This window comes from Ornithinibacillus bavariensis, assembly GCF_050433565.1.
GTDB lineage: Bacteria > Bacillota > Bacilli > Bacillales > Amphibacillaceae > Ornithinibacillus > Ornithinibacillus bavariensis.
The window spans coordinates 1-48,745 of sequence record NZ_JBNPWZ010000016.1; the positions used below are offsets into that span (position 1 = coordinate 1).

Consider the following 48,745-nt stretch of genomic DNA (forward strand, 5'->3'; position numbering starts at 1 on the left):
GTCAATTCAAAAAGCCCCTTTAGGGGCCACGTTGGTAAAGTGCCCTTATAGGGCGAAACTAAAACCGCCCGTTTTACGGGCGGATAATTATTTTTCGTTTGATAGTTTTACAATATCAAATAGCTTAAACAGTAAGCTTAGTGAAATCCCTACAACAGTTGCAAGTCCCATTCCGGATAGCCCAACTTTTCCAATATGAATGGTTGCTCCACTAATACCAATAACAAGGATTACACAGGTTAGTATTAGGTTTTGTGATTTACTATAATCAACCTTTGCTTCTACTAGCATTCGAATACCACTTGCTGCGATTATTCCGAATAATAGTAAGGAGATCCCTCCAAGTACTGCTGTAGGAATAGATGAAATAAGTGCAGCTAATTTCCCAATAAACGATAGTAAAATTGAGAAGACTGCCGCTCCACCGATAACCCAAGTAGAGTAAACTCTTGTTATTGCTAATACACCAATATTTTCACCGTAGGTAGTATTTGGTGTTGAACCAATAAAGCTGGAAATGATAGTAGAAATACCATTACCTAGAAAAGAACGGTGTAGGCCAGGTTTTTTTGCCAAGTCTTTTTTAACGATATTCGATGTAACAAATAGATGTCCAATATGCTCTGGAATTAGTACAAGTGCTGCTGGAATAATGATTAGGATTGCAGACCAGTTAAATTTCATTTGGTGGAATTCTGGCACCTTAATCCACGCTGCATCCTTAACAGCTGATAAATCTACTAGTCCAAAGAAATAAGCAATAATATATCCGGCAATAAATCCAATTAGAATTGGAATAATTTTAAAGAATCCGCGGAAGGTGACCCATCCTATAACTGTAATACCTAATGTTAATAAAGATACGGTGACAGTAGTAGGATCCATTGTCCAATTTGGATCTCCTGCAGTACTAGCAATTAAGCCTGCTTGACCTGCAGCTACTGGAACAAGCTCTAAACCGATAACCGCAACAATTGCGCCCATCGCCGCTGGTGGAAACAAAACATCAATCCAACTAGTGCCAGCAAATTTAACAATTAATCCTACGAGCGAAAGAATGATACCTACTGCTAAGAATCCACCTAAAGCATAGCCATATCCATATTGAGAGATAACAATTGTTGTTGGTGCAATTAGAGCGAAACTTGATCCTAAGTATGCAGGAATTTGTCCTTTCGTAATCATAATGTAAAGAAGTGTTCCAACACCATTCATTAGTAGAATAGTAGAAGGATTAATTCCGAAAATAATAGGTACTAAAACGTTTGAACCAAACATTGCGAATAAGTGCTGAAAGCTTAAAGGTAAACTTTGAAAAAATGGTAAACGTTGGTCTACTTGAATCTCATCATATTTTGCCATGTAATTCTCTCCCTTTGTAGATTGTTCATCAGTTACCAGGTGAGAGATAATTAGAAAAGCACCTTGCCTACAATAGGCAAGGTGCTCATTCGCATGAAAAACACAAAAATGGATATTCCATTTCTGTTGATAAGACAGCCGGGCTGTCTATTACACCTTGCCAGTCTCACAGGACTGAATTAAAGGTAACCGTATGAACTTAACTAGATAATACACAATGAAGTACAACCATGTCAATCTATTTTTTTACTTATGTATATTTAACTAGACAAAAGAAAAAATAAACCCATGAGATACCCTACATATTTTCTAATAGTCATGCTGTATTTTTTGATTCCAACTGTGACAAGTGCTGAAGATATGGTAATGGTAAAGCTTGTCAATTATGTGGGAAATACGAATGAATTATCGGTTAAAGTCGAAGGGGATTTTTTTAGTTTGGATCCGACGTTTAAGGTAGAGGAGGGAGTAAACTACACGCTACAGCTAGAAAAAGGTAGCATGTATATCATGCAGAAAGGAGAGAAAAAGCAACAACTACATGGTGGTTTGATTTTAGTCCCGGAAACCTATAATCAAAACCATATTATATATATCAATGATCGACCATATTTAGGAGCAATGGAATTTGTGTTAGAAGGTGAAGACGTTATTCGTCCTATCAATCAATTGCCCTTAGAGGACTACTTAAAGGGGGTTGTTCCATTTGAGGTTTATTCGTCATGGGGATTAGAAACGTTAAAGGCACAAACATTAGCCGCTAGAACCTATGCTGTATCGAAAATGGGTCAAGTAATTGATGATACGGTTAGCTATCAAGTATATGGTGGTTACCAGTGGGATGAAAAAACAACAAATGCTGTCCAGGAAACTAGTGGGGAGGTTATTACCTACCGTGACCAATTGATTGAAACATTCTACTCAGCCAGTAATGGTGGTATAACAGAAAATAATGCGAACGTATGGGGCGGCCAAGCGATGAAATATTTTCCTATTAAAGAGGATCCTTATGATCCAGTTAATCCTTGGAAATATTCCCTTCATCAAACACAAATAGATGTTAATACTATTGACTTTGATCAACCGAATTGGTGGGATGAGCTTGAAGAGAAGGATATAAAGATAGCTAATTCGATAAAAAACTGGCTAAACCGCAATGGATATCCAGGTGATATTAAGCTCCTTTCAATTCCGCAATTTGAATTAACAGGTGATAAATTTGCATCTAGTAGAAGTATAAGTGGTTCGATAACGATTACATTTATGCGACGAATAGTTGCAGGAATTATTTTGTTTGAACAGGTCCAATTGGAAGATGTAAATTTAAATCGTATTCGGCCAATGATAGGTGGGACGCTATTTAAGAGCTATTTAATCGATTCTCTACAAGTTAAGAACGGAAGGTATACGATGAATGGGAGAGGTTATGGTCATGGAGTTGGAATGAGTCAGTGGGGGGCACACTATATGGGGGAAAACGGTAAAAATTACAGGGAAATCATCGATTTTTACTACCCTGGAACAACAATAAAGGAATTCCAATGAAAATAGTATAAACAGAGGAGAATGCTCCTCTGTAAATGAAGATTTTGCTGTTGAACAAAAGTCATTATTGGTTCCTTATGAAGATAGATGATGATTATTTATTTTTAACATATAAATTGATGTCATATTCACCTTTCATCATTTTCTTGATGATCGGTACCTTGTCTTGCAGATTCATATCCTTTGAGTCATTTAAATAGTCGATTACTTCAGCACGAACTCTATTTAATTTATCCTTTTCTTTCTTCAACTTTTTTTGATAATAATGGAAATAGGAAAATGTTAAGGCAATGACACTAAAAATAATAAGATACAGTGGATTTAGTAAGATGCTAGCAAATGTTGAAAATGGATCTAACATCGTATGTAAATCGTTCATATTAAGATATACAAATAATCCTAAAAGAAGTAATAATGTCACAATTAGATACATGTCTCTTAGTCTCTTATACTTATCCTTTTTATTTTTCCTCTTAATAACAGCGTTTAAGATGTTTTCTGTTTCAGAAGATAAATTTTTAATATCTCTTAGTGGCATTTTACATTCCTCCCTCATTCATGTTTATGCTTGTTCATCTGTTATTAAGCCTGTATTTTCATGAAATGCCTGACTAGATATCGGATAAAAATGAGTAGGTTAAGCATACTACTAGATAGTAACTCATTAATGAAAAGATAAAATAAAGGGTGGATAATATGAATACAACACCTCGTATTGTAGTATTAGGTGCAGGCTATGCAGGGATGATGACAACTAAAAAGCTAATGAAATATCTTTCACCAGAAGAAGCTGAGATTGTGCTAGTCAATAAACATAATTATCACTATCAAACGACTTGGCTACATGAAGTAGCAGCAGGAACTATTAATCAAAACCAGGTACGTATTATGATCCGCGATATTATAAGTCCAAATCGGGTTCGATTGATTTATGATACCGTAGAGGAAATCGTTACCGATGAAAAAATAGTAAAGCTGGAAAACAGTGAAATACCTTATGATTATTTGGTGATTTCTTTAGGATTTGAAACGAATACCTTTGGAATAAAAGGAATGGATGAGCACGCTTTTTTTATTGAGAGTTTTGATCAATGCCAATTGATACGAGAACATATCGAATATCAATTCGCCAACTATAAGAACCATCCAGAGGCTGATGAATCTAGCTTAACGATACTAGTTGGAGGGGGTGGCTTTACTGGGATTGAATTTATTGGTGAGCTTGTCGAAAGAATACCGAACTTATGCAGAAAATATGATATTGAACGTAAAAAAGCGAAAATAATTAATGTGGAAGCCGCTCCTTCTATCTTACCGAGTTTTGATCCGGATTTGGTCCAATACGCGAAAAAATCATTACAAGATCGTGGAGCAGAAATCATGGAGGGTACTAGAATCCAAGAGTGTACGGAAGAAGGATTTATTGTTGGCGATAATAATGAGCTTATCAAGGCAGGTACAATTGTTTGGACTGGTGGTGTGACAGGGAACTCAGTTTTAGGTAAGTCTGGCTTTGAACTAACTAAAGGAAAAGTGACTGTAAATGGAGACTTGCGTGCGCCTGGCTATGAGAATGTCTTCATTCTTGGTGATTGTGCATGGGTTATGAACAAAGAGGATAATCGCCCATACCCGCCTACAGCACAGGCTGCTATGCAACATGCTATAACATGTGCGAAAAACATCAGAGCACTTCTTCATAATGGTACACTAGAGGAATTTACATTTCATGATAAAGGTACAGTTGCTAGTTTGGGTGTTACAGATGGAATGGGTACAGTTTTTAATGGAAAAAAACTATATGGAAAGACAGCTGCAGCAATGAAGAAGGTTGTGGATGATCGCTATTTATTTTTACTAGGTGGTCCACATCTCCTCTTGAAAAAAGGAAAGATTCGACCATTTTAAACGATGTAAAAGGGGTGTACTAATTTTGAAAAGGGTATTTGTTTGGATAGCTGCCGTTATTGCAGCGTTGATTGGATATCGGTGGGCTTGCCAGACCTTAGAGGATAAAAGGGATTTTCGTTAATATGAAATTAATTGTTGTATATACATTAATTGCAAATGAAAATATAAAAATTGCTTTGTGACACCTTACATAAACTTGTAGGGTGTTTTTTCCTATACATGAAAAAGAAAAAAAGTTGAATACTACATGTAGGAGGGATAATAGATGAAAAGGACGCTTTTATTAATCATATTGCTATTATGTTTTACCAATAAGGTTCATGCAAATGAACTAATAATCACGGATAAAAACATGAATGAAACAATTAGACGAGATGATTTTTCATTAAGTCTATTTGATGATATTTTTGTTGATCGTGAAAAATTGGATGTTCTATTGAATCGATTAGAAGAACAAGTTTATCAACCTCCTACAAATGCAAAATTTGATGACTCATGGAAGCTAATACCGGAAAAGAATGGTCAGAAGTTGGATCGAATAAATTTCAAAAAGTTTTTTTATGAGTTTTTTTATAGTGATGTCTCCTTTGAGATGAAAATTCCGAAGAAAAACGTCTATCCAAAGGTTGATAGCGAATTATTATCCGATATTCGATCAAATGAAATAGGAAGTTATGTGACGTATTACCGACCAAGTAATAAAGAGCGTTCACATAACATAAAGCTAGCAGCAGAAGCAATTAACAATGTAGTCGTGTTTCCAGGTGAGAACTTTTCCTTTAATAAGGTTGTCGGTAAACGTACAAAGGAGAAAGGGTATTTACGTGCACCAGTCATTGTAAGAGGAGAGCTATCAGAGGATATTGGTGGAGGAATCTGTCAAGTTTCTTCAACTTTATTTAATGCTGTCTCTTTAAAGGGAATAGAAATTGTTGAGCGATATTCGCACAGTCGAAATGTTCCATATGTTCCTCCTGGCAAGGATGCAACTGTAAGCTGGTGGGGACCTGATTTCATCTTTAGGAATGAATACAGTCATCCTATCTTGATTAGGGCAAAAGCAATCGATGGAAAAATGATTGTCCGTATTTTTTCATCAGAGCATATAAGAACACATGAATAGGGACTATCCATCTTTGCTATTTAGATGGGTAGTCCCTTTGATTATGCTTGTTTATGTGCTTCAAGCTCAATATTAATTTTTACATCTTCCCCTACAAGAACACCACCTGTTTCAAGTGCTGCATTCCATACAAGGCCAAAATCTTTACGGTTTAGCTTACTCGTCCCGCTAAATCCGGCAACTTCATTTCCCCATGGATCTTTGTTAACACCCTCCATAGTGACATCGAAGGTAACTGGCTTAGTTACGCCACGTAGGGTTAAGTCACCAGTTACATCATAATTATTGCCAGATTTTTTCTTTATTTCTGTTGCAACAAAAGTCATTTTAGGATGATTCTCCATATCAAAAAAGTCATTGGAGCGCAAATGATTGTCGCGGTCCTCATTTCGTGTATCTATACTATTTATGTTTACACTAAATTCAATCTTTGCATCTGTTAAATCATTTGGGTCTGCCTCTACTACCGCTTCAAAATCGTTAAATACCCCTCTTACCTTTGAAATCATCATGTGCTTTACAGTGAACTCTAATGAACTATGACTTTTGTCTACTGTCCATACTGATTTTGTCATTTTAAATTCCTCCTAAACTTATGTTTTAATTCTTACTTACTTTATGTAACTAAGTATATTACCATAATGAAATTTAGTCAAGTGTCTTTAATTAAATTATTATTAATTAAGGGTAAATATTCTTAGATTTAATGACTCGATTGTCACTTTTGACGACTTGAAAACGATTTTTATTGATAGAAAGTCATTTCTGGTTAACAGTCGACACATCTAAGGGGAGAAATGAAAACAATATTATATACGAAAAAGGAGGTGAAATAAATAATGGACAAAGGTACTGTGGTTAGAACGTCTATTTTGTTTGTAGCAATTATAAACCAAATACTTGTTATTTTTGGAAAATCACCACTGCCGATTGATAGTGAGTTATTAGAACAAGTTGTTTCTTCACTTTTTACGATAATTACTGCACTAATTACGTGGTTTAAAAATAACTATATAACGAAGAGAGGTATAGAACAGAGGGATGCATTACGAGAAAAGGGATTAATTAAGACAAAGGAGAGGAAACAAAAATGATAAAACCAATCTTAATCATTGATCCTGGTCATGGCGGTAATGATCCTGGTGGTGGTACTAATAAATATTGGAAAGAAAAGGATTTAACATTAAAGATTTCTTTATATCAATATAAGCGTTATAAAGAACTAGGGGTGCCAGTAGCAATAACAAGAACGACTGACAAAAGCTTATCACCTGACGAGAGAACTCGGATTGTTCGAGAAAGTGGGGCGAAATATTGTCATTCCAATCATATTAATGCTGGTGGCGGTGATGGTGCTGAGGTAATTCATTCGATTTATGATGGAAAAGCCATGGCTGAGAAGATAGGAGAAGAATTAAGGAAAGCAGGACAGAATATTAGACGAATTTTTACTAGAACATTACCGGGTAATTCTAGCCAAGATTATTATTTTATGATAAGGGAGACTGGTTCTGTTGTAACCAATATCATTGAATATGGATTTGCTGATTCTCGTAATGATGATGTACAACAACTACAAAATCATCATTTAGATTTTGCAGAGGCGGTAGTGAAAGCATTTTGCGAATATACAGGATACAAGTATAAAAGGCCTTCTGGAGAAATAGATCAGGTTGAAATTCCAATTCGACCGGTACCACCTCCGATTTCTGGGGGGAATACTGGAGGAACAGGTGAGTATATTCACTTACCTGCATCAGAAAGCTCATGGAGAGTATATCCACTTGATGTTTCTCCTACAAAAGGAAATGAATCTGGCTTCTTAAATCCGAAAAAGTTTGGTGGACTAACCTACAAAATATTAGGTCAGAGCACACCTAATGTATTTATTATCAATACTAGTGATTTTGGAAAGGTACAAATTTATGGTCATCCAAGTACTGGAGCCGTAGTGAATAAGAGCAGTAGTCAGAGTAAGGGAGGAACTGTGAATTCGAACACAGAATCTAATCAATATGCTGGTAAACACTTGCATTTGCCGAAAAAAGAAAGTTCTTGGAGAGTATATCCGTTAGGTGTAGCACCAGTAAAAGGGAATGAAATTGGCTTCCTAAATCCAGCAAAGTTTGGAGGTCTAACATATGAAATTTTAGGGAGGAGCCAGTCTAACGTTTATATTATCCAAACAAGCGATTATGGAAGGGTGCAAATTTATGCCGCTCCGAGTACTGGTGCAACAATTAGTGAGGATAATAATACTGGTGAAAATGCTAATAAAAATTCTACCGATACTAGGTATTTGCACTTACCTGCCTCTGAGAGCTCGTGGAGAGTATATCCAATAGGTGTAGCACCAGTAAAAGGAAATGAAAAAGGATTTTTAAACCCAGCAAAATTTGGTGGGCTAACTTATCAGATTTTAGGAAGCACGCAAGCAAATGTATATATTATTCAAACGAAGGATTATGGTAGAGTTCAAATTTATGCAGGACCGAGTACTGGTGCTACAGTATCAAACTAAAGAATAAAGACAGCCCTCTTCTAAGGATATAGAAGAGGGATTTATTTCGGTTTAAAAATATTTCGATTTCCAAAGTATTTTTAGTGAAAAGTGAATAATTTATTGTTAATATAATAATTAGTTTAAATTTTTTAAATTAGGGAGAGATTCGATGCAAGAAACTAGGGGATACGAGAAAACTTGGGATTTAGACGTGATATTTCCTGGAGGTAGTGAGTCAAAGGAATTTGAAGACTATCTACAAAAGTTAGAAAGCAAAATGAAGGATCTATCAAACTCGGTTAATTATTATGACCCAAAAGGTCAAAATTCAGCACTTGAATTAGTGGAAATTGTTACTATTCTTGAGGCTACGATGAAGAAACTACGAGAATCATTCGCATTCATTAGTTGTCTGAGTGCTCAAAATGTAAAGGATGTTGGGGCAAATCTATTAACAGGAAGACGCAGCACATTAGGTGCCAAGATGGGAAGTATACAAACCATTCTAAATCAAAAATTAGCAATTATCCCTGAGGAAAAATGGTTAGAGATAGTAAACCATGAATCTTTGCAGGATATTTCCTTTGTATTAAATGAAAGGCGAGAAGCTGCGCAAGAGTTGCTGTCCTCTGAACAAGAAATATTATTGAATGATTTATCTGTTGATGGATACCATGCATGGGGACAAATGTATGAGACGATCGTAGGGAATATGACTGTAGAATTGGAAGAGAACGGAGCACTAAATTTATATTCTATTGGTCAAGCCTCCAATAAATTAAGTAGTCCAGATCCGGAATTTCGTAAATATGTATTCGAGCAAATTAGTAAGGCTTGGGAGAAAAATATTGATTTATTTGGGCAAACATTAAATCATTTAGCTGGATTTCGTTTACAAAAGTATAAACATCGCGGATGGGACAATGTATTAAAAGAACCTCTTTCTATGAACCGAATGAATCAGGAAACTTTAGATGCAATGTGGAATGCGATAACAAAAAATAAACACCATTTTGTAAAGTATTTAACGAAAAAGGCAGAGCTACTTGGGAAGGACAAACTAAGTATTTATGATATTAATGCCCCTTTAACGAAAACAGTTAAAACTGTTTCATTCACGGAAGGTGCAAATTTTATAATGAAACATTTTAGAGAGTTTAGTCCGAAGATGGCAAACTTCGCAAAAATGGCCTTCGAAAAAAGATGGATTGAAGCAGAAGACCGTCCAGGAAAGCGACCTGGTGGATTTTGTACAAGCTTTCCAGACAGTGAACAAACACGAGTGTTTATGACATACTCAGGAACTTCCTCGAATATTTCCACACTCGCTCATGAGCTTGGACATGCATATCATCAATATGTCATGAACGATGTACATGGTTTAAATCAAGGGTATGCGATGAACGTTGCGGAGACAGCTTCCACGTTTGCAGAGATGATTGTAGCAGATGCATCTGTCTTAAATGCTAAAGATAAACAAGAAAAGCTAGAATTACTAGAAGATAAAGTTCAGCGAAGTATTGCCTTCTTTATGAATATTCATGCTAGATTCGTATTTGAGACACGTTTTTATGAGGAGCGTAAGAAAGGAATCGTGTCAGTTAAAAGACTTAATGAGTTAATGCTAGATGCACAGAAAGAGACCTACTGTGAGGCGCTTGAGGAGTATGACCCTGCATTTTGGGCATCAAAATTACATTTCCATATTACGTCAACTCCTTTTTACAACTTCCCATATACCTTTGGTTACTTATTTAGCCTAGGTATCTATGCACATGCGAAAAGAAGTAATGAGAGTTTTGAAGACAACTATATTGCATTACTACGTGACACGGGTCGGATGAAGGTAGAAGATCTTGCATGGAAGCACCTAAAGGTAGACTTAACAAAATCTGACTTCTGGGAAGCTGCAATGGAACTTTGTGTTAAAGATGTAGAGGAGTTTATTTCATTATAACGAGATAAAATTGCTAAATATACAAAATTAAGCTACAATAACGGTAGCAAAAAAAGTGAAAATGAAGTCCACAGGGGGAGCCTTATGGCTGAGAGTGAACAATTTTGTTCTGACCCTTTGAACCTGTTAGTTAGTACTAGCGTAGGGATGGTGGCTTTTTTGATGGATAGTAAAGCAGTGTGAGCGGAATTCCCCATCAGGAAGCTTCCCCTTGGCATCTGCTTTTTTTGTGTTTAAAAATCTATTTACTAGATTTTTAGATTACATTAGGGGAGGAAATAGGTGTGAGTTCAAAACGCACATTATTTTTAGTTGAAGTTGCAATTTTTACTGCATTCGCTTTATTGTTGGATATAATACCATTTTTATCGTTTAAAATATGGGGTCAAGGTGGTTCCATTTCGTTTGCAATGATTCCGGTATTTATCGTTGCCTTTCGCTGGGGGATGAAGGGAGGACTCCTATCGGGTTTTTTGTGGGGGATACTACAAATAGCTCTCGGAGTGGCAGATATGTACTTTTTCTGGCAGATTGTTATTGAATATGGATTAGCCTTTACTGTATTAGGTTTTGCAGGTGCAGTTTCTAAACCTGTACAACAAGCTATTAAAGCAGGAAATATAAAGAAGAGTTTTGTCTATATTATGGCCGGGGTGTTTATTGGATCAGCATTACGTTTTCTCTGTCACTTCTATGCAGGAATCGTATTCTTCGCTCAATGGATGCCAGAAGGCTGGAGTAATATATGGATATATTCCCTAGTCTACAATATTTCCTATATGTTCCCATCATTTATATTATGTACGATAATAGTATTCTTCTTATTTAGTAAGCAGCCAAGAACTTTATTGCGTACAGCCGTATAGAAAAGTATTTCCGCTCACCAACTAGGATAGCTAATTAGGCTATCCTTTTTATCTATTTCCGGTAGTTAATCCTTCATTAGAAAGGCCTTATTTATTCGTTTTGACTTATAATAGTTAAAAAGGAGTGTAAGAAAATGAAGGAATTAGTTGGTAAGTGTGCTAAGTGTAATAAGGAGATATATTGTGAAAATGGATTTTTAAACGGCGTTCATGAAAATGGTAAGCTAACATGCTTTAAATGCACCGAGCAATAAAAATAAAAAATTAGAAATGCGGAGAAAGGGCAATGAACCACTCAGAAATTGAATATCACTGCTTAAGCATGGGTCATTTCTGAGGTTTTTTAACCGAACTAACTATTTGAATTTATGGTTACTTAAAACACTTTTAGTTTAGAGCCTCTTATGTACTCCTTTTACACCTCTATTTATTTTCTTCTTGATGAACATATACATTAAATTATCCAAATGTTGTAACTTTTTTAAGTGTCATTACGTTTTCCAAGTAAGAAGGGGGGATGCTAGTGGAAAGTTTGATAATAGCGTGTTGACGAGTGGGTGTGGCTCGGTAAACGTCGTATTTTGAAAATTCTTAGTAGGTACCGCGTGAGTACTGTACGACACTTAGAAATTAAAATTAGTGAAGCTGGGCCCACTAATATGCGTGTGGAGCCTGCTGTTCTTCAAGACTCTTTAAAATCTTTACTTAAACAAGGAGAGGTAATCGAAGTAGATACAGTTCAAACTGGAAACTTAAAATTTTATGGTTTAAATGATTTTGGTAAGCCAGGAGATATAGCTCGGTTAAGAGCTTTTAAAGATTGGCACAATATGTTTTTGAACTTTTCGCAGAAGAATGAACACTGTGGGCTAATTTTAGAAAAATTGCTATTTGATACAGTAGACAATGATCTATATCACGTAATAGGAGCCGGTCCACAATTTGATGATAATGGTGATTTGATAAAATTACCTGGTGCAGAAGTGCTGTCATATGGCGGAAAGTTAATATATAAGGTGGAATCAGGTGCTGGTTTTGACCAATTTTTAATTCACAAAGATACAGACATTCCAATGGGTATAGAAGCCAAAAATAAAAGAGAGTGGATTTACCCTGCATCTCTTGAAGTTTGGAGAATGATAGCACGAGCGTGTACTTTGGAATGTTTACCAATTCTTGTATCAAGGAAGTTATCATATATTACACGAGCAGGATTCTTTAGTAATTTTGGTATACTAGGTTTTCAGTCACAATTCCAATACTTTTCTAATTCAGTAAATGCTTTATCCAAGTATAGATTCAAGCAGAACGTTATAGCAAAAGAGCGTTTAGGTTTTGCCGACATTAAATTGGTCAAGCCTACAGATACGCCACCTAATCACTTCCTACATTTTTTTAATAATATCTTACCCGCCCATGTTGAAACTTACTACAATAAATTCATGGAAAATAAGGATATACTATCAAAATATGCTATTGAAAAAGGAATGGCAGAAAATAATATGTCCCAACGTGACAGATATAAACTTTACCAAGAATTTAAAGAAGAAGCTGAATATGAAGATATAGATTGGGAAGAAAATAATGCCGAAACAGACCCATTTGATGATGGAGAAGATCAATTTGAATTTAAGTGATAAATCTTCAAAAGACACCCGAAAACTTACATTCAAAGGGGTCTTTTTTTTACCCCTTTGAATGTAAGTTTTTGCATATTTTCTTACATTAATTTCATTGTATTTATTGTGTTTATCCAAATTCCGGATTATGATAAGATCACCTTTCAAAAAACATACATTCAAAACCCTATTTTAAAAAGGGTTGTAAAAGGAGGCTAAACATCATCACAACACAGAATCAAATAAAAGATGTGCAACCGATCCGTAACAAAGAGAAGCTGGAGGATATGAAATGGGCGTTAAAACGTTTCTGCCTGGAAAGAGACTACATAATGTTTCTTATTGGGATAAATACTGGTCTTAGAGTATCAGATATTCTGGCATTAAAAGTATCTGACGTGAAACGAAAGAAAAGGATCATCATAAAAGAAGGTAAAACGAAAAAAACTCGTACCATTAACTTAACTAATATTTATGATGAAATACAAAGTTATGCCAAGACCGTTGATTCAAAGTGGTTGTTTCCTTCCAGGAAAGGGGATAAACCAATATCGACTACACAAGCATATAGGCAATTACAAAAGGCTGCAGATATGGCAGAGATTGAAAGTGTCGGTACACATACAATGAGGAAAACATTTGGCTACTGGTACTACAAACAAACGAAAGATGTTGCACAATTGCAGAAAATACTAAATCATCACCACCCTGAGGTAACAATAGATTATATTGGTATCACGGATGAAGAAATAGAAAACGAACTGAACGAATTTGTTCTATAGGTGATTCCTAAAGGAAATCTAGAAAGGTAAATACATTAATATTAGATGGTAAGATTCAATTGGAGTACTGACCCTATAAAGGTTGGTGCTTTCTTTTTATGCTCTTTTACAATATATAACCTCTTATTTTTTCGAAATACTTAAATATTTTCACAGGAAAGTAGGAAAGTTTTTTGGGGTTTAATCCTACTAAAGTCCCTCAACTTTCCCAACTTTTTACACTTCTATTTCTGATAAAATTAAACTGTAGTGGTAATAAAATTCAAAATAAACAGGGAGGAAGAAAAATTGAAAAAAATCAAGCCATTAATCATTGCACCATTCGCATTACTATTAATACTATTAATATCGTTACCAGTAAGTGCCGAGGAATCTGAATTAAATTTAACACAAGGTCAGATAAATGAATTAAAGAAAAAAGGTTTTGACGAAGACCTAATTAAATCATACATATTATCTGGTGATACTTTTAGTGACCTTATGAAAATGGAAGTTCTATCTGAGGACACTAAGTATTATAAAGTCACTGAATATGTTCCAGAACAAAATAGTTTTAAACTAGATAGCGTAGAGACTTTAAGTCCAGAAAAATTAGAGGATAAATATGCTTCAATGACTAAAGTTGAAGAAATTAGTTATGAAGAATTTAGGGCAGCACAAGATGCAATTGAAAATAAGTCGACCGGTGTAATTAATACCATGGCTAGTAGCGATTCTCATTGGACATCTTACAAATCTATGAAAACTACTATAACTAAGCAACAAACAGACCGTTGGAGAGTAAGTAATTATGTGAATTGGTTACAAGCAGCAAAATATACAGATACTGATATAATAGGAGTAGGACTTAATGACAATACTTCACCTATTAGAGGTACAGAATATGGTTATCAAATATATGAGTCAGCTATAACTGGATCAGGTGGGGATACCATATATTATTATAGTGGTAGCGGTAATTGGAATAGATCAGGTGATTACGGTCTACGGGTTAATTTAAAAGATGATACTTTGAGCAGTAACTGGAGACATAAAATCTATATGCAGTATTCTATTGAACCAAATGTTAACAATCTACGTTTAGTAGATGCATATGGTCATTATGCTCACCAGGAGAAGTTTTGGTCTATTACGCCATCTTTTTCTATTAGAGCTGCAGATTTAACTATCGCAGCAAATCATGAAACTAAGTTTTCAAAACACCCTAATACTCATGCACAAGTATATAGATAAGACATTCTTTGGATAAGAGGGGAAACTATGAACAAATTTATATTACCACACATGTATTTATTTTTTGGTGTTATCTGTTTCATTTTAATTGAAACAGGCTCTGCAAGTGGTGAATTATATACATTATCACTTTACATTTCAATCGCTTTTATGTTGATTGGATTAATATGGATTTTAATTTTATTGTTTAATAAATCAAAAAGGTAATAAAAAACATGTGTACTTTATTGTACACATGTTTTTTTATTACCTTAGATCTCTAAGTCGATATTCCATACAAACAATCAGAGTATATATGTTTAATTAACTCTTGTTTCTCTGAAAAACCTTCGCTTTTTTCTATTCAAAACGGTTAGATAGTATTTCTAAATTTGTTTCAATACTTTTCAATTTAACCCCAACAGCATAATGGTTTTTATTACTATAGTAAAATTCCGTTGGGAATTGAATACTCCTTTCTATCAATCCCTTATCATGTATCACTGCAATATCTAACACATGTAGAACAATTTTATAAATATGTTCTAGGTCTTGATATAAAATCGCGGTAACGAAACAGAAATGATTAATTTCGCTATTTTATAAATATTATATATTATCTTTACTAATTGTACCTTTACTGTTTTATAACCAATTATAACAATAATAGGGTGCCTTTCCATGATATACCTGATATTACCCAAGAAGTCTTTATCCGTATATTTCGTTTTAGCAACCGGTTTGATGGCCAATCATTTACCTCTTGGTTATATAAAGTTACGATGAACATTGTAAAGGACTATGGAAGAAAGCAAAAGAGTCTGGGGATTATTCAGAGTAGATATAAGAATAATCATGACATTCTACAAGAACAGTATGTGCAAGTAGAAATGCAAATTTTAAAACAAGAAGATGATATTTTATTACATCAAAGTATTCAACGATTACCAGATCGGAATAAAATCCCAATAATTCTTTTTTATTTTCATGATTTAACGTATGAGGAGATTGCAAAAGTTACCGGTTCCAAGCTTTCTACAGTAAAAGTAAGGATACACCGTGGAAAAAAGATGTTGGTTGAGGAATGGAAAAAAACGAATCATAATGGAGGGATTCCATTTGGAACATAAAAAATTTGACGTAAAAATGAAGAAATTAAAAGCCACTTATGATGAACTCCCAACTCAAACAGATAAAGAAAGGATTATGAGACAAATTAGGGATGATAAAAAACCAAAATATCCTTTTCAAATTTTTCGATATGCTGGTGTAGCAATTAGCTTTTGTCTGTTTATCCTACTAGCACTTCCATTTTTTAACCAAGAAATTAAGAACCAAGGAACGATAGAAGAGGATTTTGTGCTTTCTTTGTCTGATGTAAAGGTAGAAATATATTCTGATGAATCCAAATTTGGCTCCATAGATATTGGAAATGATAAGCACATCCCCACAGTAATTGAATACCAATTAACACTCCATAATGAAGGTAATCAGAGTATGGGCAGCCTAAGCTTTGATAAAGAAAAAAATCAAGAACAAGGTCTCCGTATCGAAATAGAACCCCAAGAACCATTGAGACAAAGTATGCTAGATGTTTTCGGACAGGATATTATAAATGGAAATGACCTTGGTAATGGGGCAACAGGTGATAGTAGATTGAAAGCAGATAAAAAAGGAAGCTTTACACGTTATTATCTACTAGGTACGGAGGACGATATTTCAGGATTATCTAAGCTACCTCCAAAGGGAAAACTTAATGAGCTTGAGAATAACGCATTATATGCGGATGTAATTGTTTATCTTGGGGAAAATCGTATTGCTCGTTTTGACTTAAGTGATTATATTAGGCTTAATTCTAATATTGCTGAGAAGGAAAAATGGAGGGAGAGTCCTAAATTTTCTATTCCGGTCGAGTTCGGGGAGGAGAAAACCCCGGGAGAATACGGTTTGGTCGGTAAGGAAGGAAAGTTTGGAATTCAAATTGGTTCAGGAGAGAAGGGGGAACTGGAATATTACAACTTTATCGCAAACGTACCTAATAAAAATATGTGGTACTTTTGGAAGGTCGATGAATCTATGAGTGGAAATTTGAAAGTGTTTGCCACTGATGAAAACGGCAAAAAACATCCAGTATTAATGAAGAACGGTTACTCCTCCTGGGATGCTGGATACGGGATTGATTCTGTTTCCCAAAATAATGAAAATGAAATTATGCTTCATACTGGTATGATATTCCCCTCGGCTGGTCAATGGAAATTAGATGTTTACTTTGGAGACAAATGGTATGATGAATTATTTATTACTGTAGAAGAAGAATAGGGCAATTTATAAATCTTCCTCTCACCGCTGTGTATGGCCACGCATAGGCTATAGCACAATAGTAGAGAGGAAGATGAATGTGGAGCTAACGTTTACCCATTGGTTATATGGTATTTTTACCTTAGTCATTATTATTACAATGATATTTCGTAAAGGTGTTGTACTACCAACATTATTAGGTACGTTTATTATTGCTTGGGTATATAAGGGCAATATAGTAGACGGATTTACAGCTATATTTCATGCGAATCTAGTTGCAGCACAAGAATTATTTAGCATTTTCTTAATTATTACCTTTATGCTTGCTCTACTAAATTCATTAAAGGACTTAGGTGCTGATGTAAGAATGATTCAACCGATACAGAAAGTAATGGTTAATGGCCATGTCTCCTTTTTTGTCCTAGTTGGAGTAACCTACGCAATTTCGTTGTTCTTTTGGCCAACTCCTGCTGTTCCGCTAATTTGTGCATTATTAGTCCCGGCAGCAGTAAGAGCAGGTCTTCCAGCAATTACAGCTGCAGTAGCGGTTGCTTTAGCAGGGCAGGGAATGGCATTATCCTCAGACTATATTGTCCAGGTAGCTCCTAGTCTTTCTGCTACTGCTGCAGGTACATCGACTAGCTTAGTAGCAGATAAAGCGCTATTGCTATCCATTATTGCAGGTGGTATTGCTATCTTATTAGCCTACACGATGTATAGAAAATCAATTCGTTCAAAGAACAATCCACAGAATCAAGTCGACCTAAAAACACTTAATAGGAGTGAAGAAACAAAAAATGTGGCAATTACAGAAAATTTAACAAAATGGAGCAAAGTATTTGCTGTTTTTGTACCCTTATCTTTATTAGTCGTCGTTATCTATATGATGTATAACAAGCTATATACAGGAAGTGGAGGTCTAGTAGGGGGAGATGGAGCCGCTTTTGTGGGCGGGGTGGCTGTTATTTTATTACTTCTTTCGACTATCGCATTCGGTAAACACCATGCGCTAGACTATATTACCAATCATATAACAGACGGCTTTGTTTTTGCCTTTAAAGCAATGGGACCAGTAATTCCTATTGCGGGATTTTTCTTTTTGGGTAGTGGTGATTTTTCTGGAAGTATTTTAGGCGTAGAGGAAGGTCCGACATTTTTATTTGGCTTAGTAGAAGCAACTCAGGAATTTCTACCGCAAAGTGCTTTATTTGCAGCATTTAGCATGTTAATTATTGGTATCATTACAGGACTTGACGGATCTGGGTTTTCTGGGCTGCCATTGACTGGAGCTTTAGCTGCATCATTAGAGACCAGTGGTATCGATACAGAAACGCTTGCAGCTATTGGACAAATGGGAGCTATATGGACTGGTGGTGGAACTATAATTGCATGGTCATCCCTTATTGCCATTGCTGGGTTTTGTGGCGTATCTGTTATGGAATTAGTAAGAAAAAACTTCGTACCTGTTATCGTAGGATTATTAGTGATGACAGTGGTTGCAGTATTTTTTCTGTGATATAGGGAATACAGCCGTGTTGTCGAAAGAAATCCTTCATTTAGAGAAATCATGATACAACAGTTGTTTAAAAGATTGAAAACCAATAAGATAGTTTCCTAATAACTTTAAAGGCGCTCAACCTGTAGGGAGCGCCTAAATAGTGCGATTAAAATTTTATCGCGGTAAAAAAAGGTAAAATTAAAATTGTTAAAGCCAGAATGGATATAGAAATAGAGCCAAATTTATTTTTTTCTTTCCATAAAGTAATTGCGAATCCAATCGTATAGATAAAAATTGTTAATGTTGCAATAATGATCAATAACGTCAAGCTAATCCCTAATTTCCTTTAGTTTTGGTATATCTCCCTGCCTGCCAAATTTACCAAGCTCTACATCAACTGTGATATTAATGTCCATTTCAGGATATTTTTTCATCCAATCAAATGCCTCCCATTCTGGTATAGTTAGGAATTTTTTTCGAGCTATTAATGACCAACCAAATGGATCTGCTTTATATTCCTCTTGTGTTTTTCTAATTAATTCGTTTAGCTTCTTTTCTAAAGCTTGCTCAAAGCTTTTATTTAAGGTTTTTCTTTTTTGCGAGTCTTTTGCGTAATGCACCATACTGTGGTTAGTTAAAACTTCCACTAATACAGGTACACTTACATCAATTGATGGGGTGCTTTTTTTTGTATTTATCTTTATATCTTCAGTACCATTTTTTGTAAGACGTGTTGCAATCCGGTATTTTTCATCAAACGGATCTGGAAAAGTTGTTAAAATCTCTTGCGCAGTTAATGTTGGGTTTAACATAAAGGTTAGTCTGGTTTCTTCGATTGTTAATACGTCAATCATCTTACCCTCTTTAAATACAGCAGATCCTGCAAATTGGGTATTATTTGTTTCTCCTCCGTATTGAAATTCACCAGCTTTAAAATTATCGGGGTTATTAGAATTAGATGATTGTTCCTCCTTTTCCGTTGTGCTATAAATTCCTAAAAAAAGATCGGCGTCGGCTTCAGTAATACGGAAAAAAGTAGTTAAATCTGAAGTTGGTGTCATTCCCGTTTCATTCCCACGTTCAATAATCATCTGAAAATATTCATGAGGCCTCGTTTCTAGTTTTGGTTGATTGTTGAGTATATATTTTTCCGTATCCTCTTTAGTAATCATTAGCTTTGCGTCCCTCCTAATTTCCATTTCCTTTGTAGCATCATATATCCATCTAATAAAATTCTCATCTCTTGCAAAGTCTTCTGAAACTATCAATATTCTTAATAAATCATAAGAAATCTGCTTCGCAATAACCGTATTAGCTATATTTCTCGAAACAACAAAGTCATCTGTTTTAAAGGAAATAACTTCACGAGGGGGTTCACTCCCAGCACCACCACTTGCAGCGTTTCCTGCCTCTGGGTTTGCTATAAGATAGGTGATTTTTATAAGATCTTCATCATCTTTTGGCTTGTCAATACCCATTGCGATGACATAAGCAAATTCTTCAACTTCTCGCTGATCCCAGCAACCAGAAAGAATGAATAAAGGGATCAGATAAATGATTATCTTTCCTCTATTGATTTGCTTTTTCATGTTTAAAATCTCCTTTAAGCTTGGCTATTAGCCACATCAGGCAAGGTAGGAAGAAAAAAACAGGTGACAATATGTTTAGAACCGTTTCTCTCAGATAGAAAATGGTGAAGGTAGGCGTATCTGGTATTATTCCTATAAAAATAATTAATGTTGCGAGAGAAGGAATAATATACTCGAAGTTTTTAATTTTAAAGAGATGCCCGAATAATAATGCATTAATATACAAATATACTGAAAATCGAACGAAAGTACCGATTAACCAAAATGGGAAAAAAAATGTCTCCATATTGGTTATAAAACCTGCAGAAATCGTACGTATTACCTCATGAAATGGATAGTTCATCTGCATAAGTGAATTATAGTCAAATAAAAAAACAAAACTAGTCATTGCAAGAACTAAGTTAATTACAACAAAAAATAATGAAATCCATGCTCCTTTTTTAATAGTAGCAGCTGTACTTAAAAATGGTACGAGAATAAATAAATAAAGATAGTCCGCAAAAATCGATAATTTCATTACACTTTCCTTCATAATTGTCCATTCTCCAGGACCAAAAAAGGGAAAGAGGAAGGATGTATTTCCATGCCTTATCGTTAAAATTAGAGCGATTAAAAATGGAACCTGCAAATAGGGAAAAACGGTCCATGCAACGGATCCTATTTTTTCTAATCCTTTTTTAGCACCATAAGCACTTGCCAGCATTAAGACGCCATAAATGACAATTGTGGGAGTTTTGACAAAATACATGCTACTGACAATATCTGTGTAAATTGCTGTATCTATGATTGTGGCAGCTAATATACCTAACCAAAGAGCAAATAAGATAATATATCCAAGGAACTTTCCGAATAATTGATTTGTAACCTCTATAAGCCCCTTTCCCTGATAATTTGTAATCACTCGTATTAAAAGAAAGATAGGGAGGATAGTAACTATACCGTTTATAATAATAGCCATCCAACCAGCATTGTACAATTTTTCATACAAAATAGCTGGAGTATCATCAGTTAACTTTGTCGAAAGGATAATCATGCTGATTGCAACAAATTCTTTTATCCCAATTTTTCCTTTTGACTGTTCCATTAGTTCTCTCCCTGTCTTTTCTTTAAATTCTTTGGTTTTACGTAGCCTGGCCGGAATATTTCTTTTTGTAAGGTTCTCCTTATAATTGTATCCTCCGAGGATATATAATTAGGAGTCATGGGAGCCAAATAAGGTACACCGAACGATTTTATAGAAAGCATATAAAATAACCCCATTACAAAAATTGAAGTAATACCATATAAACCGAATATACTTGCACTTAAAAGCATCATAAATCTACTGATACGAATAGCAAAATTCATACTGATATCACCAATCGCAAATGAACTTAGCCCACCTAATGCAACAATAATAACAACAATAGGGCTTACAATATTTGCTTGAACAGCAGCCTGTCCTAAGATTAGTGCACCAACTATTCCAATTGTTGGACCAATAGGACTTGGAACTCTTAAGCCTGCTTCTCGGATTAGTTGAAAGGCGATTTCCATTATGAAGACTTCTATTGCTGCAGGAAATGGTACTCGCTCCCGAGTTGCTGCAATGGCTAGTAGTAAATCTGGAGGAATCATTTCTGCATGGAAGGTAACAACGGCTACATAGAGAGCAGAAGCAAATAAGGTGATGAACAAAGCCAATATCCGTAGTAACCTTGTAAAGTTGGCATATGGTAATCGTAAATAGTGGTCTTCTGCTGAATGATAAAAAGACCAAAATGTAGCGGGGATAATTAAGGTATCTGGCGAATTATCCATGATTAAGATAATATATCCATCCTCAATGAAAGAAGCTGCACGATCCGGCCTTTCAGTATATAAAGTGGTTGGAAATATGGAATATTTTCGTTCCTCGATATATTGTTCAAGTAAACTTAAATTTTGAATCGCATTTGTATCTAGAGATTTAACGCGTGCTTTAACATTTTGTAATAATTTTTCATTTACCAAGTCCTTTTGATAGATAATAAATAAATCGTTTTTTGATTCCTTTGAGACGATTGCGGATTCTACTACTAAGTTCTCACTTTTTATTCGCTTTCGAATTAAGGAAATATTAGTTGCGGCTTTTTCATTAAATGCCTCTTTTGGTCCTTTTACAACGTTCTCATTCTCTGTTTTTTCAACTGTTCTGCTTTCAAAGTTAGAAGCATCAAAAAGGAAAGCTAGATCTTCTCCTTCAATAAAGAGAGCAACATTCCCATTATTAATTTTTGTTGCGATTTGATTAATGTTGTTTTCAGTTGATATCGATTGGGCTGAGACGATGTCCTCAATGCTTTGGAATGGCTCTGTACTACTTTGAAGAGGTTTTATAATATTTTGTTCTATGATTTGAGGATTGGTAATTGTCTTAATGAATATAATAGCAGCTGGTTTATCTTTTCCGGGAATAGAAAGATTTCGAATAATGACATCATGGTTAGTCGGTACAGTATAAATTTCACGAAAGATTTTTAAGGTTTGTTCTAAACTTGGATCGATCGTTAGGTTTGTAGTTTCTTTATTTTGTTTTGGAGATTCGCTTACCTCTTTATCTTTTTTCTTAACCGATTTTCTTAATTTAATCATCTTGTATGAACAACTCCAGTATCACTTCTTATCTTACGATTCCACGTATTGCTAAAATTATGTAATATACGAAATAAAATCCCACAGGTTAAAAGATGTGGGATTTTACTGTAAATATGGTTTTACCTTATCAATCGCTTTTTGTAGCTTTTCACTATTGACTTGATACATCTGTTTTGATCTCTCATTCTCTGTTGCTAAGGCAAATATTTCCAAGTCTGCTTGGCATTTTCTCATTGTAGCAAGTAGGAGTGGTTTTTGTGTTGGCATTGGTACAGTGAGCTTATCGTCATATAGATCTACTGTCAATTGTCCATCACTATCAACTTGTCCAAGAAAAACATTTTCAATACTAACATTCATTTTTTCCAATTCTGTTTCTAGCCAGGTTGGATTTAGTGAGAGGTTAGCTAGAGACTCTAGAATTGGCCTTCCATCCATTATTACAGTTTGTGGTTCTTTACTTGGTGCAAGCTTTAAACCGATATCTTTAGCGGTTAATGGGCGATATTCTGTTTTCGGAAGTACATTTAGTTTTCCTGTAGGTTCTAATACAGCAAATTCTACATCTGTAACTTTAAATATATTTTTTTCGCGTAAGCTTTCTAATAGATCATCCGTGGAATAATGTTCCTTTTTTAAGTTATCTTCCATAATTTTTCCGTTTTGAATGATTACCCGACTTTTTCCTTGGACAAAGTTACGAAACGTTTTGCTTTTTAAGGAAATAACCTCGACAAGATAAGGGATAATAAACCAAATCAACATGGAGATAACAGCAAAGTAGAAGGGACTCTCTAGTGTACTAACGTGGATTGCGACAATCCCTCCAAGAACAATACCAGTAATGTATTCAAAAACATTTAGTTGTGAAAGTTGTTTCATCCCAAGCCATTTAGTAAAGAAAAACAAAATGATGAGAAGTGAAACGGATCGTACTACAATCTCTAACCAATCTGGCATGAGAATTTTCCTTTCTACTGATTATATTGCGGTTCTTGCCTTGCAAGTAAAAGTACTTGCTCTTCAAGATCTTTTTTTATTTCCTGAATGATATGTTCTGTTTCCAAGTATGCGTCATGTGCCTCTAAATCATTAGACTGGGATCTGAGAATACGTAAACTAGCTTCTATCCCTTTGATACTTGCATAACAACTTTTTACTTGGGCCCCAACTGTCATTAAGGTGACCTCCAATCATCCCTTAGGTTTAAAAATTAACGCACCTATCATACCAAATATGATGGCTGCGGATATTCCTGAGCTTGTAACTTCAAACATACCCGTAATAACACCAATTAAACCATGCATTTCTGCTTCCTGCATTGCCCCATGAACTAAAGAATTACCAAAGCTAGTAATAGGAACGGTTACTCCAGCACCAGCGAAATCGATTAATGGTTCATATAATCCAAATCCATCTAATATCGCTCCTGCAACCACTAGTATGCTAAGCGTATGTCCAGGAGTTAATTTAAAAACATCAAACATTATTTGGCCAATGACACAAATTAAACCACCAATAACGAATGCCCAGAAAAATATCATGTTCTATCACTTCCTGATTCAATAGAGACTGCGTGTGCTATACATGGTATAGGATCCTTTTGGTTTACACTTAGAGGAGAGTGTAAAGAACCAGTTGCAACTACCAGTATTTTATCCAGTTTTCCTTTTTTCATTAAATCTAAAAAGTGTCCATAGGTTACCACTGCAGAGCATGCTGGACCACTTGCTCCCGCTAATACTGGTTGATCCTCACGATAAATAGTCAGTCCGCAATCTAGATAATTATTTTCAATGATATTGACACCATTTTTCCTTAATAGGTCTAATGAAACCTCTCTTCCAATATGTCCTAAATCACCAGTTATTATTAAATCGTAATAGGAAGCATCAACATTTCTTTCTTTTAAGTGTGTTAAGATTGTGTCTACTGCAGCGGGAGCCATGGCTCCACCCATATTAAAAGGATCCGTCATTCCCATATCCACAATTTTCCCAATCGTTGCTGAGGTTACTTGTGGTCCATCACCGGTTTTTGCAACTAAAGCACATCCAGCACCAGTTACTGTCCATTGAGCAGTTGGAGGTTTTTGCCCACCATATTCTGTTGGATATCGAAATTGTTTTTCTGCTGCAGCATTATGGCTAGAAGTACCACTAAGAATATAATCTGCACCATTACTATTCAAAATGTAAGCAGCTAAAGCTAAGCTTTCCATAGAGGTGGCGCAAGCACTAAATAAACCAAAAAAAGGACTTCCTACCGTTTTAGCTGCAAAATTTGTAGGGGTGATTTGGTTGATTAGGTCACCACTGATAAAAAAAGAGACTTGTTCTTTTTCAATTGGACTATTTTTAATAGCATATTGACATGCTTCTTCCATCATCAATTGCTGCGCTTTTTCAAATGAAGCTTGTTCCAGCCACATATCGTCATGTAATATATTGAAAGCATGGGGAATACGACCATTTGCTTCAAACGGACCTCCGACTGTTCCAGTAGAAATAATTACTGGTTTATTTTCAAAAATCCACGTCCTGTGCCCTGCAAGCATTAAAATCCACCCCATGTTATAAGGATTGTTTTAATTAATGCCACGATAAAGGCAGAAAATACACCAAACAAAATGACAGATCCGGCAAGCTTAAACATATTTCCACCGACACCTAGAACAAAGCCCTCGGTACGGTGCTCAATTGCAGCACTTATTACCGCATTACCAAAACCAGTGACTGGTACTGCCGACCCAGCACCGGCAAATTGTCCGATTCGGTCATATACGCCAAAGCCAGTAAGTAGCATGGTAAGGAATATCAGTGTTGCTGTAGTTGGATTTCCAGCTGTTTGTTCTGTAAAATCAAAAAAGTAAATGTAAAACGTTGAAATAAGCTGACCTATGAAACAAATAAACCCCCCAACTAGAAATGCTTTTATACAGTTTTTGAGTAATGGCCGCTTTACCTCACGCTTTTCCTGAAAATCTTGATATTTTTGTGCCTGGGGAGGAAGGTTCTTCTTTTTTTTATCTGCCATTCGAATCCCTTCTTTCATCTAATTGGTTCATTTATGTCTTTTCTTTCATCAATTTACTTATGTCTTCTAATTTTTTCTTTAATTCTTTTTTGGAAATCGATCCATTACGTATTTCCTCTTCTAACTGCTCAAGCTTCCACAGTATTTTCTGATCAGAAGAGACTTCCACTTTTAAGGAGGTTTTCTTAAATTTCTTTTTCATTTCCTTTGTTAGTTTCTTTTCATATTTCTTTAATTGTAAGCGTTCATGATGTGGTACATCGATAGCTATCATTAGCAGCTTGTCCGAATTTACTGCGAATACCTTTGTCACATTTTTCTTTTGTGCAAGGGTAGATTTTGCCTGGTTAGCGTAGGATTGATCATACGAATGTTTAGTGGAAACATTGGATATATGGATTGGGTTTGTTTTTTCAGAAGGCTCACTCGATGATGAGGTGCAGCCAGCAGAAAGGATGAATACAATAAAAAGTAGAAATTGGTATTTGCGCATCAGTTTCACCTATTTCTGTCAATGTTAGAAGGGGAGAGTAACCTCCCCAATTAGGTCAAGCTCTAGAATGAGTATTATCCTGAACTTTTATTATTAAAAACCTTTATATTGAGGCTCTTCGCTCTCAATTTGCTGTAGACGAGGCTCTACGGATTGTAAAATAGACTGTGTTTGCTGAGCAGCTTGCTCATAAAGCTTTTTTGCTTGCTTGTTTTCCGTTTGTAAGGCGAACTGTTCGAAGCTTGCTTGAACACTTTTTAAGCCAGCCACTGCCTGCTTCACTTGGTTACCTACTGTCATGGAATTTTCCTCCTTTATGATGTCCTTCATTATATAGCTTCGTGTAACAATGATGAAATATACTTACTAAGTGTTTCCAATAATAAGAAGAAAAGGTGTCCCATATAGGAACACCTTTAGTAATTTACATTGGTATACAAATTTATCCACGTAAAAAATTGGAATTACTTTTTATTCGTTACATGAAATTGGACAGTTGTAACTTTTCCTTTGTTTGCATTATTTCCTTCAACTTCATTAGCTTGCGGTATTGTTTCAGGAACGGAAATAGAAACGGTTTCATTGTCAATCCAACTTGCTGAGATTATTGGCCAATTGAAGTCAAGGATAGCATGATCGTTTTCTTCATTCTTAAGTGTTAGCGATTGCCAGTTAATCAAGTCCACTACCACTACATCGGATAAAGGTGGCTTCATCTCTGGGTATCTGTTAAATTTTACTAATAGCTTAGACTCATCTGGTGAAATTACTGCTTTTTCATACGATGCTAAATCGGCAAGCAGGAAGCCGGTATTATCGGCTGATTCATCAAGAAGGAGGTAAGAGCAACCCATGTCCGTACATGAAAATTCTAAAAGATAGATGTCATTGTTTTCTTTACTGTATAAACGGTCAATTTTCATCTTTTCAATTACCGATTTAGGATTAGTGGTAGCCTGTAAATAAGCATATAGAATAGGAATTTGCTTTAAATTCACCCGGACTACTTCATCGTCTAAAGGAAATTCAATAAATTCATCAATTTTTTCATTGTCTGTTATTTCTTCGATTAGCTCTGGCTCCTCTGTAGCATTATCTGGTGGCGTATTTACCTTAACAATTGCAGGCTGGGAATTTGAGCAAGCGGTTAAGAATATTAATCCAATTAGCGGAACAATTAGAGTTTTACGCATAAAGACACTCCTGTAACGTTTCTATTTATTTCTTATTATACATGGATGAAAGGGTGGTTGATATAATTTTCTGTTTAATACCTTATTGTAATGGTAAAATATATATACCAATAAATTGGAAATTTTGTTACACTAAGTTAAAAAGTTGGGAGTAAGAAAGGGGGGAATGGTATTGAAAACGTTTTTGCTAAAGGATTTACGAATATTAGAAAGTAATCATGATGAAATTACAAAAAAGAATATTCCTTTAATCGATGGGTTAATCATTAATCGTGAAGATGACAAGAATAGTTGGTTAATTGAAGCATTAGTGGAGAAAGAGTACTATAGCTATTTCCAAGAATTACAGGATAAAGAGGAACAAGTTATGGTAGAGGTTCGTATTACAAAGGAAACTAACCATCCAGCTACATTTATTACTTCCATTGATAGTATCAATATAATCGGGAAGCATATCGATATTCATTTATTAGGTACGATAGTAGATAAAAGAAAGAGTAAAATTGAAGAGATGCTCAGCGAGCTTATCGATCAAGGCTATCAAGGAGAAGACCTGTTAGAAAGATTTAAAGAGGTCTTAAATAAAAAGGCTAGACATGAAGCCTAGCCCATCACATATTTTTAATGTGTGTTTTCATATGCCTCTAGTAGAAAGTCCACGATATGCACAGCTTGCATGGTATCTGAAAGCCCTTCACGTTCAATTCCGAGTTTCATTTGTAATAAACAACCTGGGTTTGCCGTTACAATTGTTTTTGCCTTTGTCTTTTTCGTTTGTTCCATTTTATAATCTAGAATTTGCATGGACATTTCAGATTCAACGATATTATAAATACCTGCTGAACCACAGCATCTTGAAGCATCTTTCATTTCTACATATTTTACGCCTTTGATTGATTGTAATAAAGTACGCGGCTCCATAAATGTTTTCTGACCGTTTTTTAAATGACAGGAGTCCTGATAGGTTACGATTTGATTATCTAGTTCCAGATGTTCCTGCTGAAAATTAAGTTCAACTAAAATACTCGTAATATCTTTAATTTTTTCAGAAAAATTCTTTGCACGTTCCATCCATTCTGGTTCGTCTTTTAATAAATGGTTATAATCCACAAGGAACGCACCACAACCTCCTGCATTAGTGATGATATAATCAACATTCATACCTTCAAATGCTTCAATGTTTCTTTTGGCCATCTCTTTCGCCTTTTCTCTTTCGCCACTGTGTCCGTGTAGGGCTCCACAGCAATTTTGCGTATTAGGTATAACAATTTCACAGCCTGCATATTGTAGGAGCTTCATCGTAGCATCATTTGTTGCCATAAACACAGTATCCATTAAACATCCAGTAAAAAATGCAACTCGTTTTTTTTGTACGCTAATTGCCGGCAGATGATTTGGTCGATTTTTCATATCTTTTTTCTTCGGAACGGATGGAAGAACCTTTTCCATTGTTCGCAATGACTCAGGGAAGAAGTTCATAATTCCTGTTGATCTTGCAACCTTTTGTAAGCCGGATCGCTGATAAAAGCCGAGTAGGCTAGCTGCTGAAACCATTCGGTTTTGCTTTGGGAACAAATGGTTAAAGACAATATTTCGAACAGCTTTTTCAGGAAGACTTTGTTTGTTATTTTGATAAATGATATCTCTTGCTTGCTCCAATAGATGCCCATATTTTACACCTGATGGGCATACTGGTTCACAAGCTCTGCACCCTAAACATAAATCTAAGGAGCGTTTGACATCTTCATCTGGTTCGATCTCACCATCAACAACTGCCTTCATTAAAGCAATTCTTCCTCTAGGTGAATGTGATTCATCCATTCCAGATTCTATATAGGTTGGACAGCTTGGTAAGCAAAAACCACAACGCATACAATTTAGCAGCTCATCATAATCCATTTTTTCTTTAAATTCTTGGCTTATTCTTTCTATTTCTGCAAGTTTCATTTCTGTACCACCACTCTATTTCTATCAGATAGGGAAAAGATTTTTCCTGGATTCATGATCTGGTTCGGATCTAAAGCTTGCTTTATACCTCGCATGACTTCTATCCCAGCTTCTCCCGCCTTTAAGTGAAGATAAGGTAGCTTCATTGCACCAACACCATGCTCTCCAGTAATTGTACCTCCTAGCTCGATTGCTTTCTTGAAAATTTCTTCGAAGGCCTTTTCAACACGAGCCATTTCTTCTTTATCACGAATATCAGTAAGACAGGTAGGATGCAGATTTCCATCTCCCGCATGACCAAATGTACAAATAGTTACTTGATTTCGTTCAGCTATTTCTTCAATCGCTTTTACCATATTGGCAATCTCTGATCTAGGAACGGTAGCATCCTCAAGTATGGTGGTAGGGCGTAGGCGAGCTAATGCTGATAGAGCAGCTCTTCTTGCAGATGTTAATGCTTCTGCTTCTTCTTTTGTTTCTGCAATTGTTACCCGGACGGCTTTATTCTGACTACAAATGGCAGCTATTTTATCCATATCTGCATTTACGACACTCTCATTCCCGTCTTGTTCAATTAAAAGAATGGCTTTAACATCTGTAGGTAAGCCTACCTGTGCAAAGTCTTCTACTGCTTTTAGTGTAGGCTGATCGAGAAACTCGAGTGTAGCAGGAATAATTCTATTAGCAATAATCGCCGAAACAGTTCTCGCAGCTGCATCTATATCCTGATAAAGAGCGAGCATTGTTTTTTTAGTTTCAGGCTTTGGAATGAGCTTTAAAGTAGCTTCTGTTACAATACCAAGGGTTCCTTCAGCACCAATGAATAATCTAGTAAGGTCATAGCCTGCTACATCCTTTGCTAGTTTTCCACCTGTTCGAATGATTTCACCATTTGGTAGCACAACCTCAAGTCCCATGACATAATCACGGGTAACACCATACTTTAAGCCCCGAAGTCCACCAGAATTTTCACTGATATTACCACCGATTTGTGATATTTTCATAGAACTTGGGTCAGGAGGATAAAAGAATCCTTTTACCTCAACAGCTTGAATTAGGTCCTGTGTAATTACACCTGGCTGGGTTCGTACAGTTAAGTTCTCCTCATCTATTTCAATTATGTTATTAAGATGCTTCATTAATAGCACCACACCACCATGCAATGGGGTAGTTCCAGCACTTAGATTAGATCCAGAACCCCTTGGAACAATCGGAATTTGGTATTCATTACATAGCTTTACAATTTCTGAGATTTCCTGTTTATTTTTTGGGGAAACCACAATATCCGGAAAGGACTGAAAACCAGGTGTCGCATCATAGGAATAAGCTAGTAAACTTGCTTTTGAATCTTGCACATTTTCTGGTCCGACAATCGTAATCAGCTTATTTTTGACTTGCTCACTTAGCATAGACATTCTCCTAAGAGTTTTTAAGTTTATTGTAAAGGGAAAACAGGAAGAATGATATGTATAAAGCAACAAAAAATATTGGCTAATGCCTGTTTATTTTGTTTCTTTATCCAAAAAATAAAATAAAACATAAAACAAGGTAATAGCGTAGGCTGATTTTGGATTTAATTGAGTCAATGCTTCTATTTGATTTAAACGATAATGTAATGTATTAATATGAATATGTAGTTCATTTGCAGTCCTCTTACTATTTAAATTGTTTGCGAAGTACACCTTAAGCGTCTCTAATAAATTTTTCTCATTCCCTAATAGGTGCATTATCTTGTTAATGAATTCTCGTCTTACCTCTAAAGGGATTTCATCAAGACAGATTTCTAAAAGTAAATCCTCATAGATCGTTATTGCGTTTATATCTCCTATAGATAATGCTTTTAATGCTGATTGGTAAGAATCTTTAATTAATAAGCTATTAGAAATTATCCCAACACCTATCGAAACGCTTAAATCAAATATTGATGAGATATAGTTTTGGAAAGATCCTAATTGATTCTTTAAATATTCAAGGGATGGATATGTTCTCTCTTCCGTCACCAATAATAAACGCTTGTCTCCCCAAAGTATTGCTTGACCTTTTATTTTTAACTTTAGAATATGTAAAATATCGCTTAGTTTTTTTGCTGGGACAACATGTGAATCCATACGGATAATCGTGCAACGAAGCGGAGGGGTTACTTGGAATTCTATTAATCTAGAACGGGTTTGAAAATCACCTGGAATGTGATCCATTTGTACCCAATCCATGAAGAAAGATTCAATTGCACGAGCATGCCACTCCGTTTCCTGAATATATATGCTTTCCCGTATGAGAAGTTCCGTCATTTTCTGCATTAGAGAAGCAAAAGGCTTTACCTCTGTTGGATTACCTGTAATACCTATTACACCAATTACTTCATGATTTATTGTAATTGGTAAATTTATTCCGGGGCGAATACCCTTCATAACACGCACATGCTCCTCTGATAAAATGGTCATTTCATTCCGGTCAATTGTGAGTAAAGCTCCTTCATGAAAATGACCAATTCTACTTGGATCGGTGCTCGCAATAATGATTGCTTGTTTATTTACAATAATAATATTTTCATTAATTAGTTTTTTAGTTTCGTTAATAATTTTTTCGCCTAGATCGGCAGTCAATTCCATCTATTAGACCTCCATTGTACGGGTATGTCTTTTCAATCGATATGTTTTCCGTTATAATTTTTTGGTACTATAGTTTATTTTATCGTAGGATTAAGGACTGTAAAGACTCTACTTGAGTTAAACTCTATTTTAGATTGGTTGCTTATTTTTTAAAATAGAGGAAATAGAGGAAATATTTACAAAACACTGCTATAATAAAAAATGAATTTTAGCCTGTCACCGCATTGGCTAATCTAAGGAGTATGTTTACTCATGTTTTTTTCTAAAAGTTTTCTACATTGGCTTAATACGCTATCACCGGTTCGGATGATCTTATTTTTTTATTTTATCGCCGCTATTTTTTCAACGTTGCTTTTATGTTTGCCATTTGCATATAAGAGTGGGGTAGAAGTACCTTTTATTGATATTGTTTTCACAGCAATTAGTGCTCTAAGTGTTACAGGGTTGAGTACTATTACCATTGCGGATACTTTAAGTACAACTGGTATTTTCTTATTAGCCTTTATCATGCAGCTTGGTGCTGTTGGTGTTATGGCAATTGGTACTTTTATATGGCTTATATTAGGAAAAAAAATCGGCTTTAAGGAAAGACAATTAATCATGACGGATCAAAACCAAACGAGTTTTGAGGGGATGGTGCGTCTTATAAAGCAAATTGTTCTAGTATTATTTACAGTAGAATTATTCGCTTTTTTAATTTTAGGTACATACTTTTTAAAGTACTTCTCACAGCCATCTGAGGCTTATCTACATGGTTTTTTTGGAACGATAAGTGCTGTAACAAATGCAGGTTTCGATATAACTGGAAGCTCTTTAATTCCTTATAAGGATGATTATTTTGTTCAATTTATTTATATGCTTTTAATTATTTTTGGAGCTATAGGTTTTCCAGTGTTAATTGAAGTAAAAAACTATTTGTTCAAAAGAAATGATAAAAGGGCAACAACTCATTTTAGTTTATTTACTAAGCTAACTTCTTTTACGTTTTTAGTGTTAATAGTTGTTGGAACACTAGTATTTTATTTGTTGGATATGAATCATTTTCTAGCTGGAAAGACATGGCATGAGTCACTCTTTTATTCATTATTTCAGTCGATAACAACAAGGAGCGGTGGACTTTCCACGATGGATGTTAGTCAACTAACAGAATCAAATCAATTGTGGTTATCATTTTTGATGTTTATTGGAGCCTCGCCAAGTAGTGCCGGAGGGGGAATACGGACAACAACCTTTGCACTAGTAGTAATTTTTATAGTTACCTATGCTCGCGGTGGTAGTAGTATAAGAATTTTTAGAAGGGAAGTACATGAGGACGATCTGTTAAAGGCAGTTACCGTAACATTAATGGCATTGATATTTGTTTTTGCTTCTGTGTTATTCATAACAACCATAGAACCTTTTTCTATAACAAAAATATTATTTGAGGTAACATCTGCGTTCGGTACAGTAGGATTATCCTTAGGAATTACTGGAGACTTAACTACTGTGAGCAAAGTTATTCTCATGTTTTTAATGTTTGTAGGTAGAGTTGGGATCATTACATTTCTATTTATGTTTAAGAAAACAAAGAAAACGGGTAGCTATCATTACCCGAAAGAACGAATAAGTATTGGTTAAAATGGATAACTAGTGAGGAGAAACCCTTATGAAAAATAATGCGTTAACCTTTCCAATGAATAATCAAATGCTTTCTTTATTAAGTGATCCAATATTATTTGTTCATCGAGACGGAACAGTTTTAGGAGGGAATCCAGTGGCATACACAATATTTAATATGGATCCCTCTTTAAGACATTCTATAACAGACTACATTGAATTTTCTTTACTAACAGGCTCTTCAAACTCTCACTTGCTAATGGAACGTAAGATGGAAAAGGGAGGGTTACTAGAGATAAAGTCTCTTCTACTAAATGAAAATCTATATGGTTTGATATTAAATGAGTTATCCGTCAAAGATAAGGTAGATGAAATTAAGCGATACATTAATCAAGTTTCCAACAATGCTACGGAAGGAATTGTCTTATACGGGGAATCTTTAATTTTAGACTGTGATGAGACCTTTGCCGAAATGTTTGGATATACAAGAAAAGAAATAATCGGAAAAGCAATGAGCGCATTAATTGATCCAAAAAGCTATGAAAAGTTAGTAGATATGGAGCACTTGACAACAGAAGAGCTTTTAGAGCTTAGAGGAATTAAAAAGGATGGGTCAACATTCTACGTAGAGGTTCTAGAATATCCATATCAAACAAACGGAAAAATTCTTCGGACAGCAAGTATTAAAGATGTGACGGATCGGGTTGAAAATGAACGAAGAATTGAATACATAGCATATTATGATGAGCTTACGGATATACCGAATCGTAACTTTTTTAATATCGTTCTAAAAGAAGCCATCAATCAGGCCAAAGAGACTGAAGAGCATATTGCAGTGTTTTTTCTTGATTTAGATTATTTTAAAGAGATAAATGATACACTCGGCTATGCTTTTGGGGATGAGCTTTTAAAGGCTTGTGCAAACCGTCTAAGAATATTTCAGCAAACAGATACCTTTATCTCTAGAATGAGTGGTGATGAGTTTTTAATTTTGCAAAGGCATACAACGAGGGAGGATGCAAAGAAACTAGCCGAAAAACTTATTACGGAATTTGAAAAACCTATTCAAATAAAAGAGTATGAAATTTACATTACAATTAGTATTGGTATTAGTATTTTTCCTGAGAATGGAAATTCAGCATCTGATTTAGTTAAACATGCAGACTCTGCTATGTATATCATAAAAGAGAAACAGCGAAACTACTATAACTTATTTGATTCCTCTATATCTGAGAATTTTAGAATGATGCTTACAATGGAATCTGAATTAAGAAAAGCATTAAAAAACGGGCAATTTGAGCTTTATTATCAGCCACAGAAGAATCTAATAGATAATGAGGTAGTTGGTTTAGAAGCTCTAATTCGGTGGAATCATCCTGATAGAGGCTATATAAGTCCAAATAAATTTATCCCTTTGGCGGAGAAAACGGGATTAATTATTGATATAGGTGATTGGGTTCTAATGGAAGCGTGCAGGCAGAACAAGGAATGGCAGGATAAAGGCTTTCGACCAATGACAGTAAGTGTTAATCTTTCTGCAAAACAATTTTATCAACGCAATCTTTTGGAAAAGGTTGAATGTGCTCTACAGGAGACGGGATTGGAACCTCGGTATTTGGAGCTTGAAATTACGGAAAGCATGGCCATGGCAAATGAAGAAGAAATATTAAAGACATTACATGATCTAAGAAAGCTTGGTGTCCTTGTTTCGATTGATGATTTTGGAACAGGCTATTCTTCCTTAAAATATTTGAGTATTTTCCCGATATCAAAATTAAAAATTGATAAGATGTTCTTAAATGGACTCCAAAGGGAAAATCAAGCAATAGTGCGATCAATTATACATATGTCACATGCACTTAACATGAAGGTTATTGCAGAGGGGGTAGAGACGATAGAACAATTGAATTTCTTGACGAACGAAAAATGTGATGAAATGCAGGGATACTATGTAAGTAAACCACTGCCTGCTGATAAGCTAATGGAATTCCTTGTCTAAATAAATGCATTTGAGGCTATCCCCCTATTACGTTCAAATTGTTGCTTTGAACGTAATAGGGGGATAGCCTCTTTATTTTCTGTTGTCTACTCGTAATTCAAACGAATTATCTTTAATTGATCATTCTCGTATCCTACAGTAAATTGATAATGTACATTTTTTTTCAATAGCTCTTCTTCATTTGGTTGATTCTTAGTAAGCTCAATATCGACTCGAATTGATACATGACTTTCATCTGTCATAGTTGGGTCTTCAGGCGTATATTTTACATTTACTACCTGAATATAATCTTCACGAAAGTCAGTATAAGAGGTAGTTGATAGGATAGAGTCGCCTAATAGTGAATAAGCTGCGACATAGTCACGAATGATAATACTATCCAAAAAGTATTCCACTACATAGTTTGCATCCTGTAAAAACTGCTTTTGATCTATTGAATTAATAATATCTTCCGTGTTTGTAAACGTTAATTGATCATTTCGTGCTTCATTAGACCAAGTTTCGATTTCTTTCATAACATCTACTATTGGAATACTAAAACCAAGTGTTCCATCTTCTGTACCGACAGAGTTAATACCTATAATTCTACCCGTATTTCGATTAATTAAAGGTCCACCACTATTACCATGAGTAATCTGTGCAGAGATTTGATATACATTTTTATAATCAAATCCATCTAAAGTAAAATTCCTTGACGTACCAGAAATAATTCCTAGTGTGACCGTATTTTGAAACCCATGCGGACTACCTAGTGCAATTACCTCATCACCAATTTCGGCTAGATTATCCTTTTCGGTTTCTAATACATTTTCACCTGCAAGCTGTGGGACGCGAAGGACAGCTACATCGTTTCGATCCCCAATTCCAATAACTGCAGCTGGATAGGTCCGGGCATTTGCTGTACGAATATAGATTGTTTCCGCATCTTTTATAACATGTGCATTCGTAATAATATCTCCTTGATCATTATAAAGAAAGCCTGAGCCAGTTAAGGTTTGTTGTTCACCCTTTGCCTCAATCTGAACAACATTCTTTTCTGCTTCATGAATAATAGATTTTAAGTCTACTGTCTCATCTTCTAATTGAATCTGTTTTATGACAGGATTATTGATTACAATGTCCTTTGAATTCCAGACATAATAAAGATAATAGAAACCTAGTCCACCAAATAAAATGACCACAATTGTAACAATTATCGGTAGCTTTTGTTTGAAAAATATCATAGTTTCACTCCGCTAAGATCCTTAATAATTTGTATACCATGTTATTTTTTTAACACGTATATTCATTTTTTTAACATTCTTATCAATGTCAAAATGAGTAAACTCAAATTTTCCATTTTCGTTTGGATAAAGTGTGTCTGGATACACGTAAACATTATTCTTAAGGAATTCTTTATCCTTTGTCATTAAAGCATATTCTACTAGAACAGAACTAATAGGGACTGTTCCAACACTTTTCACTTCACCTTTGACTACTAAATTTCCCTGTTTATCATTTTCAAGTTTGACGGAAACTAATTTTATTGCATCTTTTTCATTCTTTTCCCGTTCTTCTTCAGCCGAATCTATTGCCTGTTGAATCCGCTGTTCTTGCGTGATTTCAAAAGATACTTTTTCCTTTTCAACAGTTGTTTTTAAGCTAAGCAGTTTCTCTGAATTCGGTGCATATTTCAAACCATCCTCTACAATAAATTGAGCATCACCAAACTGTTTATCGGATAACATTTCACTAGCTTTTGTATAGGCATAATCAATAATTTGTTCACGGATTGTTTCTGTTATTTCCTGAGCTTCTTCCGTTTTTATTGCATCAGCTTCCCATAATAAAGCTTTTAATTCATCAATGGAGGGGAACTCAGATAAAAGGCTTTTTAACTGTTCAATTTTTACAGTGTTACGATAGGAGTCAATTTTATTAACTAGAATAGTAGCTGGTTTCCCATCATAATTTTTTAACAATTCTTCTGCTTCATGTAATAGTGATAGGGAGGCTTGAAAATTTTTATCCTTTAATTCATTTTCAGCCTTCTGTAGATACTCCTTAATTGCACCTGATTTATTAATAAATTCTAATGCCATTTGTGCCTGTGTAAAGTTTGATTTTTGGTCAATAGCTTTTGAAAAATAGTCTTTAGCTGCACGATAATCTTCAGCGAGTAAACTCTTTTCACCAAGCTCATAGAAATGCTTTGCGTCTTCTTCTTGAGCATTAAGAAATGTATGGAATAAACTACTAGACAATAACACTAGCACAAATGTAAGGATGGGAATGCCCCATAATTTTATGAACGATTTCTCTTTCTTCGATCGTAAATGGACATCGGTAGGTAATTTTTTACCACAGGTTATACAATACGTTTCTTCTTCCTTTACGATAGAACCGCAATAGGGACAGTGCATTACTATTTTCACCTACTTCTTACAGAGCTTCGATAAAAAGCAACAATTATTTTAATTTTATTGTAACATATTTCCCTTTATTTAGAAGGTGGATATTGGTATGATAAATACGGTTACGATTACTTAAAAAGTAGAATAATACATAACATAAGTTTACGGGAGGTGTCATCTGTGGAACTAGCTTTAGGAATATTATGCTTTGTTATATTATTGTTTAATTTTGGAAGCTGTATATTTGATAATGAAAAGTAATACAACAATGACTAACAAGACAAAAAAGGCAGTTCATTTAAGGTTACACAACCTTTGAACTGCCTTTTATATTATCTTGTTTTAGCCATTTGATTAAAGGGATAAAATACAAATTCCGAACGACCTATAATTTCATCCTCGGTAATGAAGCCTAATCCATTTCTAGAATCTTTACTGATAGATCGGTTATCGCCCATCACAAAATATCTTCCTTCTGGAATAGTTATTGGTCCAAAGCTACCCGTGTGATTTTTTGCGTCCTCTGATAAAAAGGTCTGGTCATGAAGTTCATTATTGATATATAGCTTGTGATTCCGTATCTGAATTGTTTCTCCAGGTAAGCCAATAACACGCTTAACATAATTTTTTTCTGGGCGATGGATTATGACAATATCGCCTCGTTTCGGCTCATCGATGAGATATACAATTTTATTAAAAACAACCCGTTCTCCATCTTGTAATGTAGGATCCATACTGTCTCCTTCTACTATGGAAGTAGCAAATATAAATGTACGTAATAAGAATGCAAGAATAATGGCTATAAGGATTGCTTTACCCCATTCTATCCATTCATTTTTTTGTTTCGTTTCGGTCAAAGAAGACATTCCTTTCTCATCAGAAGTAACTGACAACTAAATAAAAATAATGTTACTTCTATTATATCAATTATACCTAGATAAAATAGTTAAATGTAAGTAAAAAGTTCAAAAAATGTAATTAATAATTGTTATTCGGTTCATTTCTGTGCTACATTAATAGAAATAGAAAAGGAGGTATTGTTAAATATTCATGCACGAAACTGACAAGCTCCTAAAACAAATAGAAAGGCTTCGTGAACAAATGAGTTCTGTTGCCCTATCACAAGGCATAACAAGCTTAGAATCTATCGCTCTCAGTCAAGAATTAGATCGTTTGCTAAATATGTATGAAAAACTAAGATATGATAAAAAGGAAGTAATGCACAAAAAATAGAGAGAAGATTAATTTTTAACTATCATATAGCTAATAGGTGGGATATCGCTATTATGCATTATCCCTTCTATTACTATATCCACTGACTAAACGTTTCGCTTCTGTAAATACTCTTCCAATCGATTTAACCCCTCTTTTAGTGTGAGAAAATCATAGGCATAAGATAATCTCATATATCCTTCGCCAAGTAATGAAAAACTATCCCCAGGTACTAGTGCAAGTTTTGCCTTTTTAACTAAATCTATACCTAATTCAAATGAGGTCATCTCAGAAATGTTAAATCTAGGGAAAAAATAAAAGGCTCCATTCGGCTTCATTACTTGTAAACCCATCCTCACTAACCGGTCGTAAACATAGTCTCTTCTAACAAGATATTCTTCATTCATATTCTTCGGATCACTTAAACCGTTTGTTAGTGCCTCGAGTGCAGCATATTGGCTTATAGAGGAAGCACAGGACACATTGTATTGATGAACTTTAAGTATGTGACTTGCCAGCCATTTAGGTGCTAGTACATAACCAAGACGAAATCCAGTCATGGAATGGGATTTCGATAGGCCATTAATGACTACAACTCGGTCCCTAATTTCTTCAAAGCTGGAAATAGAAGTATGTTTAAAATCATAAACAAGTTCGCTATAAATTTCATCCGCTAGAACAAAAATTTCCTTTCCTTTTAAAACCTCAACCAACTTTTTTAGTTCTGTAGCAGTCAATGATACACCAGTTGGATTAGAAGGGTAGGGGAGTACGACACATTTGGTTTGTTTAGTAATAGCCCTTTCTAATTCCTTATTTGTTAATTTAAATTCAGTATTTGTTGTATCGACATATACTGCTTTTGCCCCAGCTAAGGTAATTAATGGTTCATATCCAGGATAAATTGGACCAGGTAGAATTACTTCATCGCCTGGATTTAATATGGTTCGAAATACGATATCGATAGCCTGAGAAGCACCAGTTGTTACAATAATTTCATTCTCAGGATTAAAATAAACATGATATGCAGACTCATAAAAGGCGGAAATAGCTTTTCTCAAATCGAAGATACCAGCATTATTTGTATAGGTTGTTCTGTTCGTATTTAATGCATGGATCGCAGCTTCCTTAATATGGCTAGGTGTATGGAAATCAGGCTGACCAATTGTAAGAGAAACAATATTCTCTTCTTCCTCAACCATTTGAAAGAACTTTCTAATACCAGAAATCTCTATTGAATGTATATATTGATTAAGACGGTTTTCCACTAGTTCTCCCCCTCAATTTAATCACCTGGGCATTATTCTTGTTTTCGGTTTGCATTAATATAACTGCTCCTATAATCATTGTCATGCCAAGCATTTGCAACATGTCGAAGGTCTCTTTAAAAATAATAATACCAATTGATGCTGCAACTACGGGTTCAATTGTTGATAAAATAGCAGCTTTTGATGCCTCGGTTTGATTTAGGCCATATGTATACACAATATATGCTATCGCTGTTGGAAAGAGTCCCAATCCAAAAGCATAGAATAAGACCTCTTTATCCAGAAGAAGTGGTAGTTTTTCTTGATATGGAAAAAATGGAATTAGTGCAATTGCTGCTACTACGAAGGTAAAGGTCGTAATACTTAGAGTTGAGTACTTGTTTAATGCAAATTTACTAATGATACTATATAAAGCATAACCAATTCCAGATCCAATACCAAATAGGATACTCCCAAGCTGCAAATTATTTACATTTAAAGGTATAAGTTGTACGGTGAATAGAGTGCCAATTAATGTTACGAATAGTGCCACCGATTTTCTTTTGGTAAAGGACTCTTTAAATAAGTAAACAGATAATATGGCAACAAATGCAGGCGCTGTATAGAGCAGTGCAGTAGCAACAGGTATGGAGGACAAGCTTATAGCTGTAAACATACAATAATTAAAAAATATAATACTAAAAATTCCCGTTCCAATAAAATATTTTATATCAGACAGGGAAGTTAATTTAACTTTATTTGGAGATGTAATTAGCAAAAATAGGAGTAAGATAATTGCTGAGGTTGTTACTCGAAGTGTCACAACCTCCATAGGAGTAAAACCATATACATATAGATTTTTTATAAACCAGCCGATGGTTCCCCATAAGGATGCACCTAGCAAAATATAAGTAACTGCTTTGTTCACTTCCTACCCCTCCTCATAAAATTATCTTTTATTATAGCAAACGTACAAAAATAGTTAGACCTGTAGGTATAGTTCCTATTAAAATCGTTTAGAATGCTTATTAGGTTACTAGAAGAGGGGTGCAGGGAATGTTTTTAACCATTTCAGATTGGATAAAGATATCGCAACTACAATCGATAGGCATTGAAGAAGAATTATTTTATACATTGGTTATTCTATTTGGAATTGCTGGATGTTATGTGTTGATTAGACCAATTTCAGTATTTCTTTTATCGATACGTTCTGAAACGTTATTACGATACGTTTTAAGTGGATTACTTTTTATCGTACTCTTTTTCATTGTTGTTTTATTGAATGGCCATATTGAACTAATAACCTATCAATTATTAAAATTGGCATTACAGGTTTTGGCAATACTAGGACTGTTCCTCTGTGTGATACACCTATTTCGTAATATAAGCAAGAGAAAGAAAAGAGTATGAATGAAGAACCCCCTCATACTAAACTTAATTTTATTTGTATGAGGGGGTTCTCAATTATTACAATAGACAAGCTAACAATTTATCGAAAGGTTTTCTTGGGGGGCCATTCCATTTTGCCGAGTGATGATGGCGTGTAGTAAGTTGAAGTATACTTTTTTGTTTTCTTTTTTTTCTCTTTTGGTTCTCTATAGTCTATATATTGATAGATAATTTTTTTTGCCTGCGCTAAAGACATTTTTGTTTGGGGATTTCGAAAATTATGATCAAGTGAGCCTAAATGCTTAAGTTCTTGAAAGTCTTCCTTCGTTGGAGGAATGTGAAAAAAATAGTCATCCACTTGAACTAATAGTGTTGAGTGTTGATTACTTAATTTTGGGTGTTCAGAAAAATGAAGACCAATTTTTTTTGCTTTTTGTTCCTTTAATAGGCGATTAATTGTTTCTTTCTTAATAAAATACAGGTGCTGTGGCTCAAGTGCTGTTTTTGCGTGACGATTTACCGTATATATTGCTTTTGCTAAATCCTGTATGGATACTGTTTCGTGTTGGGCCATTGCTCTCCTCCTTTCTATAAGTATTGGCGTACGTTATAAACTTACTATCTAAAATAAATAGTAACGTAAAGCTTGTCCATTTTTCAAATAATAAAGATAAAAAAAGAAGCCGGTAGGTTGTGATCCCAAAAGCTATAATTACAATCTATCTTTTTGGGGTCACTACCATATGGCTCTTTATTGCATATCTTTTATAAATTCTACCATTTCTTTGATTTGATCTTGTTCAAGGTAATAGCCATTGTAACTCTTTATTGCGTTTCCCTCTGGACTGACTATGGTAAACGAAACACCGTGCATAAAGGTATTATCCTCAAGTTGTTCAATTGGAATTTTGAAAGACTTAACAGCAAACTCTTTAATCGTTTCATAATCATAGCCTGTCAAAAATGTCCAATGATCAAATTCAATTCCACGTACTTCCCCATATTCTTTTAAAGCCTCTGGTGTATCACGCGCTGGGTCAATACTAAATGATACAAATTCAATATCATTAATTCCTTCATCTTCTAATGCACGTTCAATCTTTTGCTTGTTATATGTCATTTGTGGACATTCCGTTTCACATGATGTGTAGATGAAGTCTACAATCCATATTTTTCCGTCAAAATCACTTTTACTTACTTCCTTACCATCCTGATTCGTAAAGGTAAAGTCCTGAACCTCATTTGAAAAGTCCCCTTTATATTTTTGTCCACATGCTGCTAGAAATACAACAAGTGCAAGCATGATTACGACGGAAATCTTTTTTTTCATAGTTTTTCCTCCAGTAATATATTCTTCCATTATTTTAGCATGTAAACGTTCTAGAAACTATGGACAAACTGTTACAAACTTGGTGGGAGACTATAAAAGAAAGTCTACTATTTTTGTTTTAAGGTAAAGCATGTAATCTCAGGCACACAAAGGAATCGGTAAGGAAGTCTAGTTGTACCAATACCTCTACTAACATATAAAATTAAGTTGCTGGATTCAAATGTATATTTTCCTTCTACATATTTTTCTGCAAACTTTGGTGTATATAAATGACCGATAAAAGGAAAGCGTACTTGTCCTCCATGACTATGACCGGAAAGTTGAATATCTACTGGATAGTCAATTGTATGATCAGCATAATCCGGCTCATGTGCAAGTAATATAGTAAACAGATCAGTATTAGTATTTTCAAGTGCTTTCGCTAGATTTGGCTTACCAAGCATTACATCATCGATACCGGTAAGGATGATTCTGTCTAAATTATTTTCAATTACATGATGAGTGTTTTTAAGTAGAATAAATTCAGCTTTCTCCATTGTCTCTTGGACAATTTCAGTACCATATCCCCCATGATCATGGTTACCATATATCCAGAACTTCCCCAATGGTGCATGAAGAGAGTGGAGTAAATTGATTAGTCTCTGGTTCCAATTATAGTGATTTGGTTCATCTACTAAGTCACCAGTAAAGACAATTATATCCGGATTTAATTTATTAATTTTCTCAACTAGCTCTTCAAATTGATTTAGCGTGTAGTGGAAACCAATGTGTGTATCTGAAAATTGTACTATTTTAATATTATCGAATGAAGCGGGGATTTTGGTATGGGTAATCGTTTCTTTTTTTATGGTGAGCATACTAGGTTCAATATTCCTTGCATAATAATATGTTCCGCCAGTTAAACCCAAAAATGTGAGTGTACTGCCAATAAGCTTTTTTAGAAAAGACCTTCTATTCATTCTCTCACCTTTTATTCAATAGTGTTATTCATTATAACATACATAGCATTATCTGTAATACAACATATGATTTTTGACTTTTCCTTATAATAGAAATAGTATGAAGATAGTACTATAGAGAGGAAGATAATGTATGGTTAAAGAGACAGTAATCGTTACAGGAAGTTCTAATGGCATGGGGAAATTTATGGCTAAGAAATTTGCTGATGAGGGATTGAATGTTGTCTTAACAGGTAGAACTGAGGAAAAATTATTAGCTGTACAAGAAGAGCTTGCACAAAGTGCAAAGGGAGATATCCTTTCAGTTCCATTAGATGTCCGTAATCCAGAAGATATAGAACGAATGGTGAAAGAGACAGTTAATCGATTTGGTAGAATAGACCATTTAGTGAATAATGCTGCAGGTAATTTTATTTGTGCAGCAGAGGATTTATCTGTCAACGGCTGGAAAGCGGTCATTGATATTGTATTAAATGGTACTTTTTATTGTAGTAGAGAAGTAGGAAGGTACTGGATAGAAAATAATATCCAAGGCACGATTATTAATATGGTAGCTACATATGCTTGGAATGCAGGTGCTGGAGTTATCCATTCATCAGCTGCAAAAGCAGGCGTACTCAATATGACAAGAACATTAGCAGTAGAGTGGGGAACGAAATATGGTATTCGTGTTAATGCAATTGCCCCTGGACCAATTGAAAGAACAGGAGGAGCAGAAAAGCTATTTCTGTCTGAAGAAGCGGCTAAACGGACATTAGACTCAGTACCATTAAAGCGATTAGGAAAACCAGAGGAAATAGCAGAGCTAGCTTATTTCTTGTTATCTGATAAAGCCTCCTATATTAATGGAGAAGTAGTAACGATGGACGGTGGGCAGTGGCTAAATAAATTTCCGTTTTAAATGTCCTATGGGCCTTTGGTACAGTATCCCTAAAAAGGCCCTTTAATTTTCTTAAAGTCACCTTCATCAAATGAATAGAAATGCTATTAAGCATACTAATCTAAGGACTATTATGAAATCTTACTATCGACTCTTGGCGAATCAACAAAACAAGTTACTGCTTCATAGAATACATAAAGGGATAAAATAAGTAGTTTTACACCATTTATCATACTTCAAGCATTTTCATCTGTTCATCCTCACAGGGTTAGCTGACTGCAATACAAGTCTTCAAAATTTTTGTTACAGAAAATATGGGAAGGTAGATGAAGTGATTCAAATTCTTTTTAGCACCAAGAGAACCGAAAAAAAACTTGTGATACCAAAAATATTTTTTGGTTTTCTTAGGACTTAAATTCAATTCTCTATAACATATAACTCTAATACGGGCATTCATTAATGTTCATCTTCAATCATTCTATATCGTACATGCTAATTTATTACCATTTATGTTACACTAAGGTTGAGGTGGAAAAAATATTTCATCTGATCTAAGGTAGGCCCCTTCATTAGAATTGTCTTTCAGGTTAGTTTGATAAAAAGGAGCGGGTAATATGAGTATATTGCAAGATAGAGATTTGACATCGCTTACAATTAGAGATTTAATGATTCCCTCTGAGAAGGTTGCACATGTCCAACTAAACAATCCACTAGAACATGCTTTATTAGTTTTAGTAAAATCAGGATACTCTGCTGTGCCTGTACTTGATTCCACTTATAGATTACAAGGTACAATTGGAAAAACAAGAATTCTAAATGAAATATTGGGATTAGAACAATTTGAGATTGAACGATTATCAACACTACAGGTACAGGAGGTTATGGTAACAGATATTCCTAGACTCTTAAGAGAGGATACAATCCTTGATGGATTGAAGGCGCTAATTGATTATCCTTTTGTTAGCATTGTTGATGAAGAAGGCTATTTTGATGGTATTTTAACGAGAAGAGCATTACTGAAAGAATTACGAAAGGATATATATTCAGCAAAAAGTAAAAATTAATGACTTAAGACATAGTGTTAAGAATAAAAATTTTATAGTAAGGGATTCGTAGATTGAGAATCAAGCTTCTGCTGTCATGGAAAGAGGATATCAAAGGAAGTAACTTTTTGGTATCCTCTTCGTATTGCTTGAAGATAAACTGTCTGATAAAGTGAAGATTATAAAAATTAAGGGGGATCGATCATGGGTATGATGAATGCAGAAGAAATTATTAGCTTTATCTCGAATAGTAAGAAAAGCACACCTGTAAAAGTATACATAAAAGGGGAAGAGTTATCTGGACTTAACTTTGGAAACATCCAAGCTTTTGTAGAACAAAAAAACGGTGTACTGTTTGGAGAATGGAAGGAAGTTTCTGATTTCTTAAAGAACAATCGTTCAGCTATAGCAGATTATGTCGTAGAAAATGATCGTAGGAATTCAGCAATTCCATTATTGGACATGAAGAATATTAATGCTCGTATTGAACCAGGTGCGATTATTCGTGATCAAGTAAAAATTGGTGACGGGGTTGTAATTATGATGGGTGCTATGATCAATATTGGAGCTGTTATTGGTGATGGTACGATGATTGACATGAATGCCGTGCTTGGTGGGCGTGCAACGGTTGGGAAAAATTGCCATATAGGAGCTGGAACTGTTCTAGCAGGTGTCATTGAACCACCATCAGCAAAACCGGTAGTTATAGAGGACGATGTAGTGATCGGAGCAAATGCTGTTGTTTTAGAAGGGGTAACTGTAGGTAAGGGAGCTATCGTTGCAGCTGGTGCTATCGTAACCAAAGATGTTACTCCATACACACTAGTAGCAGGTACACCTGCAAAAGTTTTAAAAGAAATTGATGAAGGAACGAAAGCCAAGACGGAAATTAAGCAAGAACTACGTAAGCTAGACAATGAATAGAGGGACTACAAAATGGATCTGGCTGAGCTGCGTAAAATTAGACGTGAATTACATCAAATTCCTGAATTAGGGTTTCAAGAATTCAAGACACATGAATATTTACTTCATTATATCCACTCAATCGCTAATGAACATGTAGAAGTGAAAACGTGGAAAACAGGAATATTAGTGAAGGTTTCTGGAACGAAATCAAAACAATTAATTGGTTTTCGTACGGATATTGATGGACTACCAATTTTTGAAGAAACAGGATATGATTTTGCCTCAAAACATCCTGGCAATATGCATGCCTGTGGACATGACTTCCATATGACAATTGCTTTAGGAGCTTTAAAAAGCGTTATTGAGCATCGAATCACAGATGATGTACTATTCATATTTCAACCAGCAGAAGAGGGACCAGGCGGAGCATTGCCGCTGATGCTTTCCGATGTGTTTTTAGAGTGGTATCCAGATTGTATCTTCGCTCTTCATATAGCACCTGAGTATCCAGTAGGGACAGTTGCGAGTAAAACTGGGTTACTATTCGCAAATACGAGTGAGTTATTTATCAATTTCAAAGGAAAAGGTGGTCATGCAGCATATCCACACTTATCAAAGGATATGGCAGTTGCAGCAGGTGCTTTCATTTCCCATGTACAAGGAATAATAGCAAGAAATTTAAATCCCCTAGATAGTGCTGTTATTACAATTGGCAAAATGACTAGTGGCCATGTCCAAAATGCAATAGCTGAAACCGCTAGACTAGAGGGAACGATACGGACATTAAATCCGGTGGTTATGTCACAAGTAAAAGAGCTATTGCAACGTCTTGCTAAAGGCTTCGAGATCATGCATGATTGTCATATCAAATTAGATTATGGTTCATCCTATTATCAGGTATATAATGATGAACAGTTCGTCCAACGATTTAAGCATGTTACAAAAAAATTAGGTATTCACTATGCAGAAGCAAAAGAAGCAATGACAGGTGAAGATTTTGGCTTCATGCTTAAGGATATACCTGGCTTCATGTTTTGGCTTGGTGTAAATTCAAGCTACGGTCTTCATCATGCTAAATTAAAACCTAGGGAAGAAGCATTAGAGGTTGGCGTAAATACTGTTATTCATATGCTTCGTGAATTGTCTATGGAAGGGAAAATATCCTAGAATATCTTCCATACTTTCGGTCAAACTAAGGATGTAAAAATGGATACTTAGAGGAGTGAAAAAAGTATGGCTAGAATCGGGGTAGAAGAATCCCTTACTGATGTAAAAGAAGCACTAATGGCAATGGGACATGAAGTAATCGAGCTAAAATCCGAAGCGGATACAGCTCATTGTGATTGTTGTGTAATTTCCGGTTTAGATAAGGATGTTATGGGTATGGCTGATACTAGCATTTCAGGTCCAGTGATTAATGCAAATGGACAAAATGCTGAAGAAATTTGCCAAATGGTAAATAATAAATTAAGTTAATAAATATACAAAAGTTTATATGAATTACTAAAACAAGGCTCCTACTAGCAGGAGGCCTTGTTTTTATTAATGCTTTTAAAACCACAGGCTATGCCTGTGTGAAAATAAACCTTCTAGGGATGTAACAAAAGAATCTCCAATCGTATAATAGAGATG

At 35.0% G+C, this 48,745-nt stretch carries 49 protein-coding genes and 1 riboswitch; of the genes, 23 read left to right on the forward strand and 26 right to left on the reverse strand.

The window, feature by feature from the left end; genetic code table 11:
* Nucleotides 1-87: 87 nt before the first annotated feature.
* Nucleotides 88-1,362 (reverse strand): uracil permease, encoded by a 1,275-nt coding sequence (gene uraA, locus HNR27_RS17210; protein WP_212919455.1) that lies wholly within the window; start codon nt 1,360-1,362, stop codon nt 88-90.
* Between the two features lie 288 nt (nt 1,363-1,650).
* Between uraA and HNR27_RS17215 the strand changes: the two genes are divergently transcribed.
* Nucleotides 1,651-2,907 carry a SpoIID/LytB domain-containing protein gene (locus tag HNR27_RS17215; protein WP_429340604.1) on the forward strand — a complete coding sequence of 419 codons (1,257 nt, stop codon included), beginning with the start codon at nt 1,651-1,653 and terminating at the stop codon, nt 2,905-2,907.
* A 94-nt stretch (nt 2,908-3,001) separates the two neighbouring features.
* Here the strand turns inward: HNR27_RS17215 and HNR27_RS17220 are convergent, their stop codons facing one another.
* Nucleotides 3,002-3,445, reverse strand: a complete 444-nt coding sequence (locus HNR27_RS17220; RefSeq protein ID WP_429340605.1) for a DUF2663 family protein — start codon at nt 3,443-3,445, stop codon at nt 3,002-3,004.
* A gap of 158 nt (nt 3,446-3,603) precedes the next feature.
* On the opposite strand from HNR27_RS17220, the gene HNR27_RS17225 reads away from it, so the two are divergent.
* Together HNR27_RS17225 and HNR27_RS17230 are read left to right on the forward strand one after the other, a co-directional pair.
* On the forward strand, nt 3,604-4,815 hold the full coding sequence (locus HNR27_RS17225) for an NAD(P)/FAD-dependent oxidoreductase (RefSeq protein WP_212919458.1): 1,212 nt from the start codon (nt 3,604-3,606) through the stop codon (nt 4,813-4,815).
* A 268-nt stretch (nt 4,816-5,083) separates the two neighbouring features.
* A complete protein-coding gene (locus tag HNR27_RS17230; protein WP_429340606.1) occupies nt 5,084-5,941 on the forward strand; it encodes a VanW family protein in 858 nt (285 codons plus the stop codon).
* Nucleotides 5,942-5,982: 41 nt separating this feature from the next.
* Here the strand turns inward: HNR27_RS17230 and HNR27_RS17235 are convergent, their stop codons facing one another.
* The gene (locus tag HNR27_RS17235; RefSeq protein WP_212919460.1) at nt 5,983-6,516 is read right to left on the reverse strand and encodes a YceI family protein; all 534 of its coding nucleotides are present in this window, start codon (nt 6,514-6,516) and stop codon (nt 5,983-5,985) included.
* Between the two features lie 264 nt (nt 6,517-6,780).
* Between HNR27_RS17235 and HNR27_RS17240 the strand changes: the two genes are divergently transcribed.
* The 7 genes from HNR27_RS17240 (at nt 6,781) to HNR27_RS17270 (ending at nt 14,901) form a co-directional block, all read left to right on the forward strand.
* Complete coding sequence (locus HNR27_RS17240) at nt 6,781-7,035, forward strand: phage holin (RefSeq protein WP_212919461.1); 255 nt, start codon at nt 6,781-6,783, stop codon at nt 7,033-7,035.
* Entirely contained in the window at nt 7,032-8,462 is a 1,431-nt protein-coding gene (locus tag HNR27_RS17245) for an N-acetylmuramoyl-L-alanine amidase family protein (protein WP_429340607.1), read from the forward strand. Before HNR27_RS17240 ends, HNR27_RS17245 begins: the two co-directional genes overlap by 4 nt.
* A gap of 151 nt (nt 8,463-8,613) precedes the next feature.
* On the forward strand, nt 8,614-10,401 hold the full coding sequence (locus HNR27_RS17250; protein WP_429340608.1) for a M3 family oligoendopeptidase: 1,788 nt from the start codon (nt 8,614-8,616) through the stop codon (nt 10,399-10,401).
* 63 nt (nt 10,402-10,464) lie between these two features.
* Nucleotides 10,465-10,567, forward strand: a riboswitch (TPP riboswitch).
* 118 nt (nt 10,568-10,685) lie between these two features.
* Nucleotides 10,686-11,267 carry an energy-coupled thiamine transporter ThiT gene (gene thiT / locus HNR27_RS17255; RefSeq protein WP_212919462.1) on the forward strand — a complete coding sequence of 194 codons (582 nt, stop codon included), beginning with the start codon at nt 10,686-10,688 and terminating at the stop codon, nt 11,265-11,267.
* A 605-nt stretch (nt 11,268-11,872) separates the two neighbouring features.
* Nucleotides 11,873-12,904: a hypothetical protein gene (locus tag HNR27_RS17260; RefSeq protein ID WP_429340609.1), complete on the forward strand. Its 1,032-nt coding sequence runs from the start codon at nt 11,873-11,875 to the stop codon at nt 12,902-12,904.
* Nucleotides 12,905-13,173: 269 nt separating this feature from the next.
* Nucleotides 13,174-13,668, forward strand: coding sequence for a tyrosine-type recombinase/integrase (locus HNR27_RS17265; RefSeq protein WP_429340610.1), 495 nt, complete (start codon nt 13,174-13,176; stop codon nt 13,666-13,668).
* A 288-nt stretch (nt 13,669-13,956) separates the two neighbouring features.
* Nucleotides 13,957-14,901 carry a hypothetical protein gene (locus HNR27_RS17270; RefSeq protein WP_429340611.1) on the forward strand — a complete coding sequence of 315 codons (945 nt, stop codon included), beginning with the start codon at nt 13,957-13,959 and terminating at the stop codon, nt 14,899-14,901.
* Nucleotides 14,902-15,425: 524 nt separating this feature from the next.
* Here the strand turns inward: HNR27_RS17270 and HNR27_RS17275 are convergent.
* A complete protein-coding gene (locus HNR27_RS17275; protein WP_429340640.1) occupies nt 15,426-15,632 on the reverse strand; it encodes a hypothetical protein in 207 nt (68 codons plus the stop codon).
* Between HNR27_RS17275 and HNR27_RS17280 the strand changes: the two genes are divergently transcribed.
* From HNR27_RS17280 to HNR27_RS17290, 3 genes are all read left to right on the forward strand, one after another.
* Entirely contained in the window at nt 15,552-16,010 is a 459-nt protein-coding gene (locus HNR27_RS17280) for an RNA polymerase sigma factor (protein ID WP_429340612.1), read from the forward strand. The genes HNR27_RS17275 and HNR27_RS17280 overlap by 81 nt on opposite strands.
* Complete coding sequence (locus HNR27_RS17285) at nt 16,000-17,199, forward strand: DUF4871 domain-containing protein (RefSeq protein WP_429340613.1); 1,200 nt, start codon at nt 16,000-16,002, stop codon at nt 17,197-17,199. Before HNR27_RS17280 ends, HNR27_RS17285 begins: the two co-directional genes overlap by 11 nt.
* A gap of 79 nt (nt 17,200-17,278) precedes the next feature.
* Nucleotides 17,279-18,694, forward strand: coding sequence for a hypothetical protein (locus HNR27_RS17290; RefSeq protein ID WP_429340614.1), 1,416 nt, complete (start codon nt 17,279-17,281; stop codon nt 18,692-18,694).
* A 311-nt stretch (nt 18,695-19,005) separates the two neighbouring features.
* Here HNR27_RS17290 and HNR27_RS17295 read toward each other — a convergent pair whose 3' ends face one another.
* The 11 genes from HNR27_RS17295 to HNR27_RS17345 form a co-directional block, all read right to left on the reverse strand.
* Complete coding sequence (locus tag HNR27_RS17295; RefSeq protein WP_429340615.1) at nt 19,006-20,265, reverse strand: Ger(x)C family spore germination protein; 1,260 nt, start codon at nt 20,263-20,265, stop codon at nt 19,006-19,008.
* On the reverse strand, nt 20,246-21,349 hold the full coding sequence (locus HNR27_RS17300; protein ID WP_429340616.1) for a GerAB/ArcD/ProY family transporter: 1,104 nt from the start codon (nt 21,347-21,349) through the stop codon (nt 20,246-20,248). The genes HNR27_RS17295 and HNR27_RS17300 overlap by 20 nt, the downstream gene beginning before the upstream one ends.
* Nucleotides 21,349-22,878, reverse strand: a complete 1,530-nt coding sequence (locus HNR27_RS17305) for a spore germination protein (RefSeq protein WP_429340617.1) — start codon at nt 22,876-22,878, stop codon at nt 21,349-21,351. Before HNR27_RS17305 ends, HNR27_RS17300 begins: the two co-directional genes overlap by 1 nt.
* Nucleotides 22,879-22,983: 105 nt before the next feature.
* Nucleotides 22,984-23,841 (reverse strand): DUF421 domain-containing protein, encoded by an 858-nt coding sequence (locus tag HNR27_RS17310; RefSeq protein WP_429340618.1) that lies wholly within the window; start codon nt 23,839-23,841, stop codon nt 22,984-22,986.
* A 14-nt stretch (nt 23,842-23,855) separates the two neighbouring features.
* A complete protein-coding gene (locus HNR27_RS17315) occupies nt 23,856-24,059 on the reverse strand; it encodes a DUF1657 domain-containing protein (RefSeq protein WP_429340619.1) in 204 nt (67 codons plus the stop codon).
* Nucleotides 24,060-24,074: 15 nt separating this feature from the next.
* Nucleotides 24,075-24,425 carry a stage V sporulation protein AE gene (gene spoVAE, locus HNR27_RS17320; protein ID WP_429340620.1) on the reverse strand — a complete coding sequence of 117 codons (351 nt, stop codon included), beginning with the start codon at nt 24,423-24,425 and terminating at the stop codon, nt 24,075-24,077.
* Nucleotides 24,422-25,438 carry a stage V sporulation protein AD gene (gene spoVAD, locus HNR27_RS17325; protein ID WP_212919472.1) on the reverse strand — a complete coding sequence of 339 codons (1,017 nt, stop codon included), beginning with the start codon at nt 25,436-25,438 and terminating at the stop codon, nt 24,422-24,424. The genes spoVAE and spoVAD overlap by 4 nt, the downstream gene beginning before the upstream one ends.
* On the reverse strand, nt 25,438-25,917 hold the full coding sequence (gene spoVAC, locus HNR27_RS17330) for a stage V sporulation protein AC (protein ID WP_429340621.1): 480 nt from the start codon (nt 25,915-25,917) through the stop codon (nt 25,438-25,440). The genes spoVAD and spoVAC overlap by 1 nt, the downstream gene beginning before the upstream one ends.
* Before the next feature lie 31 nt (nt 25,918-25,948).
* Nucleotides 25,949-26,410: a YhcN/YlaJ family sporulation lipoprotein gene (locus HNR27_RS17335; RefSeq protein ID WP_429340622.1), complete on the reverse strand. Its 462-nt coding sequence runs from the start codon at nt 26,408-26,410 to the stop codon at nt 25,949-25,951.
* Nucleotides 26,411-26,503: 93 nt separating this feature from the next.
* The gene (locus HNR27_RS17340; RefSeq protein ID WP_212919475.1) at nt 26,504-26,710 is read right to left on the reverse strand and encodes a DUF1657 domain-containing protein; all 207 of its coding nucleotides are present in this window, start codon (nt 26,708-26,710) and stop codon (nt 26,504-26,506) included.
* 164 nt (nt 26,711-26,874) lie between these two features.
* Nucleotides 26,875-27,603 carry a hypothetical protein gene (locus HNR27_RS17345; protein WP_429340623.1) on the reverse strand — a complete coding sequence of 243 codons (729 nt, stop codon included), beginning with the start codon at nt 27,601-27,603 and terminating at the stop codon, nt 26,875-26,877.
* Nucleotides 27,604-27,775: 172 nt separating this feature from the next.
* Here HNR27_RS17345 and HNR27_RS17350 point away from each other — a divergent pair, with 172 nt between their 5' ends.
* A complete protein-coding gene (locus HNR27_RS17350; RefSeq protein ID WP_429340624.1) occupies nt 27,776-28,210 on the forward strand; it encodes a YwpF family protein in 435 nt (144 codons plus the stop codon).
* A 14-nt stretch (nt 28,211-28,224) separates the two neighbouring features.
* Here HNR27_RS17350 and HNR27_RS17355 read toward each other — a convergent pair whose 3' ends face one another.
* The 3 genes from HNR27_RS17355 to HNR27_RS17365 form a co-directional block, all read right to left on the reverse strand.
* The gene (locus tag HNR27_RS17355) at nt 28,225-29,550 is read right to left on the reverse strand and encodes a (Fe-S)-binding protein (protein WP_429340625.1); all 1,326 of its coding nucleotides are present in this window, start codon (nt 29,548-29,550) and stop codon (nt 28,225-28,227) included.
* Nucleotides 29,547-30,959, reverse strand: a complete 1,413-nt coding sequence (glcD, locus tag HNR27_RS17360) for a glycolate oxidase subunit GlcD (RefSeq protein WP_429340626.1) — start codon at nt 30,957-30,959, stop codon at nt 29,547-29,549. Before glcD ends, HNR27_RS17355 begins: the two co-directional genes overlap by 4 nt.
* A 93-nt stretch (nt 30,960-31,052) precedes the next feature.
* Nucleotides 31,053-32,159 carry a CdaR family transcriptional regulator gene (locus HNR27_RS17365; protein ID WP_429340627.1) on the reverse strand — a complete coding sequence of 369 codons (1,107 nt, stop codon included), beginning with the start codon at nt 32,157-32,159 and terminating at the stop codon, nt 31,053-31,055.
* A 252-nt stretch (nt 32,160-32,411) separates the two neighbouring features.
* Between HNR27_RS17365 and HNR27_RS17370 the strand changes: the two genes are divergently transcribed.
* Together HNR27_RS17370 and HNR27_RS17375 are read left to right on the forward strand one after the other, a co-directional pair.
* Complete coding sequence (locus tag HNR27_RS17370) at nt 32,412-33,776, forward strand: TrkH family potassium uptake protein (RefSeq protein ID WP_429340628.1); 1,365 nt, start codon at nt 32,412-32,414, stop codon at nt 33,774-33,776.
* A 28-nt stretch (nt 33,777-33,804) separates the two neighbouring features.
* The gene (locus HNR27_RS17375) at nt 33,805-35,754 is read left to right on the forward strand and encodes a sensor domain-containing protein (RefSeq protein WP_429340629.1); all 1,950 of its coding nucleotides are present in this window, start codon (nt 33,805-33,807) and stop codon (nt 35,752-35,754) included.
* An 86-nt stretch (nt 35,755-35,840) separates the two neighbouring features.
* Here HNR27_RS17375 and HNR27_RS17380 read toward each other — a convergent pair whose 3' ends face one another.
* From HNR27_RS17380 to lepB, 3 genes are all read right to left on the reverse strand, one after another.
* Nucleotides 35,841-36,977: a S1C family serine protease gene (locus HNR27_RS17380; protein WP_429340630.1), complete on the reverse strand. Its 1,137-nt coding sequence runs from the start codon at nt 36,975-36,977 to the stop codon at nt 35,841-35,843.
* Nucleotides 36,978-36,998: 21 nt separating this feature from the next.
* Nucleotides 36,999-38,156, reverse strand: a complete 1,158-nt coding sequence (locus tag HNR27_RS17385) for a zinc ribbon domain-containing protein (RefSeq protein ID WP_429340631.1) — start codon at nt 38,154-38,156, stop codon at nt 36,999-37,001.
* A 323-nt stretch (nt 38,157-38,479) separates the two neighbouring features.
* On the reverse strand, nt 38,480-39,004 hold the full coding sequence (gene lepB / locus HNR27_RS17390) for a signal peptidase I (RefSeq protein WP_244853317.1): 525 nt from the start codon (nt 39,002-39,004) through the stop codon (nt 38,480-38,482).
* Between the two features lie 193 nt (nt 39,005-39,197).
* Here lepB and HNR27_RS17395 point away from each other — a divergent pair, with 193 nt between their 5' ends.
* Nucleotides 39,198-39,380 (forward strand): Spo0E family sporulation regulatory protein-aspartic acid phosphatase, encoded by a 183-nt coding sequence (locus HNR27_RS17395; RefSeq protein ID WP_429340632.1) that lies wholly within the window; start codon nt 39,198-39,200, stop codon nt 39,378-39,380.
* A gap of 86 nt (nt 39,381-39,466) precedes the next feature.
* Here HNR27_RS17395 and HNR27_RS17400 read toward each other — a convergent pair whose 3' ends face one another.
* Nucleotides 39,467-40,627 (reverse strand): aminotransferase A, encoded by a 1,161-nt coding sequence (locus tag HNR27_RS17400; RefSeq protein ID WP_429340633.1) that lies wholly within the window; start codon nt 40,625-40,627, stop codon nt 39,467-39,469.
* Complete coding sequence (locus tag HNR27_RS17405) at nt 40,611-41,534, reverse strand: DMT family transporter (protein ID WP_429340634.1); 924 nt, start codon at nt 41,532-41,534, stop codon at nt 40,611-40,613. The genes HNR27_RS17400 and HNR27_RS17405 overlap by 17 nt, the downstream gene beginning before the upstream one ends.
* A 128-nt stretch (nt 41,535-41,662) precedes the next feature.
* On the opposite strand from HNR27_RS17405, the gene HNR27_RS17410 reads away from it, so the two are divergent.
* Nucleotides 41,663-42,016, forward strand: coding sequence for a hypothetical protein (locus HNR27_RS17410; protein ID WP_212919489.1), 354 nt, complete (start codon nt 41,663-41,665; stop codon nt 42,014-42,016).
* A 79-nt stretch (nt 42,017-42,095) separates the two neighbouring features.
* Here HNR27_RS17410 and HNR27_RS17415 read toward each other — a convergent pair whose 3' ends face one another.
* From HNR27_RS17415 to HNR27_RS17425, 3 genes are all read right to left on the reverse strand, one after another.
* Nucleotides 42,096-42,569 (reverse strand): YkyB family protein, encoded by a 474-nt coding sequence (locus tag HNR27_RS17415; RefSeq protein WP_212919490.1) that lies wholly within the window; start codon nt 42,567-42,569, stop codon nt 42,096-42,098.
* 177 nt (nt 42,570-42,746) lie between these two features.
* Nucleotides 42,747-43,325: an SCO family protein gene (locus HNR27_RS17420; RefSeq protein ID WP_429340635.1), complete on the reverse strand. Its 579-nt coding sequence runs from the start codon at nt 43,323-43,325 to the stop codon at nt 42,747-42,749.
* A gap of 107 nt (nt 43,326-43,432) precedes the next feature.
* Nucleotides 43,433-44,284: a metallophosphoesterase gene (locus tag HNR27_RS17425; protein WP_429340636.1), complete on the reverse strand. Its 852-nt coding sequence runs from the start codon at nt 44,282-44,284 to the stop codon at nt 43,433-43,435.
* Between the two features lie 133 nt (nt 44,285-44,417).
* Here HNR27_RS17425 and fadH point away from each other — a divergent pair, with 133 nt between their 5' ends.
* The 5 genes from fadH (at nt 44,418) to HNR27_RS17450 (ending at nt 48,589) form a co-directional block, all read left to right on the forward strand.
* Nucleotides 44,418-45,185, forward strand: a complete 768-nt coding sequence (gene fadH, locus HNR27_RS17430; protein WP_429340637.1) for a 2,4-dienoyl-CoA reductase — start codon at nt 44,418-44,420, stop codon at nt 45,183-45,185.
* A gap of 593 nt (nt 45,186-45,778) precedes the next feature.
* Nucleotides 45,779-46,228, forward strand: coding sequence for a cyclic-di-AMP-binding protein CbpB (cbpB, locus tag HNR27_RS17435; RefSeq protein WP_429340638.1), 450 nt, complete (start codon nt 45,779-45,781; stop codon nt 46,226-46,228).
* Between the two features lie 183 nt (nt 46,229-46,411).
* The gene (gene dapD, locus HNR27_RS17440; protein WP_212919495.1) at nt 46,412-47,131 is read left to right on the forward strand and encodes a 2,3,4,5-tetrahydropyridine-2,6-dicarboxylate N-acetyltransferase; all 720 of its coding nucleotides are present in this window, start codon (nt 46,412-46,414) and stop codon (nt 47,129-47,131) included.
* 12 nt (nt 47,132-47,143) lie between these two features.
* A complete protein-coding gene (locus tag HNR27_RS17445) occupies nt 47,144-48,280 on the forward strand; it encodes an N-acetyldiaminopimelate deacetylase (RefSeq protein ID WP_429340639.1) in 1,137 nt (378 codons plus the stop codon).
* A 66-nt stretch (nt 48,281-48,346) separates the two neighbouring features.
* Nucleotides 48,347-48,589: a YkuS family protein gene (locus HNR27_RS17450; RefSeq protein ID WP_212919497.1), complete on the forward strand. Its 243-nt coding sequence runs from the start codon at nt 48,347-48,349 to the stop codon at nt 48,587-48,589.
* The last annotated feature ends 156 nt before the right edge of the window (nt 48,590-48,745 follow it).

Bases quoted from the DNA above. Each gene is read 5' to 3' on its own strand.
- uraA (WP_212919455.1), bottom strand. From the start codon at position 1,362: ATGGCAAAATATGATGAGATTCAAGTAGACCAACGTTTACCATTTTTT.
- HNR27_RS17215 (WP_429340604.1), top strand. From the start codon at position 1,651: ATGAGATACCCTACATATTTTCTAATAGTCATGCTGTATTTTTTGATT.
- HNR27_RS17220 (WP_429340605.1), bottom strand. From the start codon at position 3,445: ATGCCACTAAGAGATATTAAAAATTTATCTTCTGAAACAGAAAACATC.
- HNR27_RS17225 (WP_212919458.1), top strand. From the start codon at position 3,604: ATGAATACAACACCTCGTATTGTAGTATTAGGTGCAGGCTATGCAGGG.
- HNR27_RS17230 (WP_429340606.1), top strand. From the start codon at position 5,084: ATGAAAAGGACGCTTTTATTAATCATATTGCTATTATGTTTTACCAAT.
- HNR27_RS17235 (WP_212919460.1), bottom strand. From the start codon at position 6,516: ATGACAAAATCAGTATGGACAGTAGACAAAAGTCATAGTTCATTAGAG.
- HNR27_RS17240 (WP_212919461.1), top strand. From the start codon at position 6,781: ATGGACAAAGGTACTGTGGTTAGAACGTCTATTTTGTTTGTAGCAATT.
- HNR27_RS17245 (WP_429340607.1), top strand. From the start codon at position 7,032: ATGATAAAACCAATCTTAATCATTGATCCTGGTCATGGCGGTAATGAT.
- HNR27_RS17250 (WP_429340608.1), top strand. From the start codon at position 8,614: ATGCAAGAAACTAGGGGATACGAGAAAACTTGGGATTTAGACGTGATA.
- HNR27_RS17265 (WP_429340610.1), top strand. From the start codon at position 13,174: ATGAAATGGGCGTTAAAACGTTTCTGCCTGGAAAGAGACTACATAATG.
- HNR27_RS17295 (WP_429340615.1), bottom strand. From the start codon at position 20,265: ATGAAAAAGCAAATCAATAGAGGAAAGATAATCATTTATCTGATCCCT.
- HNR27_RS17300 (WP_429340616.1), bottom strand. From the start codon at position 21,349: ATGGAACAGTCAAAAGGAAAAATTGGGATAAAAGAATTTGTTGCAATC.
- HNR27_RS17305 (WP_429340617.1), bottom strand. From the start codon at position 22,878: ATGATTAAATTAAGAAAATCGGTTAAGAAAAAAGATAAAGAGGTAAGC.
- HNR27_RS17310 (WP_429340618.1), bottom strand. From the start codon at position 23,841: ATGCCAGATTGGTTAGAGATTGTAGTACGATCCGTTTCACTTCTCATC.
- HNR27_RS17315 (WP_429340619.1), bottom strand. From the start codon at position 24,059: ATGACAGTTGGGGCCCAAGTAAAAAGTTGTTATGCAAGTATCAAAGGG.
- spoVAE (WP_429340620.1), bottom strand. From the start codon at position 24,425: ATGATATTTTTCTGGGCATTCGTTATTGGTGGTTTAATTTGTGTCATT.
- spoVAD (WP_212919472.1), bottom strand. From the start codon at position 25,438: ATGCTTGCAGGGCACAGGACGTGGATTTTTGAAAATAAACCAGTAATT.
- spoVAC (WP_429340621.1), bottom strand. From the start codon at position 25,917: ATGGCAGATAAAAAAAAGAAGAACCTTCCTCCCCAGGCACAAAAATAT.
- HNR27_RS17335 (WP_429340622.1), bottom strand. From the start codon at position 26,410: ATGCGCAAATACCAATTTCTACTTTTTATTGTATTCATCCTTTCTGCT.
- HNR27_RS17340 (WP_212919475.1), bottom strand. From the start codon at position 26,710: ATGACAGTAGGTAACCAAGTGAAGCAGGCAGTGGCTGGCTTAAAAAGT.
- HNR27_RS17345 (WP_429340623.1), bottom strand. From the start codon at position 27,603: ATGCGTAAAACTCTAATTGTTCCGCTAATTGGATTAATATTCTTAACC.
- HNR27_RS17355 (WP_429340625.1), bottom strand. From the start codon at position 29,550: ATGAAACTTGCAGAAATAGAAAGAATAAGCCAAGAATTTAAAGAAAAA.
- glcD (WP_429340626.1), bottom strand. From the start codon at position 30,959: ATGCTAAGTGAGCAAGTCAAAAATAAGCTGATTACGATTGTCGGACCA.
- HNR27_RS17365 (WP_429340627.1), bottom strand. From the start codon at position 32,159: ATGGAATTGACTGCCGATCTAGGCGAAAAAATTATTAACGAAACTAAA.
- HNR27_RS17370 (WP_429340628.1), top strand. From the start codon at position 32,412: ATGTTTTTTTCTAAAAGTTTTCTACATTGGCTTAATACGCTATCACCG.
- HNR27_RS17375 (WP_429340629.1), top strand. From the start codon at position 33,805: ATGAAAAATAATGCGTTAACCTTTCCAATGAATAATCAAATGCTTTCT.
- HNR27_RS17380 (WP_429340630.1), bottom strand. From the start codon at position 36,977: ATGATATTTTTCAAACAAAAGCTACCGATAATTGTTACAATTGTGGTC.
- HNR27_RS17385 (WP_429340631.1), bottom strand. From the start codon at position 38,156: ATGCACTGTCCCTATTGCGGTTCTATCGTAAAGGAAGAAGAAACGTAT.
- HNR27_RS17395 (WP_429340632.1), top strand. From the start codon at position 39,198: ATGCACGAAACTGACAAGCTCCTAAAACAAATAGAAAGGCTTCGTGAA.
- HNR27_RS17410 (WP_212919489.1), top strand. From the start codon at position 41,663: ATGTTTTTAACCATTTCAGATTGGATAAAGATATCGCAACTACAATCG.
- HNR27_RS17415 (WP_212919490.1), bottom strand. From the start codon at position 42,569: ATGGCCCAACACGAAACAGTATCCATACAGGATTTAGCAAAAGCAATA.
- HNR27_RS17420 (WP_429340635.1), bottom strand. From the start codon at position 43,325: ATGAAAAAAAAGATTTCCGTCGTAATCATGCTTGCACTTGTTGTATTT.
- HNR27_RS17425 (WP_429340636.1), bottom strand. From the start codon at position 44,284: ATGAATAGAAGGTCTTTTCTAAAAAAGCTTATTGGCAGTACACTCACA.
- fadH (WP_429340637.1), top strand. From the start codon at position 44,418: ATGGTTAAAGAGACAGTAATCGTTACAGGAAGTTCTAATGGCATGGGG.
- cbpB (WP_429340638.1), top strand. From the start codon at position 45,779: ATGAGTATATTGCAAGATAGAGATTTGACATCGCTTACAATTAGAGAT.
- dapD (WP_212919495.1), top strand. From the start codon at position 46,412: ATGGGTATGATGAATGCAGAAGAAATTATTAGCTTTATCTCGAATAGT.
- HNR27_RS17445 (WP_429340639.1), top strand. From the start codon at position 47,144: ATGGATCTGGCTGAGCTGCGTAAAATTAGACGTGAATTACATCAAATT.
- HNR27_RS17450 (WP_212919497.1), top strand. From the start codon at position 48,347: ATGGCTAGAATCGGGGTAGAAGAATCCCTTACTGATGTAAAAGAAGCA.